This is a genomic window from Pseudomonas sp. ADAK2 TE3594 (assembly GCF_053628675.1).
Genome location: NZ_JBRJGV010000001.1, coordinates 2,491,058 through 2,548,728 on the forward strand (window position 1 = coordinate 2,491,058; position 57,671 = coordinate 2,548,728).

49 protein-coding genes, 1 tRNA gene and 3 pseudogenes (2 of these 53 running past the window's edge) are annotated in these 57,671 nt (G+C 60.3%); 37 read left to right on the top strand and 16 right to left on the bottom strand.

Annotated features, from left to right (window positions below; all coding sequences use genetic code 11):
- A protein-coding gene (locus AB7M22_RS11275) for a hypothetical protein (protein ID WP_454186330.1) crosses the window boundary here: on the top strand, window positions 1–39 show its 3' end. The gene continues 336 nt to the left of window position 1, outside the view; 39 of the gene's 375 nt are visible here — the last part of the coding sequence; the start codon falls outside the window, past its left edge; the stop codon is at window positions 37–39.
- A gap of 152 nt (window positions 40–191) precedes the next feature.
- Here AB7M22_RS11275 and AB7M22_RS11280 read toward each other — a convergent pair whose 3' ends face one another.
- On the bottom strand, window positions 192–1,118 hold the full coding sequence (locus AB7M22_RS11280) for a 2-hydroxyacid dehydrogenase (protein WP_454186331.1): 927 nt from the start codon (window positions 1,116–1,118) through the stop codon (window positions 192–194).
- A 272-nt stretch (window positions 1,119–1,390) separates the two neighbouring features.
- Here AB7M22_RS11280 and gabT point away from each other — a divergent pair, with 272 nt between their 5' ends.
- The 6 genes from gabT (at window position 1,391) to AB7M22_RS11310 (ending at window position 7,837) form a co-directional block, all read left to right on the top strand.
- Window positions 1,391–2,683, top strand: a complete 1,293-nt coding sequence (gene gabT / locus AB7M22_RS11285) for a 4-aminobutyrate--2-oxoglutarate transaminase (RefSeq protein WP_454186332.1) — start codon at window positions 1,391–1,393, stop codon at window positions 2,681–2,683.
- A gap of 95 nt (window positions 2,684–2,778) precedes the next feature.
- Window positions 2,779–3,435, top strand: a complete 657-nt coding sequence (locus AB7M22_RS11290; RefSeq protein ID WP_454186333.1) for a 2-haloalkanoic acid dehalogenase — start codon at window positions 2,779–2,781, stop codon at window positions 3,433–3,435.
- 45 nt (window positions 3,436–3,480) lie between these two features.
- The gene (locus AB7M22_RS11295; protein ID WP_008055821.1) at window positions 3,481–3,969 is read left to right on the top strand and encodes an Lrp/AsnC family transcriptional regulator; all 489 of its coding nucleotides are present in this window, start codon (window positions 3,481–3,483) and stop codon (window positions 3,967–3,969) included.
- A 428-nt stretch (window positions 3,970–4,397) separates the two neighbouring features.
- Window positions 4,398–5,171, top strand: a complete 774-nt coding sequence (locus AB7M22_RS11300; RefSeq protein ID WP_454186334.1) for a DUF4198 domain-containing protein — start codon at window positions 4,398–4,400, stop codon at window positions 5,169–5,171.
- 39 nt (window positions 5,172–5,210) lie between these two features.
- Complete coding sequence (locus AB7M22_RS11305) at window positions 5,211–6,416, top strand: DUF1624 domain-containing protein (protein ID WP_063343677.1); 1,206 nt, start codon at window positions 5,211–5,213, stop codon at window positions 6,414–6,416.
- A 77-nt stretch (window positions 6,417–6,493) separates the two neighbouring features.
- Window positions 6,494–7,837 carry an OprD family porin gene (locus tag AB7M22_RS11310; RefSeq protein WP_454186335.1) on the top strand — a complete coding sequence of 448 codons (1,344 nt, stop codon included), beginning with the start codon at window positions 6,494–6,496 and terminating at the stop codon, window positions 7,835–7,837.
- A 177-nt stretch (window positions 7,838–8,014) separates the two neighbouring features.
- Here the strand turns inward: AB7M22_RS11310 and AB7M22_RS11315 are convergent, their stop codons facing one another.
- Window positions 8,015–8,728, bottom strand: a complete 714-nt coding sequence (locus AB7M22_RS11315) for a cupin domain-containing protein (RefSeq protein WP_454186336.1) — start codon at window positions 8,726–8,728, stop codon at window positions 8,015–8,017.
- A gap of 69 nt (window positions 8,729–8,797) precedes the next feature.
- Complete coding sequence (locus tag AB7M22_RS11320; RefSeq protein ID WP_454186337.1) at window positions 8,798–9,655, bottom strand: GNAT family N-acetyltransferase; 858 nt, start codon at window positions 9,653–9,655, stop codon at window positions 8,798–8,800.
- Window positions 9,656–9,895: 240 nt separating this feature from the next.
- Between AB7M22_RS11320 and AB7M22_RS11325 the strand changes: the two genes are divergently transcribed.
- The 13 genes from AB7M22_RS11325 to AB7M22_RS11385 all read left to right on the top strand — a co-directional run bounded on the left by AB7M22_RS11325 (window position 9,896) and on the right by AB7M22_RS11385 (window position 26,157).
- A complete protein-coding gene (locus AB7M22_RS11325) occupies window positions 9,896–11,368 on the top strand; it encodes an aldehyde dehydrogenase family protein (protein ID WP_454186338.1) in 1,473 nt (490 codons plus the stop codon).
- Between the two features lie 539 nt (window positions 11,369–11,907).
- Window positions 11,908–12,576 (top strand): haloacid dehalogenase type II, encoded by a 669-nt coding sequence (locus AB7M22_RS11330; protein WP_008076604.1) that lies wholly within the window; start codon window positions 11,908–11,910, stop codon window positions 12,574–12,576.
- A 43-nt stretch (window positions 12,577–12,619) separates the two neighbouring features.
- Window positions 12,620–13,894, top strand: a complete 1,275-nt coding sequence (locus AB7M22_RS11335) for an NAD(P)/FAD-dependent oxidoreductase (RefSeq protein ID WP_454186339.1) — start codon at window positions 12,620–12,622, stop codon at window positions 13,892–13,894.
- Between the two features lie 94 nt (window positions 13,895–13,988).
- Window positions 13,989–15,626: an ABC transporter substrate-binding protein gene (locus AB7M22_RS11340; protein WP_454186340.1), complete on the top strand. Its 1,638-nt coding sequence runs from the start codon at window positions 13,989–13,991 to the stop codon at window positions 15,624–15,626.
- A 48-nt stretch (window positions 15,627–15,674) separates the two neighbouring features.
- Complete coding sequence (locus AB7M22_RS11345; protein WP_123359465.1) at window positions 15,675–16,631, top strand: ABC transporter permease; 957 nt, start codon at window positions 15,675–15,677, stop codon at window positions 16,629–16,631.
- Window positions 16,628–17,503, top strand: a complete 876-nt coding sequence (locus AB7M22_RS11350; protein WP_192344681.1) for an ABC transporter permease — start codon at window positions 16,628–16,630, stop codon at window positions 17,501–17,503. Before AB7M22_RS11345 ends, AB7M22_RS11350 begins: the two co-directional genes overlap by 4 nt.
- 1 nt (window position 17,504) lies before the next feature.
- Entirely contained in the window at window positions 17,505–19,346 is a 1,842-nt protein-coding gene (locus AB7M22_RS11355; RefSeq protein WP_454186341.1) for an ABC transporter ATP-binding protein, read from the top strand.
- Window positions 19,343–19,651 (top strand): (2Fe-2S)-binding protein, encoded by a 309-nt coding sequence (locus tag AB7M22_RS11360; protein ID WP_454186342.1) that lies wholly within the window; start codon window positions 19,343–19,345, stop codon window positions 19,649–19,651. Before AB7M22_RS11355 ends, AB7M22_RS11360 begins: the two co-directional genes overlap by 4 nt.
- Entirely contained in the window at window positions 19,633–21,024 is a 1,392-nt protein-coding gene (locus tag AB7M22_RS11365; RefSeq protein WP_454186343.1) for an FAD-dependent oxidoreductase, read from the top strand. The genes AB7M22_RS11360 and AB7M22_RS11365 overlap by 19 nt, the downstream gene beginning before the upstream one ends.
- Entirely contained in the window at window positions 21,021–22,190 is a 1,170-nt protein-coding gene (locus AB7M22_RS11370) for an NAD(P)/FAD-dependent oxidoreductase (protein WP_454186344.1), read from the top strand. Before AB7M22_RS11365 ends, AB7M22_RS11370 begins: the two co-directional genes overlap by 4 nt.
- On the top strand, window positions 22,187–23,344 hold the full coding sequence (gene argE / locus AB7M22_RS11375; RefSeq protein ID WP_454186345.1) for an acetylornithine deacetylase: 1,158 nt from the start codon (window positions 22,187–22,189) through the stop codon (window positions 23,342–23,344). Before AB7M22_RS11370 ends, argE begins: the two co-directional genes overlap by 4 nt.
- Before the next feature lie 240 nt (window positions 23,345–23,584).
- Window positions 23,585–25,042: an NAD-dependent succinate-semialdehyde dehydrogenase gene (locus AB7M22_RS11380; protein WP_454186346.1), complete on the top strand. Its 1,458-nt coding sequence runs from the start codon at window positions 23,585–23,587 to the stop codon at window positions 25,040–25,042.
- Between the two features lie 35 nt (window positions 25,043–25,077).
- Window positions 25,078–26,157, top strand: coding sequence for a tartrate dehydrogenase (locus AB7M22_RS11385; protein ID WP_454186347.1), 1,080 nt, complete (start codon window positions 25,078–25,080; stop codon window positions 26,155–26,157).
- Between the two features lie 104 nt (window positions 26,158–26,261).
- Here the strand turns inward: AB7M22_RS11385 and AB7M22_RS11390 are convergent, their stop codons facing one another.
- Window positions 26,262–26,486 (bottom strand): YgdI/YgdR family lipoprotein, encoded by a 225-nt coding sequence (locus tag AB7M22_RS11390; protein WP_008012287.1) that lies wholly within the window; start codon window positions 26,484–26,486, stop codon window positions 26,262–26,264.
- A 224-nt stretch (window positions 26,487–26,710) separates the two neighbouring features.
- On the opposite strand from AB7M22_RS11390, the gene AB7M22_RS11395 reads away from it, so the two are divergent.
- The 3 genes from AB7M22_RS11395 to AB7M22_RS11405 all read left to right on the top strand — a co-directional run bounded on the left by AB7M22_RS11395 (window position 26,711) and on the right by AB7M22_RS11405 (window position 32,646).
- Window positions 26,711–28,363 (top strand): VRR-NUC domain-containing protein, encoded by a 1,653-nt coding sequence (locus tag AB7M22_RS11395; RefSeq protein ID WP_454186348.1) that lies wholly within the window; start codon window positions 26,711–26,713, stop codon window positions 28,361–28,363.
- Window positions 28,360–30,627: a helicase C-terminal domain-containing protein gene (locus tag AB7M22_RS11400; RefSeq protein ID WP_454186349.1), complete on the top strand. Its 2,268-nt coding sequence runs from the start codon at window positions 28,360–28,362 to the stop codon at window positions 30,625–30,627. Before AB7M22_RS11395 ends, AB7M22_RS11400 begins: the two co-directional genes overlap by 4 nt.
- A gap of 99 nt (window positions 30,628–30,726) precedes the next feature.
- Window positions 30,727–32,646: a PAS domain S-box protein gene (locus AB7M22_RS11405; RefSeq protein WP_454186350.1), complete on the top strand. Its 1,920-nt coding sequence runs from the start codon at window positions 30,727–30,729 to the stop codon at window positions 32,644–32,646.
- Between the two features lie 135 nt (window positions 32,647–32,781).
- On the opposite strand, the gene AB7M22_RS11410 is transcribed toward AB7M22_RS11405, so the two are convergent.
- The 3 genes from AB7M22_RS11410 to AB7M22_RS11420 all read right to left on the bottom strand — a co-directional run bounded on the left by AB7M22_RS11410 (window position 32,782) and on the right by AB7M22_RS11420 (window position 35,477).
- Window positions 32,782–33,258, bottom strand: coding sequence for a hemerythrin domain-containing protein (locus tag AB7M22_RS11410; RefSeq protein WP_454186351.1), 477 nt, complete (start codon window positions 33,256–33,258; stop codon window positions 32,782–32,784).
- A gap of 205 nt (window positions 33,259–33,463) precedes the next feature.
- Window positions 33,464–34,810 (bottom strand): cation:proton antiporter, encoded by a 1,347-nt coding sequence (locus AB7M22_RS11415; protein WP_454186352.1) that lies wholly within the window; start codon window positions 34,808–34,810, stop codon window positions 33,464–33,466.
- Window positions 34,811–34,865: 55 nt separating this feature from the next.
- On the bottom strand, window positions 34,866–35,477 hold the full coding sequence (locus tag AB7M22_RS11420; RefSeq protein WP_454186353.1) for a Yip1 family protein: 612 nt from the start codon (window positions 35,475–35,477) through the stop codon (window positions 34,866–34,868).
- A gap of 171 nt (window positions 35,478–35,648) precedes the next feature.
- On the opposite strand from AB7M22_RS11420, the gene AB7M22_RS11425 reads away from it, so the two are divergent.
- Both AB7M22_RS11425 and trbK read left to right on the top strand, forming a co-directional pair.
- Window positions 35,649–36,161, top strand: a complete 513-nt coding sequence (locus tag AB7M22_RS11425; RefSeq protein ID WP_454186354.1) for a CinA family protein — start codon at window positions 35,649–35,651, stop codon at window positions 36,159–36,161.
- Window positions 36,162–36,399: 238 nt separating this feature from the next.
- Window positions 36,400–36,573, top strand: a complete 174-nt coding sequence (gene trbK / locus AB7M22_RS11430) for an entry exclusion lipoprotein TrbK (protein ID WP_080772170.1) — start codon at window positions 36,400–36,402, stop codon at window positions 36,571–36,573.
- Window positions 36,574–36,651: 78 nt separating this feature from the next.
- Here the strand turns inward: trbK and AB7M22_RS11435 are convergent, their stop codons facing one another.
- Window positions 36,652–37,806, bottom strand: coding sequence for a MalY/PatB family protein (locus AB7M22_RS11435; RefSeq protein ID WP_454186355.1), 1,155 nt, complete (start codon window positions 37,804–37,806; stop codon window positions 36,652–36,654).
- A 573-nt stretch (window positions 37,807–38,379) separates the two neighbouring features.
- On the opposite strand from AB7M22_RS11435, the gene fdnG reads away from it, so the two are divergent.
- The 4 genes and pseudogenes from fdnG (at window position 38,380) to fdhE (ending at window position 43,972) form a co-directional block, all read left to right on the top strand.
- The gene (gene fdnG / locus AB7M22_RS11440) at window positions 38,380–41,445 is read left to right on the top strand and encodes a formate dehydrogenase-N subunit alpha (RefSeq protein WP_454186356.1); all 3,066 of its coding nucleotides are present in this window, start codon (window positions 38,380–38,382) and stop codon (window positions 41,443–41,445) included.
- Entirely contained in the window at window positions 41,446–42,390 is a 945-nt protein-coding gene (gene fdxH / locus AB7M22_RS11445) for a formate dehydrogenase subunit beta (protein ID WP_454186357.1), read from the top strand.
- Window positions 42,387–43,041 (top strand): annotated as a pseudogene (locus AB7M22_RS11450) (formate dehydrogenase subunit gamma). The gene fdxH and the pseudogene AB7M22_RS11450 overlap by 4 nt, the downstream one beginning before the upstream one ends.
- 4 nt (window positions 43,042–43,045) lie before the next feature.
- A complete protein-coding gene (fdhE, locus tag AB7M22_RS11455) occupies window positions 43,046–43,972 on the top strand; it encodes a formate dehydrogenase accessory protein FdhE (RefSeq protein ID WP_454186358.1) in 927 nt (308 codons plus the stop codon).
- A gap of 95 nt (window positions 43,973–44,067) precedes the next feature.
- Here fdhE and AB7M22_RS11460 read toward each other — a convergent pair.
- Together AB7M22_RS11460 and relB are read right to left on the bottom strand one after the other, a co-directional pair.
- A pseudogene (locus AB7M22_RS11460) lies at window positions 44,068–44,337 on the bottom strand (type II toxin-antitoxin system RelE/ParE family toxin).
- Window positions 44,327–44,518 carry a type II toxin-antitoxin system RelB family antitoxin gene (gene relB, locus AB7M22_RS11465; protein WP_007902309.1) on the bottom strand — a complete coding sequence of 64 codons (192 nt, stop codon included), beginning with the start codon at window positions 44,516–44,518 and terminating at the stop codon, window positions 44,327–44,329. Before relB ends, AB7M22_RS11460 begins: the two are co-directional and overlap by 11 nt.
- Window positions 44,519–45,080: 562 nt before the next feature.
- Here relB and AB7M22_RS11470 point away from each other — a divergent pair.
- From AB7M22_RS11470 to AB7M22_RS11490, 5 genes are all read left to right on the top strand, one after another.
- Complete coding sequence (locus tag AB7M22_RS11470) at window positions 45,081–45,449, top strand: DUF6124 family protein (protein WP_007902308.1); 369 nt, start codon at window positions 45,081–45,083, stop codon at window positions 45,447–45,449.
- 344 nt (window positions 45,450–45,793) lie between these two features.
- On the top strand, window positions 45,794–47,224 hold the full coding sequence (gene selA, locus AB7M22_RS11475) for an L-seryl-tRNA(Sec) selenium transferase (protein ID WP_454186359.1): 1,431 nt from the start codon (window positions 45,794–45,796) through the stop codon (window positions 47,222–47,224).
- Window positions 47,221–49,140, top strand: a complete 1,920-nt coding sequence (gene selB / locus AB7M22_RS11480) for a selenocysteine-specific translation elongation factor (protein ID WP_454188790.1) — start codon at window positions 47,221–47,223, stop codon at window positions 49,138–49,140. Before selA ends, selB begins: the two co-directional genes overlap by 4 nt.
- 6 nt (window positions 49,141–49,146) lie before the next feature.
- Window positions 49,147–49,242: transfer RNA gene (locus AB7M22_RS11485), tRNA-Sec, on the top strand.
- Window positions 49,243–49,466: 224 nt separating this feature from the next.
- Complete coding sequence (locus tag AB7M22_RS11490; RefSeq protein ID WP_454186360.1) at window positions 49,467–50,519, top strand: alpha/beta hydrolase family protein; 1,053 nt, start codon at window positions 49,467–49,469, stop codon at window positions 50,517–50,519.
- A 205-nt stretch (window positions 50,520–50,724) separates the two neighbouring features.
- Here the strand turns inward: AB7M22_RS11490 and AB7M22_RS11495 are convergent, their stop codons facing one another.
- Both AB7M22_RS11495 and AB7M22_RS11500 read right to left on the bottom strand, forming a co-directional pair.
- Window positions 50,725–51,624, bottom strand: a complete 900-nt coding sequence (locus AB7M22_RS11495; protein ID WP_008023518.1) for a DMT family transporter — start codon at window positions 51,622–51,624, stop codon at window positions 50,725–50,727.
- 176 nt (window positions 51,625–51,800) lie between these two features.
- Window positions 51,801–52,871, bottom strand: a complete 1,071-nt coding sequence (locus AB7M22_RS11500; protein ID WP_454186361.1) for an SDR family oxidoreductase — start codon at window positions 52,869–52,871, stop codon at window positions 51,801–51,803.
- A gap of 74 nt (window positions 52,872–52,945) precedes the next feature.
- Between AB7M22_RS11500 and AB7M22_RS11505 the strand changes: the two genes are divergently transcribed.
- Window positions 52,946–53,335, top strand: a complete 390-nt coding sequence (locus AB7M22_RS11505; protein WP_454186362.1) for a MerR family transcriptional regulator — start codon at window positions 52,946–52,948, stop codon at window positions 53,333–53,335.
- Between the two features lie 126 nt (window positions 53,336–53,461).
- Here the strand turns inward: AB7M22_RS11505 and AB7M22_RS11510 are convergent.
- The 4 genes and pseudogenes from AB7M22_RS11510 to AB7M22_RS11525 form a co-directional block, all read right to left on the bottom strand.
- Window positions 53,462–53,680 (bottom strand): annotated as a pseudogene (locus tag AB7M22_RS11510) (transposase domain-containing protein); the annotation flags it as partial.
- 434 nt (window positions 53,681–54,114) lie between these two features.
- On the bottom strand, window positions 54,115–54,555 hold the full coding sequence (locus AB7M22_RS11515) for a hypothetical protein (protein ID WP_454186363.1): 441 nt from the start codon (window positions 54,553–54,555) through the stop codon (window positions 54,115–54,117).
- Between the two features lie 134 nt (window positions 54,556–54,689).
- Entirely contained in the window at window positions 54,690–55,157 is a 468-nt protein-coding gene (locus AB7M22_RS11520) for a hypothetical protein (RefSeq protein WP_454186364.1), read from the bottom strand.
- A gap of 187 nt (window positions 55,158–55,344) precedes the next feature.
- Window positions 55,345–55,827, bottom strand: a complete 483-nt coding sequence (locus AB7M22_RS11525) for an Lrp/AsnC family transcriptional regulator (RefSeq protein WP_454186365.1) — start codon at window positions 55,825–55,827, stop codon at window positions 55,345–55,347.
- A gap of 178 nt (window positions 55,828–56,005) precedes the next feature.
- Here AB7M22_RS11525 and AB7M22_RS11530 point away from each other — a divergent pair, with 178 nt between their 5' ends.
- A complete protein-coding gene (locus AB7M22_RS11530) occupies window positions 56,006–57,265 on the top strand; it encodes an allantoate amidohydrolase (protein ID WP_454186366.1) in 1,260 nt (419 codons plus the stop codon).
- Between the two features lie 80 nt (window positions 57,266–57,345).
- Window positions 57,346–57,671 carry the start of a diaminopropionate ammonia-lyase gene (locus AB7M22_RS11535; protein WP_454186367.1) on the top strand. It continues 901 nt past the right edge of the window, so only the first 326 of its 1,227 coding nucleotides appear in the window; it begins with the start codon at window positions 57,346–57,348; the stop codon falls past the right edge of the window.

The window sequence follows — 57,671 nt, forward strand, 5'->3', positions numbered from 1 at the left end:
TCCTTCTCCTGCGATAACAGTATTTCTGCAACTCACTAAACATAGCGGGTGCCTTTTAAGTCAGAGAAACCTGTGGCGAGGGAGCTTGCTCGCGCTTGAGTGCGTAGCACTCACCAAAATCGGCAATGGTTGTCAGATTCTTGGGGCCGCTACGCAGCCCAGCGCGAGCAAGCTCGCTCGCCACAAAACGATCAATAACCCTGCGCCCGATCGATCTCCCCGAGCATCGGCTCACCCCGTTGATGCCGGCGAATATTCTCCAGCAAAACCTCAAAGGCGCTTTCTGGCTGGGTCATCGCCGCGATGTGCGGTGTCAGCAGAATCTGCGGGTGGTGCCAGAACGGATGATCCACCGGTGCCGGTTCCTGCTGCAGCACATCAAGGACCGCGCCGCTCAAATGCCCGCTGTCCAGCGCCTCGAGCAGATCTCCTTCCACCAGATGCCCGCCACGGCCCATGTTGATCAGCGCTGCGCCACGGGGCAGTTGTTCAAACAGCCTGCGATCAAGAATGCCCTGGGTCTGTTCGGTCAGCGGCAACACACACAACAGAATGTCGCACTGGCTGAGGAACGCTGGCAGCTGCTGGTTGCCGGCGTAGCAATCGACCCCCGGAATTTGATGGGCACTGCGCGCCCAGCCGGACAAGGCAAAACCCAGCGGTTGCAAGGTTGCCAGAATCTGCCGGGCCTGAGCGCCGAGCCCCATGATCCCGACCCGGCGCCGGGCGGCCGGTTGCAGCAAGTGCGCTTGCCAGCAGCGGGCCATTTGTTGCTGGCGATAGCGCAGCATTTCCCGGTGCAGGCTGAGCACGGCAAAACTGGCGTATTCGCACATGCCACGGGTGATGCCGGGGTCCAGCAAGCGCACCACCGGCAAGCTCGCCGGCAGGCGATTGAGGTCGAGTTGATCGACGCCAGCGGACAAGGCAAACAGCACCTGCAGATTGGGCAGCACAACCGCAAGATCGTCGGGTGCCTGCCACGCGGCCAGGTACTGAATGTCCTTCGGGTCGCCGATGTCCGGCCACGCGCGCCATTCGATATCCGGCGCGTGTTCGGCGAACAGCGCTTGCCATTGTTCGCCGCGCACAGGGTCAGCTTTATACAGCAGGGCCATGGGCAATTCCTGAAAGGTGAAGGGGCTGCCCATCATCGCGCAACGCCAACGCAGGATCTGTCGAAAGCAGCGGGTTTAACGCGTTGAGTAACGTTGTATCGGCCACGCACCGGCAGATTCGGCGGGCTGAAGGAATCTGCCGTTTGGCGGGGTGAAAACAGTCGATCCGAATTTCTCAGGGGCCAAGTTCGGCGTAGTTCGTTTCGCGCAAGCCTTAACCTGAACACCATCGCAACCACTTCCCGGTTGCCGGACTCACGATGGGAAATGCCATGAACAGCAAAGTCGACGAAACCCCTCATTTGCTCCGTCAGCGCGATCAATTCGTGCCACGTGGCCTGGTTACCGCGCATCCGTTGGTGATCGATCGGGCCCAAGGTTCAGAATTGTGGGACGTGGACGGCAAGCGCTACCTGGACTTTGTCGGCGGTATCGGTGTGCTGAACATCGGTCACAATCACCCAAAGGTGGTCGCGGCGGTGCAGGCGCAGCTGCAAAAAGTCTCCCACGCCTGTTTCCAGGTGGTGGCCTACAAGCCTTATCTCGACCTGGCCCAGCGCCTGTGCGAAATGATCGGTGGCCAGGAATCTTATAAAGCGGCGTTCTTCACGTCCGGCGCCGAAGCGGTGGAAAACGCGGTGAAGATCGCCCGCGCCCACACCAACCGTTCGGCGGTAATTGCCTTTCGCGGCGGGTTCCATGGCCGGACCTTGCTCGGCACCACGCTGACTGGCATGAGCCAGCCCTATAAACAGAACTTCGGGCCGTTCGCGCCGGAGGTCTTCCACACCCCGTATCCAAATGCCTATCGCGGTGTCACCAGCGACATGGCGCTCAAGGCGCTGGACGAATTGCTGGCCACTCAAGTGGCGCCCGAGCGGGTCGCGGCGATCATCATCGAACCGGTGCAGGGCGATGGCGGTTTCCTCTCGGCACCGACAGAGTTTCTTCAGGCCCTGCGTGCCCTGACTGAAAAACACGGCATCGTGCTGATTCTCGATGAAATCCAGACCGGTTTCGGTCGTACCGGCAAATGGTTCGGTTTCCAGCACGCCGGCATCCAGCCGGACCTGGTCACCGTGGCCAAGAGCCTGGCCGGTGGCTTGCCGCTGTCCGGTGTGGTCGGCAAGGCCGAGATCATGGACGCACCATTGCCCGGCGGCCTCGGCGGGACTTATGGTGGTAACGCGCTGTCGTGCGCGGCGGCGCTGGCGGTGATCGAGGCTTATGAGCAAGAGCAGTTGCTGGCCCGTGGCGAAGCCTTGGGCGAGCGCCTGCGTGAAGGGTTGTTGCGCTTGCAGGCCCGTTACCCGCGCATCGGTGACGTGCGCGGCAGCGGCTTCATGCTGGCGATCGAGCTGATCAAGGATGACGACGCGCGCACCCCCGATGCCGACCTGAACCAACGGCTGATCGACGAAGCCCGGGCCGGTGGCCTGCTGGTGATCAAGTGCGGCGTGTACCGCAACGTGCTGCGCTTCCTCGCACCGCTGGTGACCAGCGAAGCACAGGTGGACGAAGCGTTGCAGATTCTCGACGCGGCACTGGCACGAGTCTTGAACTGAGCTCACGCCTGCTCGGGGCGGTGCCACAAGGCATCGCCCGTGAGCATTTATGGAGCATGGATTGATGGAATGCATCATCGGAGGCTTTACACACCATGGGGCTGACTGATTATCGAGCGTTGCTGATCGATTGCGATGAGGTCCTGGTGGATCGCGATTCCGGGGTCTGGACGGCGTTGCAACCGCTGCTCGACAGCCGTGGCGGTCACCCGGACAAGGCACAGGTGCTGGCCGAGTTCAGTGAAGTGGTGCATGCGCTGTACCCGCGCTTCGGCGAGCTGGGTTTCAGTGGCTTGCTGTGCTTCGCCCACCGTCAATTGGCCGAGCGCTGGGCGCTGAAAGCCAGTTGGGAGGAGGGTATGAGCTTTGCCCGGTCGGTGGCGAGTTGGTCGTTGTTCGAAGACGCACCCGGCGCGATGCTGTACCTGCGCAAGTTCTATCGCCTGTTGGTGCATGGCGATCGTGATGCCGAGGATCGGGGTCTGCTGTGCGAGCGCTTGGGGATCATGCCCGACGATTTTATTTCTCTGGCCAGCGATCCGCTGCGGGATCACGATTGGCTGGCGGCCAATGAGCTTGATGCAAAAACCATCCTCCAGGTGACCCGACCCTCCGCCCGGCCACAAGGGACGGGCGCTGTCTGCCTGATCTGTCGCGGCCGGGGCAAACACCCGACGCCGTGCGCGGCGGATTACTGCATCAACAGCATGGCGGATCTGGTGGCTCAGCATCAGCTGTCTTTACGGCGCTGATTTTGCTAGAAGATTGTCTTACAAACGGCAGTCAAGAGGTACGCAATGGAAGGTTTAGTAAAACTGGACCGGATCGACATCAGCATTTTGGTTGAGCTGCAAAAGGACGGGCGCATGACCAACGTCAGCCTGGCCGATGCCGTGGGCCTGTCGGCCAGCCCCTGCCTGCAACGGGTCAAACGGCTTGAGTCGGCCGGGTACATTTCCAGCTACAAGGCCCATCTGAATCTGGCCAAGATCACCGACTCGGTCACGGTGTTCACCGAAATCACCTTGAGCGACCACAAGCGCGAAGACTTCGCCAAGTTCGAATCCAATATCCGCCTGGTCGATGAAGTACTCGAATGCCACCTGATCAGCGGCGGCTACGATTACCTGGTGCGCTTCATGACCCGCAGCATTCAGCATTATCAGGAAGTGATCGAAAGCCTGCTGGACAAGAACATCGGCATCTCCAAGTACTTCAGCTACATCGTCATCAAATCGCCCGTGCTCAAGGACGGCGTGCCGCTGCGCAAATTACTGCGTCACTGAAACTGACTCCGCGAACACATCCGTCGTCCATTCCATGCCCCGCCAGCCTGCCGCGCCTTTGAAAAAGACGCGCGACGGGCTGATGCCGCATTCCCTGTGGGAGCGGGCTTGCCCGCGATGGCTGCGTAACATTCAACACATTCGTTGACTGACATTCCGCTATCGCGGGCAAGCCCGCTCCCATAGGTTCCTCATGCACCTCGATTGGACATGGAGGCCGCAGAACCTCTCTGCGCGCTTCACGCTGGCGCAGGCCGCATAAAGAGCTGTTTACGCGGCAAAAACAGTCTTCATTTGCGTAATGAGCAATGAATTCGGGACGAGGCGCAAAATAACCTGCGTTGTAATGCGTTCAGAGAGAGGGGCAGGTCGTTGCAGGGCTGCAACGATCCATGGAACAACACCGATCGGAGCGCAAAAAAATGCGAATGAGCAACGCAAAAAAAGCACTGTTGGGTTACGGCGTCTTCATGCTGGCGAGCAGCAGCGAGGCGCATCAAATCTGGTACGAGCAGCCACCGGGGCAACCCTTGGCGTTGTACTACGGCGAATATGACAAGAACATGCTGGAAGTCACCCCGGGCGGGATGGACCGGTTCCGGCAACTCAAGGGTTGGTCGATCAGCAACAAGTCCCAACCGTTGAGCCTGACCTTGCAGCGCCAGGCATTTGCCGTGGCGCATCAAACCAAAGCGGATGACTCGCTGCTGGCCCAGGATGCGCATTACCCGATCTTCGACCTTCACGAAGGCGATAAAACCCTGAAGGCCTACTGGACGCCCGCCACCCGTTGGGTCGGCGACTTGCGTGCGCGCACCCCGGAACTGACCCTGGATATCGTGCCCACCGGTGTCGCTGATGCAGGCAAGGCGCAGTTCCAGGTGTTCTATGCGTACAAGCCCCTGGCCGATCAGGACGTGGTGCTGGAAACCGGTTCCGGTGAAGTGTTTACCCGGCGCACCGATGCGGCTGGCAAGGTCAGTTTCGAGCTGCCCTGGCAGGGCACCTATGTGGTGGCCGTCGAACACAAGGACCACGTCTCTGGCGAGCGTGTCAACCCGCAGGGCCAGGCCGAAGCCTTTGACGTGAAGAGCTTCAGCTCGACGCTGTCGTTCTATCGAAAGGAAGGTCAGGTACCCTTGCCGCGGGCGCCGTCGCAGCTGCCGGCATCGGAAATTGCCAGGCTGAAAAAACAGGGCTGAGCCAGCGGTAGTCCACTGACCACGACATGAGTGACTGATATGACCCTATCTACAGGTGTGGCAGGGCAGGCGGGAAGTGTTTCCCCTGCGCTTGCTACCAGCGCTGCAAAAACCAATACCCGGATGCTGGCCATCGATGCCTTGCGCGGCTTCGTCATGCTTTTAATGCTCATCGACCACGTGCGGGAAACCTTTCTGCTGCACCGCCAGGTCACCGATCCGATCGATGCGCTGAGTGTCACGCCGGACTTGTACTTCACCCGCATGCTCAGCGAGATCTGCGCCCCGGTGTTCATTTTCCTCACCGGCTTGTCGGCCTGGCTCTACAGCCAGAAACACACGGCCAGCGAGACGTCGGTGTTCCTGCTCAAGCGCGGGTTGTTCCTGGTGTTCCTGGAGCTCACATTCGTCTGCTTTGCGTGGAACGCCGAGTTCCCGCCCAAGACGTTGTGGCTGCAAGTGATCTGGTGCATCGGTATCTGCATGATCGTGCTCGCCGGGTTGCTGCACTTCAAGCGCGGTTGGCTGATCGTGCTCGGGGTGGCGATTGTCGCCGGGCACAACCTGCTCGACGGCGTGACCGTGGGGCCGGAGTCGCCGTTCTTCGTACCATGGTCGATTCTGCATCAGCGGGTGTTCATCGACATCACCGAGTTCACCCGGGCTCGCACCACCTATCCGGTGTTGCCGTGGATCGGGGTGATTTTGCTGGGCTGGGCCATCGGGCCATGGTTCGGCAAGGACATGGAACCGGCCGAGCGGATTTCCCGGTTGCTGAAAGTCGGCGTCGGCCTGCTGGTGGCGTTCGTGTTCATCCGTTACCTGAACGTTTACGGCGAGAAGCCGTGGGTGCAAACCGGTGACTCGCTGCGCACCTTCATGAGCTTCATGAGCGCGAAGAAGTACCCGCCGTCGCTGATGTTCCTGATGCCGACCCTCGGCTTGGGGCTGATCCTTTTGGCGTTGTTCGAGAAGGCCCAGGATCGCTGGTCCACCGCGACCCTGGCGATCTACGGCGGGGCGCCGATGTTCTTCTATTTGCTGCACCTGTACGTGCTCAAGGCCATGTACCTGGTGGCCGTCGCGATCTGGGGCGCCAATCAGGGCACCTATTACGGCTTCGATGACCTGCCCATGGTCTGGCTATGGAGCGTGATCCTCGGGGTGTTGCTGTTCTTCCCTACGCGCTGGTTCGCCAACCTCAAACAGCGCCGTCGCGACATCGCGATTCTCAAATACCTCTGATTGCCCTTCGGTGTCCCCCATTCGGCGGGACACCTTGCCTACCTGCTACGTACGACTGATTTTCCAGGAGTCAAACTGTGAAGACGTTAACCACGCACGCCCTGCTTTTGGCCTTGGGAGGGCAAAGCCTGCTCGCTCAGGCATCGGAACAAGACAACGCCAAAGGCTTTTTAGAGGATGGCCAATGGAACCTGCTCAATCGCAGCGTCTATGACCGTCGCGATTATGAACACGGCTCGCTCAGCAATGGCGCGCGCAACGCCTATAAACCCAGGGCCCAGCGCAGTGATCTGGCGCAAGAGTGGGCATACGGTCTGATGGCCGATGTGGCTTCGGGTTTCACCACCGGCACCGTAGGCTTCGGGCTGGACGCGCACCTGTATTCCGGCTGGCAACTGGACAGCGGAGGCGGGCGCGCCGGCAAGGCTCGACTGTTGGGCGTGGACAACGAAGGTCACCCCAAAGACGAGTTCAGCCGAGGTGGCGCGGCGGCCAAGCTGCGTTTTTCCTCCACCGAATTACGTTACGGCGAGCAGCGGGTGAAAACCCCGGTGTTCGGTTCGTCCGACAGCCGCTTGTTGCCCGAAACCGCCACCGGCTGGCTGCTGACCAGCCGCGAACTGCCTGGCACCACGTTGTATGGTGGGCACTTCAATGAGAGCACCGACCGTAACGCCACCAGCCATGACCAGGGTTTCGTGGTCAATTACTCCAACGGCAAACAGGGCAACAGTTTCGACTTGATCGGTGCGCGCAACACCTCGGTCAAGGGACTCAATGCCAGCCTGTTCAGCGCGGTGTATGACGATACCTGGCGTCAGCACTACTTGGGCGCGGTCTACACCCAGCCGTTGGCCGAAGGCCAGGACCTGATCTTTGACCTCAATCTGTATCGAACCCAGGACACTGGCAAAGCCTTGTCGGGCCGTATCGACAACACCACCTGGAGTTTTCTCTCCACCTACAAGGTCGGCTCCCACAGCTTCGGCCTGGGTTATCAAAAGGTCGACGGCGACACGCCCTACGACTACGTGACCCGTGGCGCGATCTACCTGAGCAACGCGGTGGCGCTGTCCGACTTCAACGCCCCCGAAGAAGCGTCCTGGCAGGCCCGCTACGATCTGAACATGGCCGGCTACGGCGTTCCTGGCCTGACCTTCGGTGCGCTGTATGTGCGCGGCAGTGGCATCGACGGCAGTCACATGGACCCGAACGGTGGTTACAAATGGCTGGGTTACGGGCAGGGCGGCAAGCATTGGGAACGTGATCTGCAAGCCAGGTACGTGGTGCAATCGGGACCGGCGAAAAACCTCGGATTCACCCTGCGGCATGCGGTCCATCGGGGGAATTCGGCGCAGGCCGAACTGGATGCCAATCAGATTCGTCTGGCGATTGAATATCCGTTGGGTGGGAAGTTCTGAGGCGCCTGTGGGAGCGGGCTTGCCCGCGATGACGGCGGCAGATCCGACATTGATGTAACAGACATCACGCTATCGCGGGCAAGCCCGCTCCCACAGGGAGTCTGGGATGCCAGGTTAATGTGTCTGACACGCTGCTATCGCGGGAAAGGTCGCCCCCACAGTTCAAATCGGTCAGCGCTATTTGACGGCATAAACCTTGCGCACATACCGCGCACTGCTCCAGGCGCATGGCGCGCCTTGGGGTACGAACACGGTATCACCGGGGTTGACGGTTACGCTGGTTCCATCGGGTGCCTGCAAGGTCACGCTGCCTTCGAGCAGGTGCATAAGTTCGTTGAGTTTGTGCGCTCGACCATGGCGGGTGTACGGCGTCGAATCCCAGACACCCACGCGCAGATCAGTGGCGTCATCTTCGAAGGCATTGCGGGAACGGCACTGCGGCGTGGGCCCGATGAGTATTTGCGGTTCCGGGGCCGCCGAAGGGGACAGCATCGCCAATGGGTCGAGCGCGGTCAGCCCCGGCGTCGGTTCGGCAGTGGGGCTGGTGACGGCGCAGAAGGCCCAGCACGTATTGGGTTGTGCCTGAACTCGCAGTGCCGTACCGCGACCGATCACGGCGCTGGCACCGATTCCCAGTTCCAGCGTCTGCTCCGGGGATTGCAACACGACGTGCCCGGCATGGACCACGATCACTTCGGTGTGCGGAAAGTCATCGATATCGAGGGTTTTGCTGGTGTGAACAATGCCCGCCGATACGCTGTCGGACCCGGTGTAGGCGACCTGACGGCCGTCCATGAACGGATCGATGGAGCTCAAGGGTGCTGTTTTGAAAGGCGTAGAAATACGGCTGCCGTCGGCGCGAGCCAACAGCAGGACGGTAGGTTGAGACATACGGGTGACGCTCCCTGCAAATGGGGGGTAGAAGGTGTTGGATGGCGCTTGTTTCAACGCGCGCCGGGGTCAACCAATGGCTTGGGTGACGAGGGCAAATTGGCGAACGCCGTTGACCGCTTGCGGCGGTGTGCCGAGTGCCATTTGTGCCACGGTATCGACCTGCTTGAGGCCGGCCAGCTCCAGCCATTCGCCCAAGCCACTGTCCGCTGGAATGTCGATCCGCACAAAGGCGTCCGGCACCTGAGCCAACAACACGGCGATCAGGTGTTTGGCCTGCTCAGGAGTTTCGGCGATGACCGGACCGATACAACGACCGCGGCCGAAGGGACGCAGCAGGGCGAAGGCACGCAATTGACCGTCGCGCTCGATGCCCACTGACTGCTCGACCACCTCGAACAGATCCGTAAGCACCGCTTGGCGGTCCAGCCCGCTGCCAGCGTTGGCCAGTGCCAGTTGACGAACCTGATCAGCCGCGCGCAGCGGGCGACATTCTTCACCGTCGGCCAGTGCTTCAAGTGCGGGTGCTTGCGCCTGGCCTTGATGCTGCTGAACCCGGCCGAACTCGACAAAACCCTGGCTGGCATAAAGCGGGGCGCCGGCGAGTGTGGCATTGAGCATCGGCGTGCATGACTGGCAAGCCTCAAGCGCAAGCTCCATCAACCGGCGACCGATGCCCTTGCCCTGATAGTCATCACTGACGATCACCAGGCCGATGGTCGCGTATTTGCCTTGCGGACAGGCGAACGCGCTGCCGATCAATCGCTCGCCATCGAGCACCACGAAGCCTTCGCTGACCCGCTGCAACATCGCCCAGTCTTCCTGGCGATGGGGCCACTTCAACTGCACGGACAAGGCGTGGGCCGAGGGCAGATCGGCGGCAGTCATCGGCCGATAGACATAAGCGGAAGGGTGCGAGGCGGACATGGCGAGTCTCCGTTTTCAGTGTGCGCGATCAACCGGTTTTCCGGCGCTAGGGTGCTTGTATCCCATCTGCGTGAAGGCCTGACAAGGGGGCCGGGAAGATTCGGCAGATTCCTCACGTCGAAGGCGTACAGACCACACTTACTACTTAATTGCCCCATAAGGTCGGCAGCAAATGCTTGGGCTTTTTTTCTACGATGGAGGCCTGAGTTCACGACTCGCCGTCCCTTTTTGGAGTGCTCCATGGATAGCTTCGATCCTCGCCTTATCGCTGTGCGCAGCGCTCACTTTATTGCCGGTCAATACCGCGATGCCCGACCGGGACTGGAAGTGGTTCGCCCTTCGGACGGCCAGGCCTATGCCCAGTTGCCGATCGCCGATGCCGACCTGGTGGATGAGGCGGTCAATGATGCCTGGCAGGCTTTTAATCGCAGCGACTGGGCCAGCCGTCCACCCCGGGAGCGGGCGCGAGTCATGCGCCGCTGGGCCGATCTGATCGAAGCCGATGCCGCCGTCCTGGCGCCGCTGGAAGCGGTGGGTTCGACTCGTCCGCATAAAGATGTGATCGCCTGGGATATTCCTTACGTGGCGGAAGGCATTCGTTTTTTTGCCGAACTGGCGGACAAGCACGGCGGCCATGTCGCGGCCACCCAGACTGATCGGTTGGGCATGCAGATCGCCGAACCGTACGGCGTGATTGCCGCCATTGCGCCGTGGAATTTCCCGTTGAGCATGGCCTCCTGGAAGGTCGCCCCGGCGCTGGCCGCAGGCAATGCGGTGGTGCTCAAGCCGTCGGAGCTGACGCCGTTCTCTAGCCTGCGCTTCGCCGAGCTGGCGGTGCAGGCGGGTATCCCTGCAGGTATTTTCAACGTGGTGCAGGGCGATGGCCGCATCACCGGCGACGCTTTGTGTCGTCATCCTCGGGTGGGTAAGGTGACCTTCACCGGGTCCACGGCGACCGGGTCGAGCATCATGTCCACCTGCGCGCTGGTGGGACCGAAACCGGTGACGCTGGAGCTGGGCGGCAAGAGCCCACAACTGGTGTTCGCCGACGTGCCGGACATCGCGAAAACCGCGCGCACCGTGGCACTGGCCATTACCGGCAACGCCGGGCAAGTGTGCGTGTCCGGTTCGCGGCTGTTGATTGAACGCTCGATCATGGAGCCGTTCATTGCGCACTTGCAGGCGTATTTCGAAGAGTTGCGCCCAGGGCCGACCTGGTCGTCCGAGAGCACGCTGTCGCCGATCATTTCCCGGCTGCAGGCCAACCGCATTGACGGCATTGTCCAGCGTTCGCGCCAGGCGGGGGCCGAAGTGTTGACCGGCGGTGGTTTATTCGAAGGGCTGGGTGGGGCTTATTACCAACCGACCTTGCTGGCGGGTCTGGATAATCAGAACCCGGCGGTTTGCGAAGAGATCTTCGGCCCGGTGCTGACGGTGCAGGCGTTCGATGATGAAGAGCAGGCATTGAGCCTGGCCGCACACGCCACCTACGGCCTGGCGGCGGGCGTGCACACGGCTGACATCAATCGCGCGTTGCGGCTGGTCCGGCGTCTGGAGGCGGGCACGGTGTGGGTCAACCGTTACGGCCGCAGCAACGACTACATCCTGCCGACCGGCGGCTACAAACGCTCCGGCATCGGCAAGGACCTGGGGCGCGAAGCGTTCGAAGCCAACTTGCGCTTCAAGAGCGTGCTGATCGATATCGTGCAGTAACGCCTGACACATAACCCTGTGGTGGAGCTGCCTGTGGCGAGGGGGCTTGCCCCCGTTGGGTCGCGAAGCGGCCCCAAAAAACATTCACCGCGTTCCACCAGGTAAAACGCGTCAGCCGGTTTTGCGACTGCTTCGCAGTCGAACGGGGGCAAGCCCCCTCGCCACAGGGATCCGTTAACCGCAGATCGTCGACAGGTTTCAAACCGCACCCAAACGGGCGCTTCCTCACCGAAGCGCCCGTTTTCGTTCAGCCCGGCGCAGGTTCTGCCGTGAATGCGGGCGTTTTTGAGACTCGCGCGGCCATCAAGGTCCATAAAAGCGCACAAATACGGGGTTTGCCCAAGGCTGGAGCGAGCCGCAAAGTCTGCTGAGGGGGGTGGCTAAAACGGTGGTTTGTATCAAGCAGAGGTCGCTTTTAACGCCATCTGCTGGTTTCACGGTGTTGTAATGACGGTGTGCTGCAGCGTTGCATCGCCGCTCCCGAAACGCAGCGAATGCCTGTCGCGCCATGACCTCAACGAACTTCAGGACCGCACACAATGAGCTTTCTTCGCCCCAAATTCATTACGTTCGACTGCTACGGTACGCTGACCAATTTCCACATGGGCACGATGACTCGCGAACTGTTCGCCGATCGCGTGGTACCCGAGCAGATGGATCAGTTCGTCAAGGATTTCTCCGCCTATCGTCTGGATCAAGTGATGGGTGACTGGCGGCCTTATGATGAAATTCTCAAGACCGCCCTGGCGCGGACCTGCAAGCGTTGGGGCATCGAATACCGTGACGAAGGTCAGCTGTATTACGACGCCGTGCCGACCTGGGGCCCACACCCGGACGTGCCGGCCGGCCTGTCGAAAATCGCCGACAAGATTCCCCTGGTGATTTTCTCCAACGCCAGCAACAGCCAGATCATGTCCAACGTCGACAAACTCGGCGCGCCGTTTCACAAGGTCTTCACCGCCGAACAGGCCCAGGCCTACAAGCCGCGTCTGGCCGCATTCGAGTTCATGCTCGACAACCTCAACTGTGGCCCGGAAGACATCTTGCATGTGTCCTCCAGTTTCCGTTACGACCTGATGCCGGCCCACGACATGAAGATCAAGAACAAGGCCTTCGTCGCCCGTGGCCACGAAGTCCCGGCCAATGCCTTCTACGGCTACCAGCAGATCACCGACATCGGTGGGTTGGCGGCGCTGGTCGGTCTCTGAGTCGAACGGTAACGGCACTCTTCTTGGCATAGGTGGATTAAACATGGGCAGTGAATCCTACTGGCTCGACACCGCACCGGCGTTTACCGGTGCTCAGCCCGGTGCGTTGCCCGGGCAGGTCGACGTGGCCATCGTCGGTGGTGGTTTCACCGGCCTGGCGGCGGCTCGGGCATTGGCGCTGCAGGGCGCCAGTGTGGTGGTGCTGGAAGCTGGAAGGGTGATCGGCGAAGCCTCCGGGCGCAACGGCGGCCAGTGTAATACCGGCGTTGCCCAGGACTACGCCGGGCTGAGCGCCAGCCTCGGTGCCGACAAGGCCCGCGCCTATTACCAGGCCTATGAAAGCGCGGTGCACAGCGTGGTGTCGCTGGTGGAGCAGGAGCAAATCGCCTGCGACCTCAAGCGCAACGGCAAGCTCAAACTGGCGGCCAAACCGATGCACTACGAAGGCCTGGCGCGTACCTGCGAATTGATTCGTAAGGAAGTCGATGCCGAGGTCGAGTTGCTGTCCGCCGAACAGACCCGCGCTGAAGTGAATTCGGCCCAGTTCCATGGCGGTTTACTGCAGCGCAACGGCGTGCAGATGCACGTCGGGCGCTTCGGTGTGGGGCTGGCCGAGGCGGCGGCGCGTCATGGCGCGTTGATCTATCAAGGCACGCCAGTGACAGACTGGAAAGCCCAGGCCGGCGGCTATCGGGTCAACACCGCCAAGGGTTCGCTGCACGCCGGGCAAGTATTGCTGGCGACCGGTGCCTGTCAGCACGGCGGCCTGGGCTGGTATCGGCGGCGGATCGTGCCGGTCGGCAGTTTCGTGATCGCCACCGAGGTGCTGCCACAGACCCTGATCGATCAATTGCTGCCCGGTCGGCGTGCCTATGTCACCAGTCGCATGATTGGTAACTACTTTCGCCTGACCCCGGACAATCGCTTGCTGTTCGGCGGCCGTGCGCGGTTTGCGATGTCCGACAGCGTGTCCGACGCCAAGAGCGGCAAGGTGCTGCAAGCGGCGATGGTGCAGATGTTCCCGCAGTTGGCCAACGTCAAGATCGACTACTGCTGGGGCGGGCTGGTGGACATGACCTCCGACCGCTTGCCTCGCGCCGGTCAGCACGGCGGGGTTTATCACTCCATGGGCTACAGCGGCCATGGCGTACAGATGTCGGTGCATATGGGCCAGGTGATGGCCGAGGTGATGGCCGGCAAGGTCGAGGCCAATCCCTGGCGCGAACTCGACTGGCCGGCGATTCCCGGGCATTTCGGCAAGCCGTGGTTCCTGCCGTTCGTAGGCGCTTATTACCGTTTTCAGGACTATTTGCATTGAGTTGATGTTGTGGCGTCACCGTCGTTTGCGTTTCCAGGACGCTCCGGTTAACCGCGAGCACTCGAGCCTCATTTTTTCGACAGGTACAACTGATATGACTGACAACAAGATCGACTCCCAACTGATCTCCGGCCAGGAAAGCCTGCGGGTATTCGAAGGCCTCAATCGCGGCATGTCGCGCCGCAACGCCTTGCAGATGCTCGGCGTGGCGGGTGTCGCCGCAGCGGGTGCCGGTAGCCTGTTCGGCGCCGCCGGCAAGCTCTTCGCCGAAGAAGCCGCGACCCCGGGCAAAGGCAAGCCGGGCGGGCGGATTCGCGTCGCCGGCATGTCCAGCTCCACCGCCGATACCCTGGACCCGGCCAAGGGCGCGTTGTCCACCGACTACGTGCGTCACTTCATGTTCTACAACGGCCTGACCCGATTCGACAGCCATCTGGTGCCGCAACTGGAACTGGCCGAACGCATCGACAACACCGACGCGACGCTGTGGATCATCACCCTGCGCAAGGACGTGACCTTCCACAATGGCAAGACCCTGAGCGCCGCGGACGTGGTGTACTCGCTGTCGCGCCACAAGGACCCGCTGACCGGTTCCAAGGTCATGCCGCTGATGGCGCAGTTCGAGGAGATCAAGGCCACCGGCACCCACGAAGTGCAGATCCGCCTGAGCGCGCCGAACGCCGAACTGCCGTCGATCCTCGCGGTGTCGCACCTGATGATCGTTCCCGAAGGCACCACCGACTTCAACCAGGGCATCGGCACCGGGCCGTTCAAGGTCAAGGAATTCAAACCGGGCGTGCGCTCGATTGCCGCGCGCAACACCGGCTACTGGAAACCGGGCCTGCCATACCTGGACGAAATCGAGTTCATCGCGATTGCCGACGAACCGTCACGGATCAATGCGTTGCTGTCGGGCGACGTGCACATCATCAACGAGGTCAACCCGCGCTCGACCACGCGGATCAAGGCCAGCACCACCCACCGCGTCGTCGATGCACCGTCGGGCAACTACACCGATTTGATCATTCGTCAGGATCAGATGCCCGGCAAAAGCGCCGAATTCACTCAGGCCATGAAGCACCTGCTCGATCGCGAACAGGTCAAGTCCGCGGTGTTCCGAGGCTTTGCGGTGGTCGGTAATGACCATCCCATTTCCCCCGGTTCGCGCTACTACAACGCCGACCTGCCGCAGCGGGTCTACGACCCGGAAAAAGCCAAATTCCTGCTGAAGAAGGCTGGCATGGAAAGCATCAGCATGCCGCTGATGTGCTCACCGGCCGCGACCGGTTCGGTGGACATCGCCGTGCTGCTGCAGCAATCGGCGAAACAGGCCGGGCTCAAGCTCGATGTCAACCGCTTGCCCAGCGACGGCTACTGGTCCAACCACTGGATGAAGCACCCGCTGAGCTTCGGCAACATCAACCCACGGCCGAACGCCGACGTGATGTTCTCGCAGTTCTTCCAGTCCACCGCGCCCTGGAATGAATCGGGTTGGAAGAACGATCAGTTCGACCAGTTGCTGATGCTCGCCCGTGGTGAAACCGACGACGCCAAGCGCAGCAAGATGTACGCCGACATGCAGGCCCTGGTGCACGACCACAGCGGCATCGGTGTGCCGGTGTTCATCAGCAACATCGACGGCGTCGACCAGCGCATCAAAGGCTACGGCAGCAACCCGTTGGGCGGTTTCATGGGCTACATGTTCGCCGAGCAGATCTGGCTGGATGCCTGATCGGCGGCGCAAGCGTGTAACGCGGGGATATTGCATGAGGGCAGGGCGATGAATAGCAACACACTGTGGTTGATCGGCCGGCGCCTGGGCGCGGCGGTCGTGACCTTGTTGATCGTGTCCATGGTGGTGTTCGCCATTACGGCGGTACTGCCGGGGGACGCGGCGCAACAGGCGCTCGGGCAATTCGCCACGCCGGAACAGGTGGCGGCCTTGCGCCTGAAACTGGGGTTGGATCAACCCGGTGTGGTGCGTTACCTGCATTGGTTGATGAACCTGCTCAGCGGTGACATGGGGCAGTCGGTGTCCAACGCGATGCCGGTCAGCGACCTGATGGCCGGGCGCGTTCCCAACACGCTGATGCTGGCGGCCGTCACGGCGCTGGTGTCGGTGCCGGTGGCGCTGATCCTCGGCATCGGTTCGGCCATGGGCCGGGGTGGGCGCATCGACAGTTTCCTCAGCTTTGTCACCCTGGCCCTGGTCGCGGTGCCGGAGTTTCTGGTGGCAACCCTGGCGGTGCTGATCTTTGCGGTGAACCTGGGCTGGCTGTCGGCGTTGTCCTATGCCAGCGACATTACCTCACCCCTGCAATTTCTACGCACCTACGCCTTGCCGGTGATGACGTTGTGCTGCGTGATTGTTGCGCAAATGGCGCGCATGACCCGGGCGGCGGTGATCGATCAACTCGACAGCGCCTACGTGGAAATGGCCCGGCTCAAAGGCGTGAGCCCGATGCGAATCGTCCTGCGCCATGCCTTGCCCAATGCCATCGGGCCGATTGCCAATGCCATCGCCCTGAGCCTGTCCTACCTGCTGGGCGGGGTGGTGATCGTCGAGACGATCTTCAACTATCCCGGCATCGCCAGCCTGATGGTCGATGCGGTGACCAACCGCGACATGGCGCTGGTTCAGGCCTGCACCATGCTGTTTTGTACGGCGTACCTGGGGTTGGTGCTGATTGCCGACCTGTGCGCGATTCTTTCCAATCCGAGGCTGAGAAACCAATGAACGATCTCATTGCGAAATCGGCGCCTGCCGGACCCGAACTGGCGCTGGGCAAAGTCTCCCATGGGCCGTCGTGGCTCGGCCTGGTCGGCGCTGCGATGTGTGTGATCTGGTTGCTGGTGGCCATCTTCGGCCCTTGGCTGGCGCCGCACCCGGTGGGCGAAGTGATCTCCGACAACGTCTTCGATAGCCTCAGCGCGGCCTACCCGCTGGGCACCGATTACTTGGGCCGCGACATGCTCAGCCGCATTCTCGTTGGTGCGCGGTTCACCGTGGGCCTGGCGCTGGTTTCGGCGGTGCTGGCCAGCACACTGGGTACCGGTTGCGCGCTGCTGTCGGTGGTTTCGCCGAAGTGGCTGGACGAGGTGATCAGCCGTTTGATGGATGCCTTTATTTCCATCCCGAGCAAGATGCTGGCGTTGATCATGGTCTCGGCTTTCGGCTCCTCGGTGTTGTTGCTGATCTGCACCGCGGTGCTTAGTTTCACTCCGGGCGCGTTCCGCATTGCCCGCAGCATGGCAGTGAATATCGAAGCGCTGGAGTACGTGCAAGTGGCCCGCACCCGTGGCGAGCGTCGGCTGTACATCGCCTGTGTGGAAATCCTGCCGAACATGCTCAACCCGGTGCTGACGGATTTGGGGCTGCGCTTCGGTTTCATCGTGCTGCTGCTCAGTGGCATGAGCTTCCTTGGCCTGGGTGTGCAACCACCGGATGCCGACCTTGGTTCATTGGTGCGCGAGAACATCGGCGGCCTCAATCAGGGCGCGCCGGCCATCGTGATTCCGGCGCTGGCCATCGGCACCCTGACCATTGGCGTGAATCTGTTCATCGACCGACTCTCGTCACGGCGTAGTCGACGTGCGGGAGGTCATTGAAATGAGTGATTTGATTCGAGTCGAAGACCTGCGCGTGGTCGCCTGTGGTGAGCGCGGCGAGGTGGAAATCGTCAAGGGCGTGAGTTTCTCTCTGGCCAAAGGTGAAGTGCTGGCGCTGATCGGTGAGTCCGGCTCCGGCAAGACCACCATCGCCCTGGCGCTGCTCGGCTATGCCCGGCGCGGCTGCCGATTGGCGGGTGGGGTGGTGCAGGTCGGCGAACACGACATGCTGGCGTTGAGCGAAAGCGAGCTGCAAGGCCTGCGCGGTAATCGGGTGTCGTATATCGCCCAGAGCGCCGCCGCCGCGTTCAACCCGGCGAAAAAGCTGATCGACCAAGTGGTCGAAGGCGCGCTGATTCATGGTCTGGGCAGCCGTGCGGTGCTTGAAGCCAAGGCCATCGAACTGTTCCGCGACCTGGCCCTGCCGGATCCCGATCACATCGGTCAACGTTATCCGCATCAGGTGTCCGGTGGGCAGTTGCAACGAGTGATGGCGGCCATGGCGCTGATCAGCGATCCATTGCTGGTGGTGCTCGACGAGCCGACCACCGCCCTCGACGTGACCACCCAGATCGACGTACTGCGCGCCTTCAAACGCGTGGTCCGCGAGCGTGGCGCGACGGCGGTTTATGTGTCCCACGACTTGGCGGTCGTAGCGCAAATGGCCGATCAGATCGTCGTGCTCAACGGCGGGCAGATCTTCGAACAGAGCGCCACCGCGCCGCTGCTCAAAGCCCCGACCCACGAATACACCCGCAGCCTGTTGCTGGCAGCCCGCCCGGACACGACGATCCGCCCACCTTGCGGCATCGCCGAAGAAACACCACTGCTGACTATTCAGGGCCTGACCGCCGGTTACGGCAACAAGAACCTGCAAGGCATGCCGGCAATCCGCGTGCTGGAAGACATCGACCTGACCGTGCGTCGAGGCCAGGCCATCGGGGTGATCGGGGAGTCGGGTTCCGGCAAGTCGACCCTGGCGCGGGTGGTGGCCGGGTTGCTGACGCCAGCATTGGGCGGCCTGACCTTCGATGGCCAGCCACTGGGCGGGAGCCTGTCCGAGCGTACTGACGAGCAATTCCGACGGATTCAAATGGTGTTCCAGAACGCCGACACCGCGCTCAACCCAATGCACAGCGTCGGCACCATCCTGAGCCGTCCGCTGAAGATGTACTTCGGCCTCAAGGGCGCCGCACTGCGCGAGCGGATTGGCGAACTATTGGACCTGGTGCGCCTGCCGCGAGCCATGGCCGAACGACGCCCGAATGAACTCTCCGGCGGGCAAAAGCAGCGGGTCAACCTGGCGCGGGCCCTGGCGGCGAAACCGGACCTGATCCTCTGCGATGAGGTGACCTCGGCGCTGGACACCGTGGTCGGCGCGGCGATTCTCGAACTGCTGCGCGATCTGCGCCAGCAACTGGGGGTGTCGTATCTGTTCATCAGCCACGACATTTCCACGGTGCGGGCGCTGTGCGACGACATTGTGGTGATGTACAGCGGCCACAAGGTTCAGGCCGGCACTCGGCAGTCTTTCGCCCAGGCACCGTTTCATCCCTACACCGACCTGTTGATCCATTCGGTGCCGGAGCTGCGACAGGGTTGGCTGGAAAACTGCGGCACCACTTGCGGCACGCTGCCGCCGATCGGCGCCAAGGCCAATGTGCCAGAGCTGTGCACCTTCCTCAGTCGCTGCCCGGTGCGGGTCGACGGCCTGTGCAATCGCACCGCGCCGAACCGGCGGATCATCGACGGCGGCAGCGAAATCCTTTGCCATCACGACAGTGCCGAGTTGCTGAAAACTCAGCGGGACCTAACCACCATGAGCCTGGGAGCCTACGCATGAAGGGGCGTTTTGTGAGGCTGGCCGAGCAGGGCCGGCCGACCGTCAAACTGACGGTGGACGGTTCGCCTATCGAGGCATTGCAGGGCGACACGCTGATGGTCGCGTTGCTGACCCAGGGTTCGGCGTTGCGCCAGTCGGAGTTCGATTCGGGCCGTCGCGCCGGCTTCTGCCTGATGGGCGCCTGCCAGGATTGCTGGGTCTGGACTCGCAGCGGCGAACGCCTGCGTGCCTGCTCCAATGAAGTCCATGAAGGGCTGGACATCGTCACCACACAACCGGAGGCGATATGGCCACTGCACGGCTGAGCACTCATCGGGTGGTTATCGTCGGTGCCGGGCCGGCCGGCATTCGTTGTGCCGAAACACTGTTGGCGGCGGGCCTCAAACCGATCCTGATCGACGAGAATCGCCGGGATGGCGGGCAGATCTACCGTCGCCAGCCCGAAGGGTTTACCCGGGATTACGTCACCTTGTATGGCACCGAAGCCGCCAAGGCCAAGGATTTGCATCAGAGCTTCGACCGTTTGCGCGGGCAGATCGACTACCGCCCAGACACCCTTGTGTGGAACCTGACGCCGGGGCAATTGTGCTGCGTCAGCCAGGGCAAGCACTCGACGGTGGATTACGACGAACTGATCCTGTGCACCGGCGCCACCGACCGCTTGATGCCGATTGAAGGCTGGCAGTTGGCGGGCACTTACAGCCTCGGCGGGGCGCAGATCGCACTGAAATCCCAGGCGGTTTCCATTGGTCATCGCGTGGTGTTCATGGGCAGCGGGCCGTTGCTGTATCTGGTCGCCAGCCAATACGTCAAGGCCGGGGCCACGGTCGCGGCGGTACTCGACACTTCGCCGCTGAGCAAACGCATCGGCGCCTTGCCCAAGTTGTTGGCGCGCCCGGGATTGCTGTTCACCGGGATGAAACTGCTGGCGCAGCTTTATCGGGCGAAGATCCCGCTGCACTTGGGGATCACCCCCCTGCAAGTACTGGGTGACGCCGCCAGTGGGGTCAGTGGGGTGCGTATCAGCACGGCGAAAGGCGAAACCCTGACGATCGATTGCGATGCCGTGGCCTTGGGTTATCACTTGCGCCCGGAAACCCAATTGGCCGACCTGGCCGGTTGCCGCATGCGTTTCGACGAAGCCTCCAGCCAGTGGTGGCTGGCCGTCGATGAAGCGGGCCGCACCTCAGTCAGCGGTGTGTATGCCGCCGGGGACGGGTCGAAGATTCGCGGTGCCGATGCCGCCGAGCACGCCGGGCGACTGGTGGCCATGGCGTTGCTGGAAGATTTGCAGCAACCGGTGAACATCGGGTTGCGTGACGAACAACGGCACGCGCTGGCGGTGATGGATGAGTTTCGCCTCGGCCTGGCCCAGGCGTTCCCATGGCCAGCGGCACAAGCCAAAGCCTTGCCGGATTCCGCCATCGTCTGCCGCTGCGAGATGATCAGTGCCGGCGAGTTGCGCCGCACCGTGAGTGAGAAGGGCGCCTGTGAAGTCAATCGGGCCAAGGCCTTCAGCCGAGTAGGCATGGGCCGCTGTCAGGGCCGTTATTGTTCCCAGGCCGGGGCCGAAGTGATTGCCGCCGCTGCGGGCGTCAGCGTGCAACAGGTCGGCCGGCAGCGTGGTCAAGCGCCGGTGAAACCCCTTTCGATGCTCACCGAGGAGGTGTCGCCATGACGCTACAAAAAGCCGATGTGGTGATTGTCGGCGGCGGCCTGATGGGCTCGGCGGCGGCGTTTTTCCTGCGCCAGCGCGGGCAGTCGGTGATTCTGCTGGAGCGCGACCAGATCGGTCAGTACGCCAGCGGCGTGAACTTCGGCAACGTCCGGCGTCAGGGGCGCTTCCTCGGGCAACTGGAATTGGCCAACCGTTCCTGGGCGCTGTGGAAACGCTTGCCGGAGTTGATCGATGACGACCTTGAGTTCATCGCCAGCGGGCACATGCGCGTGTGTTATCGCGAAGACGAAATCCCTGAGCTTGAAGCCTACGCGGCAGCGCCCGAGGCGGCGCAGCTGGACTTGAAGATCTATCGCGGCGCCGAGCTGCACGAGCGCTTTCCGTTCCTCGGGCCGGATGTGAAAGGCGGCTCTTACGCGCCCCACGATGGCCACGCCAATCCGCGACTGGCCGCTCCGGCATTTGCCCGGGCAGCACGCCGCCTCGGTGCGCGGATTGAAGAACAGACCGAAGTCGCCGACGTGCAGAAAGTCGGCGGCGAGTTCACGGTGACCACCACCGATGGCCGTCAATTCAGCGCCGAGCGTTTGCTGATCACGGCCGGCGCCTGGGGCCAGAAACTCTCGGCACAGTTCGGCGAGCCGGTGCCTCTGGACACCCACGGCCCGCAAATGGCCGTGACCGAGCCAGTGCCTTACGCCTTGCCGACGGTGATTGGCGTGTACACCAAAATTCCCGAAGAAGTGATCTACTTCCGACAGATCCCGCGCGGCAACATCATCATCGGCGGCGGTTACCGGAGTAAACCGGACATGCTCAACCGCCGCGCCTATGTCGAGCCGCGCAGCATTCTCAATCAGATGGAGCAGATGCGTCGCTTGCTGCCGGGTGTTGGCAACTTGAACATCATCCGCGTGTGGAGCGGTATCGAAGGCTACCTGCCCGATTCCCTGCCGGTGATGGGGCCGAGCGGCAACGTTGACGGCTTGTACTACGCGTTCGGCTTCTGCGGCCACGGCTTCCAGCTCGGCCCCGGCGTCGGCGACGTGATGGCTGAACTGATCAGTACCGGCAGCACGAGTACCTCGATCGGGCCGTTCTCCATCAGTCGGTTCGCCCCTTCAGCCGAGCAACGGACAACTGAGAAAAGGAGCAGGGCCTCATGAAACCCCGTGTACTGGATATTCTCAAGCGCCTGATGGCCTTCGACACCGTGTCGTCAGAGTCGAACATGGCCCTTATCGAGTACGTGCGCGACCTGTTGCTGAGCAAGGGCATCGAGTCGCTGATCGTCAAGGACGAAACAGGCAAAAAGGCCAACCTGTTCGCCAGCACCGACCCCAAGGAATTGCCGGGGATTTTGCTCTCCGGGCACACTGACGTGGTGCCGGCAGCGGGGCAGGCCTGGACCTTTCCAGCGTTTCAGGCGACGGTGCAGGACGGCCGGATTTACGGCCGTGGCAGTTGCGACATGAAGGGTTTTATCGCGTTGGCCATCGACGCCATGCTCGATGCCGCCGACCATTCCTTGAGCCGACCACTACAAATCGCCCTGTCCCATGACGAAGAGACTGGTTGTGTGGGGGTTCGACGTCTGCTCGACGTGTTGCACCTGGCGCCGGTGCGGCCGTTTCTGTGCCTGATCGGTGAGCCGACCAACATGCAGTTCGTGCTGGGGCACAAGGGCAAAGGCTCTTACCGCACTTATTGTCGTGGGTTGGAAGCCCATTCCTCCTTGGCACCGCGTTCGGTCAATGCGATTCACGTCGCCTGCGATTTCATCGCGGCACTGCGTCAGAGCCAGCAGCAACTGCAAGCGCAGGGCGCGCAGGATGCCGACTACGACGTGCCTTACAGCACCGTGCATGTCGGACAGATTGTCGGCGGCAAGGCGCTGAACATCGTGCCGAACCTGTGCACTCTGGATTTCGAAGTACGCAACTTGCCGGCGGACGATCTGGATCAGTTCCTGGAGCAGATGCGCGAGCGGGCCGAAGTGATCGTGCGCGAGGCGAAAAAACTGTCCAGTGTCGCAGCAATCGAAATTGAAACGGTCAACGTCTATCCCGGCCTCGATACCCACCCGAGCGTCGAAGCGGTACGCTTCCTGAAGAACTTCGCCGCCCCGGACACCGGTACCGCCAAAGTCTCGTTCGGCACCGAGGGCGGGTTGTTCAAGCAGCGTCTGGATGTGCCAGTGGTGGTCTGCGGCCCGGGTTCGATCGAACAGGCGCACAAGCCGGACGAGTTTATCGAGATCAGCCAGATGCAGGCCGGCGAGCGGTTTTTGGATGGCCTGCTCGGTTCCCTGAAACTGTGATTTACCTTGTGGGAGCGGGCTTGCCCGCGATGGCGGCCTGTCAGTCAACATCAATGTGGAATGTCAGTCCCTCATCGCGGGCAAGCCCGCTCCCACAGGTTTTTTTGTTTGCCCTGGAACTCGGTAGAGCCTGCCGTCCCACCGCAAATTTCAGCATCCAACACTGCCCATCAGACGCTTTCAGCATCCTCATCCGTGGCATCTCCCTAGACTGGAAATGTCTCGGATCAGGACTCGACCATGCTCAAGAATCGTTTGAAAGACCCCAGCCTTCTGGCAGAACTTGCTTATGTCGACGGGCAGTGGATCGGCGCCGATAACGCCGCGACCCTGGACGTCATCGACCCGGCCACCGGCCAATTGCTCGCCCGAGTCCCGGCCATGCAAGGCACGGAAACCCGGCGCGCCATCGAAGCCGCCGAACGCGCCTGGCCTGCATGGCGTGCACGCCCGGCGGCGGAACGAGCGGCTCTGCTGGAGCGCTGGTATCAGGCGATGATCGACAACCTCGACGACCTCGCCTTGATCATGACCTGTGAGCAGGGCAAACCGCTGAACGAGGCCAAGGGCGAAATCCGCTACGGCGCCGGCTTCGTCAAGTGGTTCGCCGAAGAGGCCCGTCGGGTCTACGGCGAAACCATGCCGGCCCCTAGTGGCGACCGGCGCCTGCTGACGCTCAAACAACCGGTGGGTGTGTGCGCTGCGATCACCCCGTGGAATTTCCCCAACGCGATGATCACTCGCAAGTGCGCGCCGGCCCTGGCAGCCGGGTGCCCGATCATCGTCAAACCTTCGGACCTGACCCCGCTATCGGCCCTGGCCCTGGCGGTGTTGGCCGAACGCGTCGGCATCCCGGCCGGGGTGTTCAACGTGTTGACCGGGATGCCTGCGGGCATCGGCGAAGAGCTGACGGGCAACCCGACGGTGCGCAAGATTTCCTTCACCGGTTCCACCGCTGTCGGTCGGCTGCTGATGCGTCAGAGTGCCGAACACATCAAGCGCTTAAGCCTGGAACTGGGCGGCAACGCGCCATTCATCGTGTTCGACGACGCCGACCTGGAACAGGCCGTCGCCGGCATCATGCTCAGCAAGTTCCGCAATGCCGGCCAGACCTGCGTCTGCGCCAATCGCATCCTGGTGCAGGACGGCATCTACGAACGCTTCGCCCAGCGCTTGGTGGAAGAGGTGGGCAAGCTCAAAGTCGGCAATGGTTTGGACGCCGACGTCACCATCGGCCCGCTGATCAACCCGGCGGCGGTGAGCAAGGTCGCCCGGCACATCGACGACGCCCTGAGCCAGGGTGCGCGGTTGCTCTGCGGTGGTATTCCCGAGGGGGACAGCCAGTTTGTGCAACCGACCGTCCTCGGCGACACCCACGCCGGCATGCTCCTGGCCAACGAAGAAACCTTCGGCCCGGTGGCGCCGTTGATGCGCTTTACCGATGAAGCCGAAGCCCTCGCGTTGGCCAATGCCACGCCCTATGGCCTGGGCGCCTACTATTTCACCCAGGACTTGCGTCGCTCATGGCGGTTCGGCGAGGCGCTGGAGTTCGGCATGGTCGGTCTCAACACCGGGATCATTTCCATGGAAGTCGCGCCGTTCGGCGGCATCAAACAGTCGGGCCTGGGGCGCGAAGGCAGCAAGTACGGCCTGGATGAATACCTTGAAGTCAAAGCCTTCCACATTGGTGGGCTGTGACACCGATTGCACAGCCATTTTGCGAGGCATGATTAATGAGTAAACCATTCAGAATCGCCGCGATTGCCGGCGATGGCATCGGCAAGGAAGTCCTGCCGGAAGGGTTGCGAGTATTGGAGCGGGCCGCAAAAAAGTGGCAGCTCGATTTGAGCATCGAAGTGCTCGACTGGGCTCACTGCGATTACTACCTGGAACACGGGCAGATGATGCCCGATGACTGGTTCGACCAACTCAAGGGCTTCGACGCGATTTACTTTGGCGCCGTAGGTTGGCCGGACAAGGTGCCGGATCACATTTCCCTGTGGGGTTCGCTGCTGAAGTTTCGCCGCGACTTCGACCAGTACGTGAACATCCGCCCGGTGCGGCTGTTTCCCGGCGTGCCGTGCCCGCTGGCCGGGCGCAAACCGGGCGACATCGATTTCGTGGTGATCCGCGAGAACACCGAGGGCGAGTATTCGTCGGTCGGCGGCAAGATGTTCGAAGGCACCGAGCATGAATTCGTGCTGCAAGAGTCAGTGTTCACCCGACGTGGCGTCGACCGGATTCTCAAGTTTGCCTTCGACCTGGCCCAGACCCGACCGCGCAAGCGCCTGACGGCGGCGACCAAGTCCAACGGGATTTCCATCAGCATGCCGTACTGGGACGAACGCACGGCGTTGATGGCCGCGCAGTACCCGGACATCACCTGGGACAAGCAACACATTGACATCCTGTGCGCGCGTTTTGTGCTGCAACCGGACCGCTTCGATGTGGTGGTGGCGTCGAATCTGTTTGGCGACATCTTGTCCGACCTGGGACCTGCCTGCGCCGGCACCATCGGCATTGCACCGTCGGCCAACCTCGATCCCGAGCGGCGTTTTCCGTCGCTGTTCGAGCCCGTACATGGCTCGGCCCCGGACATCTACGGGCGCAACATCGCCAACCCGATCGCCATGATCTGGTCCGGTGCGTTGATGCTGGATTTTCTGGGGAACGGTGATGAGCGTTATCGCGCCGCGCACGACGGGATTGTGCAGGCGATCGAACGGGTGATTGCCGAGGGGCCGATCACGCCGGACCTGGGCGGGAAGGGCTCGACCCAAGAGGTCGGAAAGGCGATTGCACAAGCGTTGTAGGAGCGAGGCTTGCCCGCGAAGAACGATGACGCGTAATACCTGAAAAACCGCGGTGCATTCTTCGCGGGCAAGCCTCGCTCCTACAGGTTTTGCGTTTAACGTGGTCAGTCTTCCTTGCGAACCGTGGCCACGTCATCGGCCCGGACTTTCACTTTCGCCCCGGAAATATCTTCAAACTCAAAGAAGCCGTCCTTGGTTTTGGTGTTTGGCATGTCCTTGGTCAAATACTGGGTGCCGTTTTGCAGGGTCACAACCGTTGGCGTCGAGCAACCGGCCAGGGCCAGAAAGGCCGCTACTGCCAGGGGCAAACCCAGAGTCTTGATATTCATACACACCTCTCATCACTGAAAAAAAACAGCGCGACAGCCCCGCTTGAGGTCAATCGTCGCTGTGCCTCTAACGCGGTTGGTGCGATGGAATGGCAGAAAGTTCGATGGTCACCCGAAATTTGCCGAATAGCGTCGCCACTGATCCTTTTCCGTTTGCACCGGGTGGGGCATAGCTGGTATCTGTACGCATAACCAGTACTCGTTTGCCATGGCCCTTTTTGCCCGTGATTGTAAATCCTCTCGACGACCCGTTCTATTACTTGAACAACTTCATGCAAGTGCTTGATTGGCTTGAGCATCGCTATGTCGATGTATTGAGCGTCGAGGAACAGGATTTCATCCGCGACTTCAATCGATTGCCCCGCGAGTCCCAAGCCTTGCTGGTCAGACTGGTGATGCGCAAGGGTGTGCATTTCAGGGCCGGCAAACTGAGTTACGTCGAGATCGGCGACATCGACAACGCTGCGGCGCCGTTGCTGGCATCGGGCTGGATCGACCAGCAGTCGCCATTGCACATCGAGGACTTGTTCGAGGTACTGCTCAAGGCCGAGATTCTCCAGTGCTTTGGCAGCGCCATCGATCAGCCGAAAGGCAAAAAGACCGATTGGCTGCCGGCCCTGAGCGAGCAGTTTCCCGAGGCGCAAAGTTTTGCCCAGTGGTGTCCGGCACTGAATGATCGATTGTTCAGCGTGACCGTCATGGGCCTGTGCGACCGGCTGCGGCTGATGTTCTTCGGCAATCTTTACCAGGACTGGTCGGAGTTCGTGCTGGCCGACCTGGGCATCTTTACCTACGAGAAGGTCGAATTCTGCGCCGAGTCCAGAGGCTTGCGCAGCCGCGAGGATGTCGACGCCTGCCTGTTCCTGCACAGCTGTCAGCAGCGTTTCGAGGCGGGTGAAGACGTGGCGGCGATTGTCGAGCAGATCAACGGGCTGCAACTCGACAATCCCTGGCTGCAAAGACGTCGGGGCAAACTGCTGTTCCAGATCGGTCAGCACTGCGAGCGCGTCGCGGATTTTTCCGCAGCCCTGAGCCTGTACCGCGAATGCGCCTACCCCGGCGCGCGTCTGCGGCTGATTCGCGTGCTGGAGCGCTGTGCTGAATACCAACTGGCGATGGACCTGGCCGCCCACGCCGAACAAGCCCCTGAAAGCGCTGCCGAGCATCAGCATCTATCGCGTGTGCTGCCCAGGCTGCGGCGCAAACTGGGCGGGCCGCCGATCAAGCGACCAGCCCCTCGGGCCATGCAGCGCCTGGACCTGCAACTGCCCAGGCACGATCCGGCGTTGTCGGTGGAGTCTTACGTTCAGGCACACCTGGAGCAGGAGTCGGCGCCGGTGCATTACGTCGAGAACAGCCTGATCAACTCGCTGTTCGGGCTGCTGTGCTGGCCGGCGATCTTCGCGCCGTTGCCGGGGGCGTTTTTTCACCCGTTCCAGCGCGGTCCGGTGGACCTGCTCCACGAAGACTTTCATGCGCGGCGCGCGGATCTGTTTCAAGCCTGCCTCGCCGAACTCGATGACGGGCGTTATGTGCACACTGTCCGCGAGCGTTATAGCGCCAAGTGGGGCGTGCAGTCGCCGTTCGTATTTTGGGGCGCACTGAGCGAGGAACTGTTGGAGCAGGCGCTCGACTGTCTGCCTGCCGAACACCTCAAGCACTGGTTCAATCGTCTTTTGCTCGACATCAAGGCCAACCGCGCCGGCATGCCGGACTTGATCCAGTTTTGGCCGCAAGACAAAACCTACCGGATGATCGAAGTCAAAGGCCCCGGCGATCGGTTGCAGGACAATCAATTGCGCTGGCTGGAGTTCTGTCACGAGCACCAGATGCCGATCGCCGTCTGCTACGTGCAATGGGCGGAGCAGGGCGCGTGAGCTACAGCATTGCGGTGCGGGCGCTGTGTGAATTCACCGCCAAGGTTGGCGACCTCGACCTGCGTTTCACTCCGTCGCCGACCGCGCTGGAGGGCATCGTCGGGCATCGCACCGTGGCCTCACGGCGCAGCGAGGGTTACCAGAATGAAGTCGCGCTTGAGGGCCAGTATCGGACCTTGACCGTGCAAGGTCGGGCAGACGGCTACGATCCGGCGCAAAACTGCCTCGAAGAAATCAAGACCTACCGTGGCGACCTGAGCAAACAACCGGCCAACCACCGGCAGCTGCACTGGGCGCAGGCGAAGATCTACGGTGGGTTGATGTGCCAGAAACTGCAGCTGGAACGCATCAATCTGGCGCTGGTGTACTTCGACATTGTCAGCGAAAAGGAAACCTGTCTGGTCGAGGCTTTCAGCGCCGCCGAACTACAGCTGTTCTTCGAGCACCATTGCGGGTTGTTCCTGCACTGGGCCGAGCAGGAAATGGCCCATCGCGAAGGGCGCAATCTGGCGGCGCAACAGTTGGCATTTCCCCATGCCGATTTCCGTCCCGGGCAGCGGCATCTGGCCGAGTCGGTGTTCAAGGCTGTCAGCACCGGTCGCTGCCTGATGGCCCAGGCTCCGACCGGTATCGGCAAGACCGTAGGCACGCTGTTCCCGATGCTCAAGGCCTTGGCGCCGCAGCAATTGGACAAGGTGTTCTTTCTCACGGCGAAAACTCCGGGGCGCAAATTGGCGCTGGACGCCGCTCAGGTCATCCTCGACAGTGCCGATGCTCCCCCCTTGCGAGTTCTCGAAATGATCGCCCGGGACAAGGCGTGCGAGCACCCGGACAAGGCCTGCCATGGCGAGTCGTGCCCGTTGGCCCAGGGTTTTTATGATCGTCTGCCGGCCGCGCGTCAGGCCGCCAGCCAATTGAGCCTGCTGAACCAGAGCGCCTTGCGCGAGGTTGCCCTGCAGCATGACGTTTGTCCCTACTACCTCAGCCAGGAAATGGCCCGCTGGGCGGACGTGGTGGTCGCCGACTACAACTATTATTTCGACTTCAGTGCGTTGCTGTTCGGGCTGGCCCAGGCCAATAACTGGAACGTCGCGGTGCTGGTGGACGAAGCCCACAATCTGGTAGAGCGCGGCCGGCAGATGTACAGCGCCAGCCTCGACCAGGGGACGTTGAACAGCGTGCGAAAAACCGCGCCTGAGGCATTGAAGAGATCCTTGCAGCGGGTCAATCGCGAATGGAATGCCCTGCATGATCTGCAACTCAGCCCCTATCAGGCCTACGACAAAGCCCCGGAAAAACTGCTTCAGGCGCTGTCCTTGTGCTGCGCGAGCATCGGCGACTACCTGAATGATCACCCTCAGGGCCTGGACAGCGGCTTGCAGAATTTTTACTTCGACATGCTGCAATTCGGCCGCGTGGCTGAACTGTTCGATGAGCATTTCCTGTTCGATATCAGCAAACGCGACCTCGAGCGCAAGCGCAACCTGTCGCAGCTATGCCTGCGCAATGTTGTGCCTGCCGGTTTCATCCGCCCGCGCTTGACCGCTGCGCGCAGCACCGTGCTTTTTTCCGCCACCCTGAGCCCTCGGCATTACTACGCGGATTTGCTGGGAACACCGGCGAACACGGTATCGATTGATGTGGAATCGCCATTTCACGCCGATCAGTTGCAGGTGCACATCGTCAGCCAGATTTCGACTCGCTATGTCCACCGTCAGGCGTCCCTTGAGCCCATCGTCGAGCTGATTGCCAAACAGTTCACCCAGCGCCCTGGCAACTACCTGGCGTTTTTCAGCAGCTTCGACTATTTGCAGCAAGTGGCGCAGTTGCTGGCCGAGCGGCATCCGCACATCACGCTGTGGTCGCAGTCCCGGGGAATGGGGGAAGGGCCGCGTCAGGCGTTTCTCGATCAATTCACCGTCCATAGTCAGGGCGTAGGGTTTGCGGTGCTGGGTGGCGCATTCGGCGAAGGCGTCGATTTGCCCGGCGCGCGGTTGATTGGTGCATTCATTGCCACCTTGGGGCTGGCGCAACTCAATCCAGTCAACGAACAGATGAAACAGCGCATGGCGGCGATTTTCGGTGCCGGGTATGACTACACCTACCTGTTTCCTGGCGTGCAGAAAGTCGTGCAAGCAGCGGGGCGGGTGATCCGCACTCAGCAGGATCAAGGGGTAGTGATGCTGATCGATGACCGGTTTGGCGAGAGCAAGGTCAAGCAATTGCTGCCGCGCTGGTGGTCGATGAAATCGGCGCCTTTTTAGCCTGTTGAGTAGTGTCCTCACCACGTATTGGTTTTTTGGAATTTCCAAACGAGCGGTTTGTCGCATACTCCAGAAGAACAACAATAAGGACAGGGCTCCATGAGCGATGACCGGACCAAGATCAATGCCATCGAGGAGATGCGCTTTCGTCTGCTGATCGATGCCGTGGTGGACTACGCGATCTACATGATTGACCCCGATGGCATCATCACCAGTTGGAACGCTGGCGCCAAGCGTTTCAAAGGGTATGAGGAGGCGGAGATTCTTGGTCAGCATTTCTCGCGTTTTTATACCGAAGAGGACCGCAAGGCCGGTTTGCCTCAGCGCGCCCTTGATACCGCCATTCACGAAGGGCGTTTCGAGGGCGAAGGCTGGCGGGTTCGCAAGGACGGCACGCATTTCTGGTCCCACGTCATCATCGATCCCATTCGCGATCCGTCGGGCAAATTGCTGGGTTTTGCCAAGATCACCCGGGATTTGACCGACCGCAAAATGGCCGAAGAAACCCTCAAGCAAAGCGAGCAGCAGTTCCGGCTGCTGGTGCAAAGCGTCACCGACTACGCCATCTACATGCTCGCCCCTGATGGACGCGTGACCAACTGGAATCTGGGGGCTCAGCGAATCAAGGGCTACCGGCCCGAAGAAGTTATCGGCCAGCATTTCTCGATGTTTTACACCCCTGAAGACCGCGAAGCCGGTGAACCCCAGCGTGCGCTGGAGATCGCTACACGCGAGGGGCGATTCGAAAACAAGGCCTGGCGCGTGCGCAAGGACGGCACGCGGTTTTTCGCGCATGTGGTGGTCGACCCGATTTGGGGCGAAACCGGCACGTTGCTGGGATTTGCCAAGATCACTCGGGACATCACCGAGGTGACCCAAGCCCAGCAAGCCCTTGAGAAAACCCGCGAAGCGTTGTTTCAGGCGCAAAAGATGCAGGCCATCGGTCAACTCAGCGGCGGGATTGCCCACGACTTCAATAATCTGCTGACCGTTATTCTCGGCAATCTGGAAATCGTTCGTAAACGTGCGGCAGACGACCCGAGAATTACCCGTTTGCTCGACAACGCCACTCAAGGCGCCTTGCGTGGCGTTTCCTTGACCCAGCGCATGCTGGCGTTTGCCAGGCGTCAGGAACTAAAGACTGAATCCGTTGAAATACCAGCACTGATACAGGGAATTACCGGGCTGTTGCGCAGCTCCCTGGGGCCTGCGGTGGGCATAGAAACCCGCTTTGCGCCCGAACTCGAGCCGGTGATGGCCGACGTCAATCAGCTCGAACTGGCGGTGCTGAATCTGGCCACCAACGCCCGCGATGCCATGCCCAACGGCGGGAAACTCATCATCAGCGCCCAGACACATGAGGTCCACGATCAGAAGCTGTCCCTGACGGCAGGCCGTTATGTCTGCCTGAGTGTCACGGATACGGGGGAGGGCATGGATGACGCTACCCTGGCGTCGGCCATGGACCCCTTCTTCACCACCAAAGGCGTCGGCAAAGGCACTGGCCTGGGGTTATCGATGGTTCATGGGTATATGGAGCAATTGGGAGGACGCTTCATTCTGAAAAGCCGGAAGGACGTCGGCACCACGGCTGAACTCTGGTTACCCGTTGCACTGGCCAACTCGACCACTACATCCGCTATCGAGGAGGTAGCCATGTCGCGGGTGCCTCGTCTGTGTGTGTTGGTCGTGGACGACGACAGCCTGGTGTTGACCAGTACCAGCCTGTTGCTCGAGGACCTGGGCCATCGGGTGATCAGTGCCTCGTCCGGCGCGCAGGCGCTGGAGCTACTCGACAGTGAACCCGCGATTGACCTGGTCATTACGGACATGGCGATGCCCAAAATGAACGGCGAGCAATTGGCGCAGATTATCCGCAACATCAGGCCACAGCTGCCGATCATCCTCGCCACCGGTTACGCCGAGCGTCTGGAAGGCTTGGCGGCCAGACTCCCACGCCTGTCCAAACCCTTTACCCAACTCAATCTGGTGGAAATCATTGCCTTGGTGATGAAGTGATAGTCGGGGGCAAATTGGACATGGATATGGATATGTAGGAGCCAGGCTTGCCGGCGAAGGCGTCCTTGAGAGCGCCTTCGCCGGCAAGCCTGGCTCCTACGAAAAGCAGTTCGCCGGTCTTTGCTATTCCCCCCATCAAGCCGCGAGATTAGACGCACCCAGTTCTTTTTTGTAGCGGGCTTTCAGGCTTTCCATCTCAACACCCAATTCGTCGAGCGTCGCTTTGCCCAGCAGCTTTTTGGCCTGAGGAAACATCTCCTTTTCCTCTTCTTCGATGTGATGTTCCAGCAGTTCCTTGACCACTTTCACTCGACCGGCGAATTCGACGCTGGAGGGATCGGTGGTTTTCAGGTCGGGAAGCACCAGCGAATCGACGGTGCGATGTTCTTCCTTGGCTTCGTAATACATCACATCCTGTTCCTTGCCCCCGGCCTTTTTATACGCCGGGTACAAGACTTCTTCTTCCAGGCGGGTATGGATCTTGATTTCCATTTCCAGTTTGGCCAGCAACTCGGTGCGTTTTTTCACCCCACGTTCAGTGGACTCGCTCAACTGGGCCAGGATGCCTTTTACGCGCTCATGGTCGGTTTTCAACAGGTCAATGGCGTTCATGGTCAAACCTCTTGTTTAGTCACGGGTCAAGCGCAAACGGTCTTCCTGCCGTTGTCGCTCTCACTGCTGGAGCATTTCTCGTGCCTGTTTCAAATGTTAAGAAAACAAGAATAAAAACAATAGGTTGCGATGATTTTTAACTGGCTTTTATCGTGCAGCCTGCATGAATCCAGTTTGCTGTTCAGTGCAGGTTGACCGACCTTCGTCAGACGTCCTGCTGATTGCGCCGCTCATAACGGGCCAGCATCGGTTGAGTACTGATGCCATGCGCCAGAATGCTGAGCGCCACCACCGACAACGTCAGGTCGGTGCACAGCGTCGCCGCCGCCGGACCGAGATCATGGTTCAAGGCGTAGAACAGGTAATAAAAGCTCCCGATGCCGCGAATCCCGAACCAGCCGATCAACAGGCGCTGGCGGCCGTCCAGCAAGCGCCCCCACGGCATGATCCCTACACACAAGGGGCGAATGGCACAGAACAACACCAGTGCAACCACCAACGCTCGCCAATCCCAATGGCCCACCAGCACCACACCCAGCAGGGTGACCAGAAACACTTCCATGGCCCGTTCCACCAAACTGCCGAATGCCAGCATGTCGCCCATCATGATGCCGGCCGCCACCTGGGTTTCCGGCAAGTTCGCCACATCACCGTGGACGGCAGCCTCAGGTTCGACGTTCTGGTGGCCGACCACCGGTTGCACCAGATGCTCGGCGGGCATCAAAGTGTCACCGGTGGATTTGACTTCGGCCTGGCGCAATCCGAGGCCAGCGGCGAATACCGACAGAAAGCCATAGCCGTTGATCTCCTCGGCCGCGACGTAGGCCAGTGCAATCAGGGCCAGGGCCAGGTAGTCGTTAGGGGAGAGGGTGCTGTCGGCATTCCTGATACGCATCGACAAGGTCAGGCGACCGATGCCGTGACCCATCCAGTAACCGGTGAGCAAGCCGGCAGGCACCGCCCACAGCACACTTTTCAATGCCCACTCACCGAGCCAGGCCTGGCTATCGCCGCTCTGTTGCACAAACAGCAAACCGAGAATCACGAAGGGGAAGGCGATGCCGTCGTTGAGGCCCGCCTCACCGGAGAGCCCGAAACGCACCGAGTCGTAATCCCTGGCGTCGTTGACTTGCACCAGCGAGGCCAGTACCGGGTCGGTAGGGGCCAGAATCGCCCCGATCAGCAACGACGGCCCCCACGCCAGGGCAAAACCGTAATGCAGCAACAGGCAGACGCCAATGATGGTCAAGATCATCACCGGTCCCGCCAGGCCGAACGCCACCCGCCATCGAAGATCCTTCAGCGGCAGGCGCAATTTGAGTCCGCAGACAAACAGCGAAAAGAGCACCGCGACTTCCGTCAGGTGCTCCATCCAGACCGCCGCGTCCTTGATGTCCAGCTTCAGCAAACCCATGCCCGCCGGCCCGATCGCCACGCCCAGCGCCAGGCACACCGCCGACGTGGTCACCGGCATCCAGCGCAGATAGGACGAAGTCAGTGCCAAGGTCAACAGCACCGCACCCAACACCGCCACCCATACAATGAAGCTCATGCCCGGTTCTCGGAGGTGTACCGCCGACCGCCGCCGAATGGCGGACTCAGGAAAGTCAAACGCCAGTCACGCGCAAGTACTCAGGCCCCAGGTAGTTGAACCAGAGCAGAATCATCTCCACCAGGATAGTCACCAGCACCAATAACCCGACACCCCATACGCTCGCCGCATTCAGCAGGCCTTGCTCCTTGCGCTCATGCATGAAGATCGGCAAGCCGACGAACAGCAGAAACGTTGAATAAAGTGAGGCGGCCCCCAGCACCGTGATCGCCAGCCAGCGGCTCGGGTAGAGCCCGGCGATGCCCGCGAGGAAGAACGGGGTGATGGTGTAGGCGGCAAAACCGATGCACTGATTGACGGAGGGGCGTGAGTCGAAGGTGCGCGACATCCAGCGGATGAACAGCCCCATCAGCACCACGCCGACGATGATGCTCAGGTACAGCAGCCCGCAGAGTTGCAGGGCGCTGGTGGTACTGAGCTTGACCGTTTCATTCTCGGCCAGGCTCCAGCCGACGTAGGTAGTCCCGATAAACAGGCACACGGCGGGGATCAAGGCGAGCAACAGCAAATGAGCGAGGTAATGGCGCGGATTGGCTTCCTCTTCCTTACGAATATCTGTCCAGACGAAATTGGGCTGAGTGAACAGCCTGACGAAATGTGCGGACATGACGACCTCCAGATACGAGCGACCCGGCATAGGGGCCCCTAGAAGTATTGAGGTGCGTCCATCGCCGGGGGTTCATTTTTTATCGGGGGGCACCAGGAGCGGTCGGCTGGAGGGAATGTTTACAAACGGCGAAGGTCAACCGAGCAATTCCTCTTGCCTGGGTGCCTGGCCATGAACGTCAGCCAATCCGTCGTCGACTATTTGCGGCAACACGACTTGCGACTGACGACGGCCGAGTCCTGTACTGCAGGAAAAATCGTGACTTTGCTGGCCGAGGTGCCGGACAGCGGAGACCTGATCGAGAGTGGCTATGTGGTTTATTCCCCTGAAGCCAAGCAGCGATTGCTTAACGTCAGCCCCGATACGATCAAAACCTTCAACCTGACCAGTTGCGAAGTGGCGTGCGAAATGGCCTTGGGCGCATTGCGCGACAGCCCCGCCAATGTCGCGGTAACCACCACCGGCATTCTGGGGCCGGAGGATATCGACGGGATTCCGGCCGGCACCGCCTGTTTTGCCTGGGCGTACCAGACCGAGCGAGGGAAGCGCGTATTCACTCACCAGCACCGGTTTTTCGGGTCGCGTAGCCGGGTGCAGTTACTGGCCGCCGAACATGCCTTGAAGCGGGTGTCGTTTTTTCATCAACGTGCATTGGCCGGTGAACAAGGCCAGGTCACACCATGAACGACGGCGGTTCGAGCGCAACGGCAAGATTTCGGTGATCGCTCAAGAGCCCTGACTCACCGCGACCCCCGTAGGCCACGGCAGCGGCGTCAGGGTGATGTAGCTGGCTTCATCCGAGGCCAGCAGCACGGGTGGACTTGCGACGGGTTTGGCGCAAGAGGAGAGCTCGTTGTTCTGCATACACCCAACTCATGAGTTAGGCTCAATGCGATGCAAGAAACTCGATGAGGAGTTGCTCATGAACACCCAATCGCTCGTTGCACTGGCACTGTCGTTGGCATGCCTCGCTGGCTGTGAAAGCAAATACGAAGTGAATGAGAAAAATTGCGAGCCGAAAAACTTCATGAAGCTGCCAGACGATCAGAAGCGGGAAGCCTTCATCAAAGCTTGCATGGAGCGCATAACGCCTTGAACAGGAGTCGATGCTGCGCCTGTCGCCCATAAAAAACCCGATGCACAGGCATCGGGTTTTCGGCATCGCCCCGGGCTGTCAGGCCTGGCGGTTACGCAAACTACGCTCCATCCGCGCGATCCCTTCTTCCAGCAGCGCCCTTGGGCAGCCGAAGTTCAGGCGCACGAATTGCTGGGCGTGATCGCCGAAGTCCAGCCCTGCGCTCAGCCCGACCTTGGCCTGTTCGAGGAAGAATTGCTGCGGGTTATCCAGCCCCAGCGCCGTGCAGTCGAACCACGCCAGGTAAGTGCCCTGAGGTATGTTCATGGTCACACCCGGCAACCGCGTGCGAACCGCTTCCACCAGATAATCCCGATTGCTTTGCAGGTAGGCCATGAGCTCGGTCAGCCACGGACCGCCTTCGCTGTAGGCGACGCGGGTAGCTTCCAGGCCCAACGGGTTGACGCTGTCGACCATGCCGCAGCGAGCGTTGTTGACCCGATGACGTAGCGCCGGATCCTGAATGATCATGAACGCAGTCTTCAAACCGGCGATGTTGTAAGCCTTGCTCGCCGACATCAGGGTGATGGTGCGCTTGGCGATCTGCGGGCTGAGCGAGGCGGTCGGGATGTGCACGCGCCCATCGAAGCACAGTTCGGCGTGGATCTCGTCGGAGATGATCCAGGCGTCCTGCTCCAGGCAAATGTCGGCGACCGCTTGCAGCTCTTCGCGCGGGAAGACCTTGCCCAGCGGGTTATGCGGGTTGCTCAGCAGCAGCGCGCCGCCCCCTTGCAGTGCCTGGCGCAAGGCATCGAGCGGCGTCGCATACGTGCCATCGGCCAACGCGTCGAAATCCAGTTCGACCTTGTTCAGCTGCCAGTGACCCGGCGCATGGCGCAGCGGCGGGTAGTTTGGTGTCTGCACGACCACGTTCTGCTGCGGCTGAACCAGCGCGTTCAGGGCCATGTTGAAACCCGACTCGATACCCGGCAGGAAGACCAGCTCCTGAGGTTGCACGCGCCAGGCGTACTTGCTCCAGAGGTCGGCGACGATGGCGTCACGCAAGTCATCCTGAGCCACGCTGTAACCGAGCATCGGGTGTTCCAGGCGTTTTTGCAGCGCCTGAATGATCGCTGGTGGCGCGGCAAAGTCCATGTCGGCGACCCACATCGGCAACACGTCGGCCGGGTAGCGGCTCCATTTGGTACTGCCGGTGCCATGGCGGTCGAACACCTGATCAAAATCGAAAGTCATGCTCAGTCTCATAAAAGTCAGGGGGTTAATCCGGCGGCCATGATAGCGCCAAACCCAGTGGGAGCGAGCCTGCTCGCGATGAGGGCGGCACAGTCAATATCGATATCGCCTGACACACCGCCATCGCGAGCAAGCCAGCTCCCACAAGGGAATTGGCGATGTACACCAAATTTTGCGAACAACACCGCCCACTGTGGGAGCGGGCTTGCCCGCGATGAGGGCGGCACAGTCAATATTGATGGCGCCTGACACACCGTCATCGCGGGCAAGCCCGCTCCCACAGGGATCTAACTCGAACATCAAATTGGTGGTCAACCGGGACCAAATTGTGGGAGCGCTCGCGATGAGGCCCTTACATTCAATATCGATGTTGCCTGACACTCCGCCATCGCGAGCAAGCTCGCTCCCACAACTGTGTGCCTGCTGGCTTGCGGCTACCCGACTGTCGGTTTTCACACAGCACAAAACAGCATTGTCTACAGTTTAAAGTGGCGGTAGTTCCGTTGCCGTCACCGTGATCGTCCAGAAAAACCCGGCCAATGCACCGGGTTTCCACCTGATCAGGAGTGCACGATGGACCTCAACCGTCGTCAGTTCTTCAAGGTCGCTGGTCTCGGCCTTGCGGGCTCAAGCCTCGGCGCGCTGGGCATGGCCCCGACGCCAGCTTTCGCCGAACAAGTGCGTCATTTCAAGCTCGCCCATACCCATGAAACCCGCAACACCTGCCCGTACTGCTCGGTCGGTTGCGGCTTGATCATGTACAGCCAGGGCGACAACGCGAAGAATGTCGCCCAGAGCATCATCCACATCGAAGGCGATGCCGACCACCCCGTCAATCGCGGCACCCTCTGCCCCAAAGGCGCAGGCCTGCTGGATTTCATTCACAGCCCCAGCCGTCTCCAGTACCCGCAGGTGCGCAAGCCCGGCACCACGGAATGGACGCGAATCTCCTGGGATGAAGCGCTGGATCGTATCGCCGACCTGATGAAGGCCGACCGCGACGCCCACTTCATCGAGAAGAACGCCCAGGGGCAAACGGTGAATCGCTGGCTGACCACCGGGTTCCTCGCGGCGTCGGCATCGTCCAACGAAGCGGGTTACATCACCCACAAGGTGATTCGCAGTCTCGGCATGCTGGGGTTCGACAACCAGGCACGTGTCTGACATGGCCCGACGGTGGCAAGTCTTGCCCCGACGTATGGCCGTGGTGCCATGACCAACCACTGGACCGATATCGCCAACGCGAATCTGGTTCTGGTGATGGGTGGCAATGCCGCCGAAGCGCACCCTTGCGGTTTCAAATGGGTGACCGAAGCCAAAGCCCACAACAAGGCGCGGCTGATTGTGGTCGACCCGCGTTTTACCCGTACGGCCTCGGTGGCTGATTATTACGCGCCGATCCGCACCGGCACCGACATCGCCTTCATGGGCGGGCTGATCAATTACCTGCTGACCGAAGACAAGATCCAGCACGAATACGTGCGCGCCTATACGGACGTGTCGTTCATCGTCAAGGCCAACTACGGTTTCGAGGACGGCTTGTTCAGCGGTTACGACGCGAGCAAGCGCACTTACACCGACAAGTCCGGCTGGGGCTATGAAATCGGCGAGGACGGTTTCGCCAAAGTCGACCCGACCTTGCAAGACCCACGCTGCGTCTACCAATTAATGAAGCAGCATTACAGCCGCTACACCCTGGAGCTGGCCAGTCAGGTCTGCGGCATGCCCACGGATGCCATGCAGAAAATCTGGGAGGAGATCGCCACCTGCTCGCAACCGGGCAAAACCATGACGATTCTCTACGCACTGGGCTGGACCCAGCATTCGACCGGCTCGCAGATGATCCGCAGCGCGGCCATGGTGCAACTGCTGCTGGGCAACGTCGGCATGCCGGGCGGGGGCGTCAACGCCCTGCGCGGGCACTCCAACATTCAGGGCCTGACCGACCTGGGTTTGCTGTCCAACCTGCTGCCCGGTTACCTGACCCTGCCGGCCGAGGCTGAACAGGACTACAACGCCTACATCGCCAAGCGAGCACTCAAGCCGTTGCGCCCCGGGCAGATGTCTTACTGGCAGAACTACGGCAAGTTCCACGTCAGCCTGATGAAAGCCTGGTACGGCGCCAATGCCACCGCCGAGAATAACTGGGGCTACGACTGGCTGCCGAAACTGGATATTCCCGGCTACGACATCCTGAAAATGTTCGACATGATGGGCAAGGGCGAGGTCAATGGCTACATGTGCCAGGGCTTCAACCCGATCGCCGCCTTGCCGGACAAGAACCGTGTGATGAAGGCGCTGGCCAAGCTCAAGTGGCTGGTGGTGATGGACCCACTGGCCACCGAAACCTCGGAGTTCTGGCGCAATGTCGGGCCTTACAACGATGTGCAAACGGCCGAGATCCAGACCGAAGTCATCCGTCTGCCCACCACCTGTTTCGCCGAAGAAAACGGTTCGCTGGTCAACAGCGGTCGCTGGCTGCAATGGCACTGGAAGGGTGCCGATGGCCCGGGGCTGGCGCGCACGGACGTGAAGATCATGGCCGAGCTGTTCTTGCGCCTGCGCAAGCGTTACCAGGCCGACGGCGGTGCCTGGGCCGAGCCAATCCTCAAGCTCGACTGGCCCTACAAGATCCCTGATGACCCGACGCCGGAAGAACTGGCCAGGGAATTCAACGGCTACGCCGTCGCCGATGTCACCGACGCCTCGGGCGCGGTGGTCAAGGCCGGTCAGCAGTTGTCCGGCTTCGGCCAGCTCAAGGACGATGGCAGCACGGCGTCCGGGTGCTGGATCTTCTGCGGCAGCTGGACCGAGCAGGGCAACAACATGGCCCGGCGTGACAACAGCGATCCTTTCGGTATGAAGCAGAACCTGGGCTGGGCCTGGGCCTGGCCGATGAACCGGCGGATTCTCTACAACCGTGCCTCTTGCGACCCTCAAGGCAAACCGTGGGACGCCAACAAACGCTTGGTGTGGTGGAACGGCAAGGTCTGGACCGGCACCGATGTGCCTGACTACAAGGCCGATGTGCCGCCGGAAGCCGGGATGAACCCATTCATCATGAACCCCGAAGGCGTGGCGCGTTTCTTCGCCCTCGACAAGATGAACGAAGGGCCGTTCCCGGAACACTATGAACCGTTCGAGACGCCCATCGGCATCAACCCGATGCACCCCAACAACAAGAAGGCGACCAGCAACCCGGCCGGGCGGATCTTCGATTCAGTCTGGGACACCCTCGGGCAGGCCAAGGACTTCCCTTATGCGGCGACCAGCTACCGGCTGACCGAACACTTCCACTTCTGGACCAAGCATTGTCCGATCAATGCCGTGACCCAGCCTGAGCAGTTTGTCGAAATCGGCGAGGTGCTGGCCAAGGAGAAAGGCATTGCTGCCGGTGACCGGGTCCGGGTCAGCTCCAAGCGCGGGCATATCGAAGCGGTGGCGGTGGTGACCAAGCGGATTCGTCCGCTGCAGGTCAACAATCAGGTGGTGCACCAGATCGGTATCCCGTTGCACTGGGGCTTCACCGGCGCCACCCGTCACGGTTACCTGACCAACACCCTGGTGCCGTTCCTCGGCGATGGCAACACACAGACCCCGGAATCCAAGTCATTCCTGGTCAACGTGGAGAAAATCTAAATGGCCAGCCAAGACATCATCGCCCGCTCGGCCACCACCACCGTGCCGCCCTCGGTGCGCACGCAAGAAGAAGTGGCCAAGCTGATCGACACCACCAAGTGCATCGGCTGCAAGGCTTGCCAGGTCGCTTGCTCGGAATGGAACGAGTTGCGCGACGACGTTGGTCACAACCTCGGCACCTACGACAACCCTCAAGACCTCAGCGCAGACACCTGGACTTTGATGCGCTTCACCGAGCATGAAACCGACGCCGGCAACCTCGAATGGCTGATTCGCAAGGACGGCTGCATGCACTGCGCCGAACCCGGCTGCCTGGCGGCGTGCCCGAGCCCGGGGGCGATCATCAAGCACGCCAACGGCATCGTCGATTTCGATCAGGACCATTGCATCGGCTGCGGCTATTGCATCACCGGGTGCCCGTTCAACATTCCGCGCATCTCGCAAAAGGATCACAAAGCCTATAAATGCACGCTGTGTTCAGACCGGGTGGCGGTGGGGCTGGAGCCGGCCTGTGTGAAAACCTGCCCGACCGGCGCCATCGTTTTCGGCACCAAGGAAGACATGAAAGAACACGCTGCCGAACGCATCGTCGACCTCAAGAGCCGCGGTTTCGAAAACGCCGGTTTGTATGACCCTGAGGGCGTCGGCGGCACCCACGTCATGTATGTGCTGCACCATGCCGACACGCCCAGGTTGTATGCCGGGTTGCCGGATCACCCGGCGATCAGTCCGCTGGTGGACCTGTGGAAAGGCCTGAGCAAACCCCTGGCGTTGCTGGCCATGGGCGCGGCGGTGCTGGCCGGGTTCTTCCACTACGTGCGCGTTGGGCCACAACTGGTCGATGAAGACGAACATCCAGTCACCCTCGACCCGGCGGTGCATGAGTTCGATCCATCGGTGCACACCTTTGATCCGACGAAACCCGGCGGGGAGGACAGGCCATGAACGACAAACCGATCCTGCGCTACACCGCCAACCAGCGCACCAATCACTGGCTGGTGGCGATTCTGTTTCTGTTGGCCGCGCTGTCGGGGCTGGCTTTGTTCCATCCGGGGCTGTTCTGGCTCAGCAACTTGTTTGGCGGCGGTTCGTGGACGCGCATTCTGCATCCGTACATGGGCGTGGCGATGTTTGTGCTGTTCCTCGGCTTGGTGTTCAGCTTCTGGCGGGCGAATTACTTCAGCGCCAACGATCGGTTGTGGCTCAGGCGCGTCGGGACTGTCATGCGTAACGAAGAGGAGGGCGTGCCGCCGATTGGCAAGTACAACCCGGCGCAGAAGCTGCTGTTCTGGGTGTTGCTGATCTGCATGCTGGTGCTGCTGTTCAGCGGGTTGGTGATCTGGCGTGCCTGGTTCAGCGCGTACTTTGGCATCACCGGTATTCGCTGGGCGATGCTGCTGCATGCGCTGGCGGGCTTCATCCTGGTGCTGAGCATCATCGTCCACGTCTATGCCGGTATCTGGATTCGCGGCTCGGTCCACGCCATGGTGCGTGGCCGGGGTCAGCCGCGCCTGGGCGAGAAGACACCATGAGCTCTGGTACCAGGAAGTGACCCGAGACGAGACGCCTGAGCGACCGATCAGCAAAAAAGGATGACCCCTTGGCCACGATCCTCGAGCCTGGGCAGATAGAAGCGGCGGCGAGTTCACCGCCGTTTCTGTACCTGCCACCGAACAACCTGTTCACCTTGCGCGCGCTGCGTCTGGAACGCCTGGCCGACGGGCATCCCATGGCGGACTATCTGCGTTTGATCGTGGGGCTGTGCCACGTTCAGCAGAACCTGATGGACGATCCGCCCGTAACGACCATGCCCGATCCCGAGCGTCTTCGGGTGTGCATGGAACATGGCTTGCCACCGTTTGCCGCCGACAGTCTGGTGCGCGAAACCGTTTGGCTGCCGTATCTCGAAGCCTTGTTGCAACGCTATCAGCCACCGCCACAATCGGCGGTAGAAAACGCCGTGGCGACGTTGCGCAGTGCCAACCTGGGGCTGCTCAAAGCGTGGGCGATTGCCTTGGTCAGCGGCCAGTATTCAATGCTGCCGGCAGAGTTGGTGCCGTTCCTCGGTGCAGCGCTGCAAGCGGCCTGGAGCCATTGGCTGCTGAGCACACCCAACCTTGAGCTCAAACGCGGCGACAGCCTCAGCCAATGCCCGGCCTGCGGTTCGCCGGCGATGGCCGGGGTGATTCGTCATCGCGGCAAATACAACGGTTTGCGTTATCTGGTGTGCTCGTTGTGCGCCTGCGAATGGCATGCGGTGCGGGTCAAATGCGTGTACTGCGAACAGAGCAAGGGGCTTCAATACGTCAGCTTCGAGGATGACCGTCACGCTGCCAATCTGGCACCGTTGCGGGCGGAAGTCTGCCCTGGCTGCAACAGCTACCTGAAACTGATCTACCTGGAAAACGATGCCGAAGCCGAAGCGCTTTCGGCAGACCTGTCCAGCCTGATGCTGGACATGCGCCTGGAGCAGGAAGGCTACCAGCGCCTGTCGCCCAATCTGATGCTGGCACCGGGAGGTGACTGAGCCTGTCCCCTTGATGTTCAGGCTTGAGATAAATCCCACCCAATAAGCGAGCCACGAAGCGTGCTGGTCAAATCCGATGCAAATAACTGGTCGAGTCAGGGGTATTCCTGCCTGGCATGCAAAACGGTCAAGATCTCGATTCGATCCGTCACCCGGTAGACCACCAAGTAATTGGGATGCACAACAATTTCCCGCGTACCGGGTACACGACCAAATCGATAAAGGTAGGGATGTTGCGGAAGGGCCGAGGTAGCAACCTCAATGGCTTAGTACAGTTCGCTCGCCGCTACAAGGTGGCGGTCGCCAATATAATCAATGATTTGCCACAGTTCAGCCCGCGCTTCGGGCCGCCACTCAACCAGCATCGCGCTTATTGCGCTTGGCTTCGAGAAGGGATCGCATATCAGCCATTACCTGATCGTGCGGGACATTCGGGCGTGGATCATCGAGCGACGCCTGCACTTTGGCACGGAACCAACGGTCGTAGCTGGCGGCCTGCTCTTCGGTTTCAAACTCTGAAACGATGGGGGAAAGTTCGGCGCTCATAGTGACCTCCGGGATCAATACTTGGCAGTCTAATTGGTATGTGGCTCACTGTCGTGGGTGTCAAGATGAAGTACACCCAGCCAAGCATCACGTGGTCCTATCTCTCTACCTGATGGGCGCAACCACATTAAACCTCTCGCTTGCGACAGCCAACCCCTAAAAGATGTCGGACGCTTCCTCAATTTTTTGAACGCTTTCATGTGTTTAACGTACGCGTTTAAAGACACCCGCCGTTACGTCCTAACGGCTACAACGCCTTGCGTCGTTACCTACGCGTGCGCCAGAATCGGCTGGCTTGTGCGGCTGTGGGGCGGGCTATATCGTTTCCCTGTCACTGAAAAACAGTGATCGGGTTTGGTAGCCCGCCTTTAAGTAGTCGCATGGCGACACCTTATGCAGTCTCTTTTTTGGGGCTCAGCTTTATATGGTGGTCATGCGTGGGGCTCCATTGTGAGCGCCGGGTTTCCTACTTAGACCGGTCTACCAACCCGCGTATGGCCGCCACCCTTCGTTTGGTAGCGAGGGTGATGGCTCTTATTTATTCTAAGTGGGAGTTTCATCTATGTTCAAAGTGACACCCAATCCACCGGAACCGGACACCGATCCGGCATCCCCGTACGAATCCCTCGACTCGAAAAAATTCCACGAAGCCGCCGAGCGTGCCCTGAATTTCTACCTCAACCCGGCAGCGGTCATGAACAACACCCCCCGCAAACCCAGCACCATGTACATGGTTGCGCCGGATGTCGGCCATGAAGCCTTGCTGGTTCAAACGTGTGAGAACTTGGCCTCGGCCAGTGTCATGGCCAGTGACATTGCTGCATTGGTGGAGGGCACCCACCGCAATACCCTGCTGGCGCTTCAGCAAGTCATCATGCTGGCTGAACTGGCGGTGAATCGAATGCTGGATAATTTCGTTCCACCTAAGTAATCACTCAGCCCTTTACCGAGAGGCTTGCCCCTCGGTAAAGAGCTTTGATCAAAGCGCTGTCTTTTTAAAGTCGATTAAAAGTCAGCACCACGGTCAGGTGCGATGCTCTGGGTTCTTCAAGAGCAACCCAGCCGGAGCACCAACAATGGCCGACCCACTCAGCTTCACCCTCAAATGCCCCTTCAAAAGCGCCAGCGGCGACACGATCACAACGCGAGCCTCAAACGCAAAGACATCACCGCCGCGCAGACGACCAAAGACGAAGGCGGCGCTCGGCATCACCTGAGCAGTGAGCCCAGCGGCTACACTCAGACGCGACGGTCATTCGCTTCCGGGAGCCTCTGATGTCTGCAACCTCCGCCAGCCAAGTCTTGCGGCTGCCCTCCATCGACAGCTTGCTGCGCCATCCCGCCTGCCAACCGCTGGCTGAACGTTACGGGCGTGATGCGCTGTTGGCCGGCCTGCGGAAACTGCTCGATGACTTGCGCGAACCGGTGCTCAAGGGTGAACTCGATGCCGTTGAAATCGCCCCCGATGTACTGGCGGGCAGGGCGGGTGAGCGTTTGGCGATCCAGCATCGCAGCCAGCTCCGTCGGGTGTTCAACCTGACCGGCACGGTGCTGCACACCAACCTCGGGCGCGCGCTATTGCCAGAGACGGCTATCGAAGCCGTTCAACTGGCTGCCCGTTACCCGCTCAATCTGGAATTCGACCTGCACAGCGGCAAGCGCGGCGACCGCGATGATTTGATCGAAGGCCTGATCCGCGAGCTGACCGGCGCCGAAGCGGTGACTGTGGTCAACAACAATGCCGCCGCCGTGTTGCTTGCCCTCAACAGCCTGGGCGCGCGCAAGGAAGGCATCATTTCCCGTGGTGAGCTGATCGAAATCGGCGGCGCCTTCCGCATTCCCGACATCATGGCCCGGGCCGGGGTGCGGCTTCACGAAGTGGGCACCACCAACCGCACCCATGCCCGCGATTACGAGGCCGCCATCGGTCCACGCAGTGGCTTGGTGATGCGCGTGCACGCGAGCAATTATTCCATCGAAGGTTTCACCGCCCGGGTGCCGACGGCTGAGTTGGCGGAGCTGGCTCACCGTCACGGGCTGCCGTTGCTGGAGGACCTGGGCAGCGGCAGCCTGCTGGACCTGACTCGCTGGGGCCTGCCCGCCGAACCGACGGTGCGTCAGGCGCTGCTCGATGGCGCGGACATCGTTACTTTCAGCGGCGACAAACTGCTCGGCGGTCCCCAGGCCGGGTTGATTGTCGGCCGCAAAGACCTGATCGCCAAGATCAAGAAGAACCCGCTCAAGCGTGCACTGCGGGTCGACAAACTGACCCTGGCCGCCCTCGAAGCCGTATTGGCGCTGTACCGCGATCCTGATCGGCTGGCCGAGCGTCTGCCGAGTCTGCGCCTGCTGACCCGCCCCCAAACCGACATCATCGCCCAGGCCGAACGCCTGCAACCGTCACTGGCACAGGTGTTGGGTGACGGCTGGAGTGTCTGCGCCGTACCGGCTCTGGGCATGATCGGCAGCGGCAGCCAACCGGTGGCGCGACTGCCCAGCGCCGCGTTGTGTCTGCGCCCCAACGTTTCCAAACGTCTGCGTGGGCGGCAATTGCTGGGGCTGGAGGCAGCGTTTCGTCAGTTGCCGATTCCTGTGCTTGGGCGCATCGACGATGACGCGCTATGGCTGGATTTGCGCCAACTCGACGACGAAGCCGCATGGCTGACTCAACTCGATCAATTGCAGGAGGAGGGCCGGGACGGGTGATTGTCGGCACGGCGGGGCACATCGATCACGGTAAAACCTCCTTGCTCCAGGCACTGACCGGCCAGGCCGGCGACCGTCGCCGGGAAGAACGCGAACGCGGCATGACCATCGACCTCGGCTATATCTACGCGGCGTTGGAACCGGGCGCCGCGCTGATCGGTTTTATCGACGTGCCCGGTCATGAGCGCTTCACCCACAACATGCTGGTCGGGGCGCAGGGCATTGATCTGGTGTTGTTGGTGGTGGCGGCCGATGACGGCGTCATGCCGCAGACCCGCGAACATCTGGCGATCGTCGAGTTGCTGGGCATCTCTCGGGCACTGGTCGCCATCAGCAAATGCGACCGGGTCGATCCTGCTCGGGTGCAGGCAGTCCGTGAGCAGATCGAAGCATTGCTGGCACCCGGACCGTATGCCGACGCACCGCAAATCGCGCTGTCGAGTGTGACCGGCGAGGGTGTCGAGACACTGCGTCAGGCCTTGCTGGATGCGCAACATGAGGTGCTTCAACGCAGCGCCAGCGGCGGTTTCCGCCTGGCGATTGATCGGGCTTTCAGCGTGGCCGGCGCCGGTATCGTGGTGACCGGTACCGCGTTGTCCGGCCAAGTGGCCGTGGGCGATACGCTGATGTTGAGTCCGCTGGGCAAACCGGTACGGGTGCGAGGCCTGCATGCGCAGAACCAAGCGGCCGACAGCGCAACAGCCGGGCAGCGAGTCGCGCTGAACCTGAGTGCCGAGCGTCTGGCCCTGGAGCAGATTCACCGTGGCCACTGGCTGTTGGCCGAATGGCTGCATGCGCCGACCCAGCGCCTGGATATCGAGATGACCTTGTTGGCCAGCGAAGCGCGAAGCTTCGAACACTTTCAACCGGTGCACGTGCATCTCGGTACTCAGGACGTAACGGCGCGGGTAGCCTTGCTGGAGGACGCCAGCCTGGCACCGGGGCAGCGAATGTTCGCGCAACTGCTGGTGAACGCGCCGGTGCAGGCGGTGAAGGGCGACCGCTTGATCCTGCGTGACCAAAGCGCCCAACGCACCCTCGGCGGTGGCCGGGTGCTCGACCCGTTCGCCCCGGCCCGTCATCGTCGCAGCCCCGAACGATTGGCGCAGCTACAAACGCTGGCCACCACCAACAGCCTGGAAGACGCACTGCCGGCGCTGTTGACCAACAGCGACACCGGGCTCGATCCGCAACGCCTGGAGCGCCAGTTCAATCGTCCGCGCGATAGCTGGGCGTTGCCCGATGACGTGCGCTTGATCAATACGCGGCAGGGGCCGTTGCTGTTCGGCGCTGCCCGCTGGGAAGCCCTGAAAGCGCCACTGCTGGAACACCTCGCACGCTTTCATCAACTGGAACCGGATCAAATGGGACCGGACAGGGACCGCCTGCGTCGCTTCGCCGGTACCGCGCTGGACCGGCCGACCTTTATCAGCCTGCTTGACGAATTACTGGCCAGCGGCGCGATCGTCGCCAGCGGCCCATGGCTGCATTTACCCGATCATCAAGTGCGTTTGAGCGAGGACGACGAAACCCTGTGGCAACAGCTAAAACCGCTGTTTGAACAAGCGGATTTCGATCCGCCATGGGTACGTGACTTGGCCAAAGTCGCTGGCCGAGAAGAGGCCGCCGTGCGCCTGCTGCTGCGCAAGATGGCGCGACTGGGGTTGCTGCATCAAGTGGTTCGTGACCTGTTCTACACCGACACGCTGTTGCGTCGATTGGCGGCTATGCTGGTGCAACTGGCCAGCGATGACCCGGTGATTCAGGTCACCGCGTTTCGCGATGCCGTGGGCCTGGGGCGCAAGCGCAGCATTCAGATTCTTGAGTACTTCGACCGAATCGGCCTGACCCGACGCTTTGGCGACCGGCGCCACATCCGGCTCGACAATGCACTGGCCCAGCAAACAGAAGACTGAGTTCAAGGAAGGCAATCGCGCCCGGTGGCGCGGCCGGGCTTCAAACCCGGTTGGGGACGGCATCCGTTCCCGGGCAGGTTCGACTCCGGCTGCCTTCCGCCATTTTCATCCCCTTCGATGACTTATACCCTAACGTGGGCGTTCGGCCTTCTCACCAAAGACCGCGAACAGAGTTAACGATGAAAATTATGCGCGGCGGTTCGAATGTGGGCTTTAATGTCCGTGCTTATATGCAGCCACATTAGCTTCGACTCCGTACGAAAGTGGATGCGCCTAACGGCGGGTTCAGGTTGCTGTGCACTTGTCTAATCAAGGAAGAAACGACATTGAAAATAGCTTTTGGCGCCCTGTTGTTGAGCTGTCTGACTACTATCGCACTCGCTGACGAGAACCCTGTCGGCTTCCGCTCTTCCACACTGGCGGACTCGAACAATGACCGCGCACTGGAGATGGTCGTCTGGTACCCCAGTGCAACTACCGCAGCCACGCAAATGATTGGCGATGATGCGGTGTTCGTCGGGGCTTCTGCCGTTCGTGACGCGCCGCCCGCTGCTGGCAAGCATCCATTGTTGGTGCTCTCCCACGGGTACAGAGGTAACTGGAGCAACCAGATCTGGCTTGCCAGTGCTCTGGCACATAGGGGTTACATTGTCGCCGCAATCAATCACCCTGGCACCACCACTCATGACCGTAGCCCTCAAGCAGCGGCGCAGTTATGGCAGCGGCCCGTTGATTTGCGCCGAGCCATTGATAGGGTCACGACTCAACCTGAAAAATTCGGTTTGGTCGCCAATGACCGAATTGCAGTAGTGGGCCATTCACTCGGCGGCTGGACCGCCCTGGAAATCGCCGGTGCTCGGTTCGATCCAGACCGCTTCGCCCAAGACTGCAAAGCCCACCCGCAGTTATCAAGTTGCACCGTCTATGGAAAGATAAACCCCGCAAGCACCTCAGAATCAAAGGCCTCGTTGGCCGCCGATTTGCGCGATAAACGCGTCACTGCTGTAGTTACATTGGACCTGGGTCTTTCACGGGGCTTGACCGATGAAAGCCTGGCCGCGCTGGCGGTACCAACGCTGGTGATCGCTGCCGGCGTACCGTCGCGCGAGCTTCCCGCTGAGTTGGAGTCTGCCAACCTGGCCAAACGCCTGCCTGCGGCGTCAAGCCGTTACGTCGAAATCAGCGACGCAAGCCATTTCAGCTTCTTGTCGATGTGCAAACCTGGCGCGCAGGTAATGCTCGAAGAAGAAGTACCAGGCGATGGCATCATTTGCCGGGATGGCGACAGCGCTCGCCCGCGTGGGGTGATTCAACAGCAGATTACATCGCTGATAGCAGAGTTTCTTCAGTCATCTATCTACAAAGAAGGTAGTTTGTAAAATCGTGGTACGAGAACTGCCGCAGCTCAATAAAAAAACCGCTGGGGCAGTTCGCCCGCGCAATCTGTCAGAACGGTTGGCCAAGGATTAGCGCTCTGGGGCGGAAGCGTTCGGTCGCGAACAGCTGGTTTCGGCCAGAATCGGTCAGTCGCTCAAAACACTTAAAAACCACTGATTGCTAAAGTAATCAGGATCCGAAAATAGCTCACTCGGTCGAAGGGACAGATGCTTTGCTGCCCAAGCGGATTAGTTCATTGGAGAAACACAGGCCGACGATGATCAGTGCCGCTCCCGCGTACAGGCTTTCGCGCGGTACTTCATTGAGCGCCACGAACGCCAGCAGCGCGGCGAACAGTGGCTCGGTCAGCTCCAGCGCTTGCACTTGGGATGGCTTGAGATACTCGATAGCCTTGGTGGTGCAGAAGAAGCCCAGGATTGTCGGCAGCGTGGCCAGCGCCAGCAGCGCGGCGATCGCCAGCGGCGACAGCTCGCCCATCGCGAAACCATCGGCCGCAGCCGGCATCAGCAGGTACAGGCTGCCAAAGAACAACAATTGTCGGGTGAAGTGCAGCCCCCCCGACACACCCATACGCTTCATGGCAACCGAAAAGGCCCCATAGCCGCAGCCGGCCATGGAGGCGAGTGCAGCACCTTGCAGGGTAAAGCCCTGCTGCAGGTCGCCGCCGAAGATCACCGAGATCCCGGCGATAGCCAGTGCGGCGCCAACGGTAGCGTTCGCGGTGATGGCATCCTTGAGGAAAATGCGCCCCAGAATGATCGAGGAAATTGAGGCACTGGCCATCAGCACCACCACCACACCTGCCGCAGCGTAGTGTCGATAGGCGGACGTTTCGAAATGGAACAGCACAAAGATGCCAAGGAATGCGCAGATAGCCGCCTGAGTCCATTTGGTCGACGCCGCCGGGCGCTTGAGGAAAAACAGTAAGATCGAGAGAAGCACGCAACCCAGTACGGTCTTGATGACAGCGACACTGCTAGCGGTGAAACCATTACTCATGAGTACTTTGCTGAGTACACCGATCGTTGCGTTTAGTGCCGCTGCGGAGAGTGCAAATATGACGCCTTTGCTGAAAGTAGATTGCATTGATGACGATCCCTGTCGCTGAATTGTCGTTCGATAGAATGCCGCCCTATATCGACGGCGCAAAGTTTGAGGATACGAAGATCCCACCAATCCCAGTATTTATTGTGGCATAAGCTGGATCGCCCAGTAGGATGCTATTCGCCTTCTTGTCGCCGCCAAGGGAGAAGTCAGAGGGCCTAACCCTTGGCTATGCAATATGAGTTGACGAACGTTGCAGTGTGCTGCAAAGACTGACGTATATCCGGTTTGGCTATTCCATGCCTGTTGGCAAATTGCTCGCCCGCCGCTGTATCAAAACGAGTGGTCTGGATAAAGTCCAAGGCTTCGGGTTTTGTATTCAAAAACCACGCGACGGGAGGAATACTCAGTAGCAACTTCAGCAATCGGAGTGAAATGTGATGCTTGGGAGACTTTAAGCCCAAAGGTTGTGCCACCTGTATCAGGAGTTCTCGCAAGTTTGGAGTTTGGTCATCAAGCGCCAGCAGTTCCTGGCCCACCATGGCAGGATCAAAAGCACAAACTGCCACCAGCTCAACCAGGTAATCCACGGTGACCAGTGGCAGCCAGTGCTCGGCGGTACCGGGCACTGCAGTCAGCTTTCCCTGCACAAGGTTGCGTATCAGCTCCACCAGCGGCTGACCGTCAAGGATATGCCCCGTGCGGCTGTGGCCACAGACAGTCGCAGGGTGGACAACGGTAATCTCCCCGCCCTTGGCGGACATGACCTCCAAGGTCGCAAAATGCGCCTCCAGCTTGCTGCCCTCGTAACCACCGACCTGTCGGTAGACGGCAGGCCAATTCGTCAACTCTGGATGACGAGGATCAATTCCGATGCGTTGCAGATGTTCATGATTTTTCAGCATGTAGCCGCCGATCATTACTAAACGGCTTTTTTGCTCAGCCGCCAACAGCGCCACGCGCTTTGCCCCTTCCACATTCACCGCACGAGAATGCTCCACTGAAAGCCCCCATGCGAAGTGGGCGCCCAGGTGGAATATGACTCTGGCGTGCCTTAGCACTTCTCGGTCAGCAAGACTCAGCCCGAGGTTGTCCCGTTCCAGATCGCCAGCTACGGCAAATACCCGGGTTGCGCACCCTCCCAAATTATCGACTTGCTCCCGCAGTGCAGCTAGTCGCTCTGGGCGACGCATCAACACCCGAATGGTGTGACCTTTTGCACTCAGGTACGCCACCAAATGTTGACCGACGAAGCCGGTACCCCCCGTGACAAAGCACTCCACGCTCATTTCCCTGTTCCTTGTTTAAGGTGAGAAATCAAGCGTAAACTATCGACCCAACTCTATAGTCAAGCGGTGTTTTCATGAAAATCGGCGAACTCGAGACCCGCAGCGGCGCCAGCCGCCATACGCTGCGTTACTACGAGCAAATCGGCCTGATCTCATCGCTGCGGCAAACTAACAACTATCGCGTTTACACAGCGAAAACTCTGCAGGATCTGGACTTTATCCAGCGCGCGCAAAGCATGGGGTTTTCCCTGGGGGAAATAGGCGAGATTCTGGATGCGCAGCGGAACAAGCTGATCGATTGTGCTGACGGCGCTAAGCTAATTGAAAAGAAGATGGCAGAAATCAAACAGAAAATCGCCAACTTCCAAAGCATTTATCGGTATCTGGATGAAGAGCGTGCAAACCTCGAAGCCAGTGCTGCCAAGCAACTTGAGCTTCAGCAGCTGAACAACTCTTCCAACTGAACTGTCAGCATCTGGGAAACGGAAGCCGCAGCCTGCTTCCAGTTTCAAGCCCATCGCTTACGCATTTTCTAAAACCTTGTGGCCAGGCCCTAGACAGTAAGCGTCCGCCCAAAAGACCTTGCGTGGTTAAACGGGCGCCCATCTATGCGGCAGCAACTCGATAATCTCGCTCGGCCGCTGCATCGGCAGTCGCGTGAGCACGCCCTTTAAATACGCATACGGATCATGGCCGTTAAGCCGTGCCGACTGGTTCAAACTCATAATCGCAGCCGCACGTTTGCCGCTGCGTAAGGAGCCCGCGAATAGCCAGTTTGAACGCCCGAAAGCCCATGGCCGGATTTGATTTCCACATCAGTGAATTGCTCCGGATTTGCTAGACACATGATGTCTGCTTTGGTCGATTTCTGCCGGTGGCGACCGGTAGAAATCGGCCGATTCTGTTGAAAAAGTCGCCTACGGTTCCGACGACCGAAAAATGTCCATCTGAGATTGAAATCAGGACGCGGAGCGGGCGGCTAATCGGAGTGCAAGTGGCGAACGCAACGTTAGCGCCACGAATCCTATCGCCGTCGTAGTGCTTCGTTAGCAGATAGTGATTGCACGGACTTGATCAACTAGATGCACTGCCACTGACTAATCGTTTGCATTTGATTGGACCAGCACACTCTGGGCCGATTGCTGCCTGTGGCGGAGGGCAGTAGTCGACCCAAAGCAGCCGGTCGTTTTGGACTGGAAAATAGATCTGTCCCGTTATCTCAATTCCTAAGCGCCGAGTGCAGCTAGTTACCGCCATATACCTCACCCCGGTGCTGAAGGGCGACGAAAGCGGCTGCTGTTATCTGTTGATCTGTCCAGTTCCTGGTTAACCATATGGTCAGAGACGCGCCGGATAGGTTCCACCACAGCATTCGTTGACTTGTGTTCTGTTTGATCAGGTGATCAGAAGCCACCCACCAGACGACCCGCATACTCCTATCGGTTTTCCCTTTCAAAATGAAAAGGTCGTACAGATACGAATACGGACTTAACGGCACAATCACCGGCTCGCCTGAGACTTTGGCGAGGCTCCATACCCATTCACGCTGCGGGGTTGATATAGCCTGAGATGGGGGCAAAGGGTACTGCGAAATTCTAAACAGACCGACCCAATAGGCACCCCAAGGCAGGATGAGCGCGAGTCCGAGAATCCCGATGAGCAAAAAGCCGACACGACGCATCATGAGGGAAGAATCCTTAAGCCAGAAAGTAACCATCGACCGGTTGAATCCACAACCCAAAGCGGACGGTGAAATTTTCCTGAGGAACGTACTGCAAAAAAGAAAGGGCCTGATCACATGTAAATAGCTAACAAGAGCTAGTCCCAGTCCATTTTGATGTTTTCTTGTTTTCGGAACTCATCCAGCACGCTGTGATAATTCGACCTTTCAAAAAACACACTGGGTATCGCGTCGAACCAGTCAACATCGGTGTTTTCCAACGCAATTGAATCCTTTAGCAAGCCAAATCGGCCCCACTGAACTTGATGCTCATGGGCGCACTGCTCTGCGACAATAACTGTACAGGTCAAGTCTAGGTCATCTGAGCAGACAAGCAGGGGAACCAGAGTCTTCCAACCTGGCGCAGTGGAATATATCCGGTCCCATATCAACAAGTTATCTTCATCGCTGTACAAGCCTGAGTGGGCAGCTACGAGGTCGAACTCAGCAGCCGGGTTCTGCCTAGGCAGCCAAACCTCCAAGGGCACTCCGTCAATGGCAAAGGTCGGGTAGAAGCCGCTGCTGTATTTGGATTTATGGCTGGCAATTGATAGCAGGTTGATCATTCCATTCCTCGCTTTCCCTGAAATCTGTACAGACTAATTCTCCCAGTTGTAAATGTCTGCTTTTGGCTTTTCTGCCAGTCCCTGCCTGTCACTTTGGACAGACCCCGTGGGGGTAACCACGGAGTGTTAAAAAACTCTATTTTTCAGGGGCCCCTAACTATGCATTCTCAAGCGGGGGGAATAATTATCAGGGGTTGCCAGGATCAAAAGCATCCGTCGGGACTTCCATGCCCACCTTGATGTTGCTCATCGATACCAGTGTCTTGAAGCGTTTGACGTTGTCGTTCTCGAAGAACAATTGCGCGGTCAGTTCGGTGTACTGCTCCATGTTCTTCACGAGCATGATGAGGACGAAGTCGCATTCTCCCGCCACGTAGTAACACTGCTGAACCTGTGGGCAGCTCAGAAAGCCGCGCTTCATGGCGTCGAGCTGATCAGGGCGTTCGCTCGCGACTTCAACCTCCGTGATGATCGTCAGGTGATAGCCCACTTGTGCCGGGTTGACCAGCGTGACGGTTTTGCGAGTGACCTTGTCGGCTGCCAGCTTTTTCAGGCGACGGTTGACCGCCGCCGGTGACAGGTTGATCCGGGTGCCCAGTTCATGTTGAGAAATCGTCGCGTCCCTCTGGACGGCGTCCAGCAGTGCAAGATCGAAGGCGTCAAGGCTCATAAGTGAAGGCTCTGAAGGGGCGCTCGAACACGAGCTGAAATACGCAATGAAATTTCATCCAGAGGGGGCAAATCAAGGAAAAACTGCATCGCTTTCGAAATACTATTTACCACATCGTGAACGGCGTGACGTTGCGTTAGCGCTTGTTCATCCCGTACCTCTTGTGCCGGAGAGCCTTGTGCGTTCATTGACCGCTGACCTTCGCCTGAATGGCCAAATCCTTTTGCAGCAAATCCGCACCCTTGGGGAGATTGGGGTAGATGAAGCCAATGGCGGTCGCACGCGCATCGCCCTCACCGACACTGAAAAAGCCGGCCGCGATCAGCTCGTCGAGTGGATGAAGGCGCTTGCGCTGGACGTTCGGGTTGATCGGATCGGCAACATCTTCGCCACGTTGCGTTCGGCGACGGATCAAGGTGATCAAGCGTCACTGATGATCGGTTCGCACATCGATTCTGTGACCAATGCCGGCGCGCTCGATGGTTGTTATGGCGTGCTTGCGGGGCTTGCTGTCGTCAGGGCGTATCGCGACGCTGGAGTGCTGCCGGCGCGTTCGATCACCATTGCCGCCTTCACCAATGAAGAAGGGGTGCGCTATCAACCGGACATGATGGGATCGCTGGTGCATGCCGGGGGAATGGATGTCGGGCAAGCGCTGAATACGCTTGGCACCGATGGAAGCCGCCTTGGGGATGAACTCGAACGCATCGGCTATGCCGGTGACATGGAACCCGGTTCGATCATCGCGCATGAGTACCTGGAACTGCACATTGAACAGGGCCCGATACTGGAGGCCGAAGGCGTATTGATCGGCGTGGTTGAAAACCTTCAGGGCATCTCGTGGCAGCAGGTGGTCGTGCAAGGCAACGCCAACCATGCCGGCACCACGCCCACGCGCTTGCGCCATGACGCCGGGTATGTCGCCTGTGCCGTGGTGAACGAGTTGCGCCAAATAGCCATGGATTCATCGGGGACTACGCTGGCGACCGTGGGTTGCATGAGTTTTGAGCCCAACGTGATCAACGTCATTGCGCGCAAAGCGACGTTCACCGTCGACTTGCGTGACCCTGACGAGTCGAGACTGGTTGCAGCCGAGCAACGATTGGCACAGTTCCTCTCCAGGACTTGCGAGGAAGAAGGCGTGCGATTCAGCACTCAACAGTTAGTGCGGTTCGAGCCAGTGACCTTCAATGCCGAGCTGGCTGATGCGATTCAGGCGGCCGCCGAGCGGTTGGGCTACAGCCACAAGCGGATGACGTCCGGGGCCGGGCATGACGCGCAGATGATTGCCCGCATCGCGCCGTCGGCGATGATCTTCGTTCCCAGCCGAGGAGGCATCAGCCATAACCCGCGAGAGCACACCGATGACGATCAGTTGCTCAACGGCGCTGATGTTCTGCTGGATGTGGTCATAAAGCGTCTCGACACTGGCCGCTGAGCAATTTCACCCGATAGACCGATTCGCTGGCTGACATCCGCCAGCGACGACTTCGCTTTGCCTGAAAATGGAGTGCCCCCATGTTAATCGCCAACCCCAACGCAAGACGTGAACCCTATCCTGATGACCTGCTGGGCATCATGAGCATGCACAAAGCGGCTGAAAGTCGCGCCTGGCTTGCCCATTGGCAGCACCTGAATCACCAGGGCACGCCTTTGTATTCGCTACCTGATCTGGCCGCGCAACTGGGCGTCGGGCACGTGTGGGTGAAGGATGAATCGGCGCGTTCTGTGCTCGGCAGTTTCAAGGCACTTGGCGCACCGATTGCTCTGGTCCGTTTGATCCTCCGGACATTTCCAGCGCGAGGCTATGACGCGCCAGGTCTGCTTGCAGGCAAGTACGCGAC

Coding starts and splice junctions, on each gene's coding strand:
- AB7M22_RS11280 (WP_454186331.1), bottom strand. CDS start 1,118: ATGGCCCTGCTGTATAAAGCTGACCCTGTGCGCGGCGAACAATGGCAA.
- gabT (WP_454186332.1), top strand. CDS start 1,391: ATGAACAGCAAAGTCGACGAAACCCCTCATTTGCTCCGTCAGCGCGAT.
- AB7M22_RS11290 (WP_454186333.1), top strand. CDS start 2,779: ATGGGGCTGACTGATTATCGAGCGTTGCTGATCGATTGCGATGAGGTC.
- AB7M22_RS11295 (WP_008055821.1), top strand. CDS start 3,481: ATGGAAGGTTTAGTAAAACTGGACCGGATCGACATCAGCATTTTGGTT.
- AB7M22_RS11300 (WP_454186334.1), top strand. CDS start 4,398: ATGAGCAACGCAAAAAAAGCACTGTTGGGTTACGGCGTCTTCATGCTG.
- AB7M22_RS11305 (WP_063343677.1), top strand. CDS start 5,211: ATGACCCTATCTACAGGTGTGGCAGGGCAGGCGGGAAGTGTTTCCCCT.
- AB7M22_RS11315 (WP_454186336.1), bottom strand. CDS start 8,728: ATGTCTCAACCTACCGTCCTGCTGTTGGCTCGCGCCGACGGCAGCCGT.
- AB7M22_RS11320 (WP_454186337.1), bottom strand. CDS start 9,655: ATGTCCGCCTCGCACCCTTCCGCTTATGTCTATCGGCCGATGACTGCC.
- AB7M22_RS11325 (WP_454186338.1), top strand. CDS start 9,896: ATGGATAGCTTCGATCCTCGCCTTATCGCTGTGCGCAGCGCTCACTTT.
- AB7M22_RS11330 (WP_008076604.1), top strand. CDS start 11,908: ATGAGCTTTCTTCGCCCCAAATTCATTACGTTCGACTGCTACGGTACG.
- AB7M22_RS11335 (WP_454186339.1), top strand. CDS start 12,620: ATGGGCAGTGAATCCTACTGGCTCGACACCGCACCGGCGTTTACCGGT.
- AB7M22_RS11340 (WP_454186340.1), top strand. CDS start 13,989: ATGACTGACAACAAGATCGACTCCCAACTGATCTCCGGCCAGGAAAGC.
- AB7M22_RS11345 (WP_123359465.1), top strand. CDS start 15,675: ATGAATAGCAACACACTGTGGTTGATCGGCCGGCGCCTGGGCGCGGCG.
- AB7M22_RS11350 (WP_192344681.1), top strand. CDS start 16,628: ATGAACGATCTCATTGCGAAATCGGCGCCTGCCGGACCCGAACTGGCG.
- AB7M22_RS11355 (WP_454186341.1), top strand. CDS start 17,505: ATGAGTGATTTGATTCGAGTCGAAGACCTGCGCGTGGTCGCCTGTGGT.
- AB7M22_RS11360 (WP_454186342.1), top strand. CDS start 19,343: ATGAAGGGGCGTTTTGTGAGGCTGGCCGAGCAGGGCCGGCCGACCGTC.
- AB7M22_RS11365 (WP_454186343.1), top strand. CDS start 19,633: ATGGCCACTGCACGGCTGAGCACTCATCGGGTGGTTATCGTCGGTGCC.
- AB7M22_RS11370 (WP_454186344.1), top strand. CDS start 21,021: ATGACGCTACAAAAAGCCGATGTGGTGATTGTCGGCGGCGGCCTGATG.
- argE (WP_454186345.1), top strand. CDS start 22,187: ATGAAACCCCGTGTACTGGATATTCTCAAGCGCCTGATGGCCTTCGAC.
- AB7M22_RS11380 (WP_454186346.1), top strand. CDS start 23,585: ATGCTCAAGAATCGTTTGAAAGACCCCAGCCTTCTGGCAGAACTTGCT.
- AB7M22_RS11385 (WP_454186347.1), top strand. CDS start 25,078: ATGAGTAAACCATTCAGAATCGCCGCGATTGCCGGCGATGGCATCGGC.
- AB7M22_RS11390 (WP_008012287.1), bottom strand. CDS start 26,486: ATGAATATCAAGACTCTGGGTTTGCCCCTGGCAGTAGCGGCCTTTCTG.
- AB7M22_RS11405 (WP_454186350.1), top strand. CDS start 30,727: ATGAGCGATGACCGGACCAAGATCAATGCCATCGAGGAGATGCGCTTT.
- AB7M22_RS11410 (WP_454186351.1), bottom strand. CDS start 33,258: ATGAACGCCATTGACCTGTTGAAAACCGACCATGAGCGCGTAAAAGGC.
- AB7M22_RS11415 (WP_454186352.1), bottom strand. CDS start 34,810: ATGAGCTTCATTGTATGGGTGGCGGTGTTGGGTGCGGTGCTGTTGACC.
- AB7M22_RS11420 (WP_454186353.1), bottom strand. CDS start 35,477: ATGTCCGCACATTTCGTCAGGCTGTTCACTCAGCCCAATTTCGTCTGG.
- AB7M22_RS11425 (WP_454186354.1), top strand. CDS start 35,649: ATGAACGTCAGCCAATCCGTCGTCGACTATTTGCGGCAACACGACTTG.
- trbK (WP_080772170.1), top strand. CDS start 36,400: ATGAACACCCAATCGCTCGTTGCACTGGCACTGTCGTTGGCATGCCTC.
- AB7M22_RS11435 (WP_454186355.1), bottom strand. CDS start 37,806: ATGACTTTCGATTTTGATCAGGTGTTCGACCGCCATGGCACCGGCAGT.
- fdxH (WP_454186357.1), top strand. CDS start 41,446: ATGGCCAGCCAAGACATCATCGCCCGCTCGGCCACCACCACCGTGCCG.
- relB (WP_007902309.1), bottom strand. CDS start 44,518: ATGAGCGCCGAACTTTCCCCCATCGTTTCAGAGTTTGAAACCGAAGAG.
- AB7M22_RS11470 (WP_007902308.1), top strand. CDS start 45,081: ATGTTCAAAGTGACACCCAATCCACCGGAACCGGACACCGATCCGGCA.
- selA (WP_454186359.1), top strand. CDS start 45,794: ATGTCTGCAACCTCCGCCAGCCAAGTCTTGCGGCTGCCCTCCATCGAC.
- AB7M22_RS11495 (WP_008023518.1), bottom strand. CDS start 51,624: ATGCAATCTACTTTCAGCAAAGGCGTCATATTTGCACTCTCCGCAGCG.
- AB7M22_RS11500 (WP_454186361.1), bottom strand. CDS start 52,871: ATGAGCGTGGAGTGCTTTGTCACGGGGGGTACCGGCTTCGTCGGTCAA.
- AB7M22_RS11505 (WP_454186362.1), top strand. CDS start 52,946: ATGAAAATCGGCGAACTCGAGACCCGCAGCGGCGCCAGCCGCCATACG.
- AB7M22_RS11515 (WP_454186363.1), bottom strand. CDS start 54,555: ATGATGCGTCGTGTCGGCTTTTTGCTCATCGGGATTCTCGGACTCGCG.
- AB7M22_RS11520 (WP_454186364.1), bottom strand. CDS start 55,157: ATGATCAACCTGCTATCAATTGCCAGCCATAAATCCAAATACAGCAGC.
- AB7M22_RS11525 (WP_454186365.1), bottom strand. CDS start 55,827: ATGAGCCTTGACGCCTTCGATCTTGCACTGCTGGACGCCGTCCAGAGG.